A 56,678-nucleotide genomic window follows, 5' to 3' on the forward strand; every position below is an offset into this window, starting at 1 on the left:
CGTCGCCGGCCCCGGTGGTGTCGACCGCCCGCACCCGCGGGGCGGCGATCCGGGCGGTGCCGGCGGCGTCGGCGGTCACGGCGCCGGCCGCGCCGAGGGTGATCACCGCCGATCGGGGGCCGAGGGCGCGCAGCGCGGCGGCGCCGGCGGCCGGATCGTCGACCGCCGCGCCGAGCAGGTACGCCGCCTCATGCTCGTTCACCACCAGCGGATCGCACAACGCCAGCAGCTCGGAGGGGAGCGGCCGGGCCGGCGAGGGGTTGAGCACCACCCGGGCCCCGGCGGCCGCGGCGGTCTCGGCGGCGCGCCGCACCGCCGGCAGGGGGATCTCCAGTTGCAGGGAGACCACCCGCGCCGCGCCGATCACCCCGGCCGCCCGGTCGATGTCCTGCGGCGTCACCCGCCCGTTGGCGCCGGGCGAGACGATGACGGCGCTCTCCCCCTCCGGTCCGACGGTGATCAGCGCGGTGCCGCTCGGTCCCGGCGCGGTCATGAGGGCGTCGAGGGCGACGCCGGCGTCCTCCAGCGAACCGCGCAGCAGCCCTCCGTACGGGTCTTCGCCGATCCGGCCGACGAACGCCACCCGTCCGCCGAGGCGGGCGGCGGCCACCGCCTGGTTGGCGCCCTTGCCGCCGGGGACGACCGTCGGGTCCGACCCCGGCACCGTCTGGCCGGGGGCGGGCCACCGCTCGACGCGGACCACCAGGTCGGCGTTGGCCGACCCCACCACCACGACGTCGTATCGCTCGCTCACGGTCCGCAGCCTAGGAGGCGACGACGTCCGACTCCGTCGCGTCCGCGCCCTTCTCGGCGAGGCGCTCGGCCACCGGGGTCCGGCGCAGCAGCACGGCGGTCAGCACGGCGGCCGTCAGCGTCACCGCCGCCGCGGTCGCGGCGGCCAGATGCATCCCGCCGACGAACGCCTCGCGGGCGCCGGTCAGCAGCGCGTCGCCCAGCTCGCCGGGCAGCCGGCCCGCGACCTCGGCCGCGCCGCCCAGGGTGTCGCGGGCCGCCCGCACGGCCTCGGCGGGCACTCCGGCGGGCGCATCCAGCTCGGCGCGGTAGACGACGGTGGCGACGCTGCCGAAGACCGCCAGTCCCAGCGCGCCGCCGAACTCCTGGGCGGTCTCCGACAGCGCCGAGGCCGCGCCCGCCCGCTCCGGCGGGGCCGCGGAGATGATCATGTCGGTGCCCAGCACCATCATCGGGGAGGCGCCCGCGAAGAACAGGACCTGCCCCGCCACCAGCGGCGCCAGGCCGGAGTCCGCGCCGGTCCGGGTCAGCAGGGCGACGCCGACCGCGCTGACCCCCAGCCCGACGGCGGCGACCGTGGCGGGAGGGAACCGCCGGGCCAGCGTCGGGGTCACCAGGAACGCCGTGATGACCGCCGCCGACTGCGGCAGCCCCCACAGCCCCGCCTCCAGCGGGCTCAGGCCCAGCACCAGCTGCAGGTACTGCGCGGTGAGCATCCCCAGGCCCGGTCCCACCAGGATGACCAGCACGAGCACGCCCAGCGAGACGCTGAACCGGCGCTGGGCGAACAGCCCCAGGTCCAGCATCGGATCGGCGATCCGGCGCTGCCGCCGCACGAACAACGCCAAGATCGCCGCGCCCGCCGCCACCGCCGCCACCGGCCCGGCGTGCGCCCCGTAGGCGGCGATCTCCTTGATCCCGTAGATCATCGCGATCACGCCGGTCAGCGACAGCAGCACGCTCAGCAGATCGACACGGCCCGACCGCGGGTCACGGGACTCCGGCAGCAGCAGCGGGCCGAGCACGCCCAGCACCGCCATCACCGGCACGCCGAGCAGGAACACCGACCCCCACCAGAAGCGCTCCAGCAGCAGACCGCCCACCACCGGACCGAGGACCATGCCGCCGCTGAAGCCGATCATCCACAGGCTGACGGCCCGAGTGCGCTGCGCCGGGTCGGGGAACATGGCGCGGATCAGCGACAGGGTGGACGGCATCAGCGTGGCCCCCGCCACCCCGAGCAGCCCTCGCGCCAGGATCAGCAGTTCGGCGTTGGGGGCGTAGGCGGCCAGCACGGAGGCGATCCCGAACGCGGTGCCGCCGGTGAGCAGCAGCCGGCGCCGCCCGATCCGGTCGCCGAGGTTCCCCATGGTGATCAGGAACCCGGCGATCAGGAAACCGTACACGTCGTTGATCCACAGCAGCTGCGAGCTGCTGGGCCGCAGGTCGGCGCTGAGCTGGGGCTGAGCCAGGTGCAGCACGCTCAGGTCGATGGAGATCAGCAGGGTCGGCAGGATCAGCACGGCCAGGCCCGCCCACTCCCGGCGACCGGCGCGCGGAGGGATCTGAGTGGTCATGCCCGCCACGCTAGAACCTCGACCATAGTTGAGATCAATGGATTTCCCCTGGTGACGCCGGTCACGCGCAACGGCCTGCCGAAGAGGGCGCGACCGGATCGTCAGAATCCGCCCTTTGCCGCCCAAGATCACCGGAGATAGGAACCGAAGGGACGCTCCTGGAGGTCCCGGTGAGAAGACATCTCGCATACCCCCTCGTCGGAGGCGCGGTGGCGGCGGCGCTGCTCCTCCCCGCGACGGCCCCCGCGGCGGCCGAGCCCGGACCGCGTCGTTCCCCGGTGGCGCGCGAGTTCGGCAACGGACCGGAACGCAACACAGCCGCGAGCCCCGTGCCGAAGCAGCGGCTCGGCGCCGACCTGAGCCGCTACCCGTGGGATCTCACCCGCGGCTATCCCCGGCGCACCGTGCTGACCGAGCCGCCGGAGAACCCCTCCGACGCCTCGATCAAACTCGGTCTGACCCCCTACCACGCCATCGCCCCCATGCTGAACGACCTGCAGCGGCGCAGCGACCGGGTCAGCGTGGAGGTGATCGGCCGCAGCCACCAGGGCCGCGAGCTGTACCTGGTGACGGTGACCGCGCCGGAGAGCCCGGCGCAGGCCCGGGCGCAGGCGGCGATGCGCGCCATGATCGAGGACGACCCGGCCAAGGCGGCCAGGGATCCGCAGATCAAGCGCTCCTACAAGGCCCCGGTCTTCATCAACGGCAACATCCACGGCAACGAGTGGGAGGGCACCGACGCGGTGCTGCGCACCATCGAGCGGCTGGCCACCGCCCAGGACGCGCAGACCCGTGAGCTGCTGGCGCGGACGCGGTTGTACTTCAACGTCACCGCCAACCCCGACGGCCGGGTCAACGGCACCCGCGTCAACGGGGCCGGGTTCGACATGAACCGCGACTTCATCACCGCCTCCCAGCCCGAGGTGCGGTCGATGCGGCAGGTGATGATCGACACCCAGCCGGTGGTGATGCTGGACCTGCACGGTTACGTCAACGGCACGCTGGTGGAGCCCACCACCCCGCCGCACGGGCAGAACTACGAGTACGACCTGTTCATCAAGAACGCCTACGCCAACGGCCTCGGCATGGAGGCGGCGATCAAGGCGCTGGGGTACACGCCCGAGAGGGACGGGGTCCATCCGCCGCAGATCCCGTTCCGGGACTGGGAGGAGGGCTGGGACGACTGGCCCCCGATCTTCACTCCGCAGTACGCCCCGTTCCACGGCGCGGTGGCCTCGCACACCGTCGAGATCCCGCTGCGGGTCAACAACGCCGACTACACCGACCAGCCGGTGGAGGAGCTGCGTCGCCGCGCGAAGATCAACATCGATGTCGCGGCGGCGGCGATCGCCGGGACGCTGTCGTTCGTCCGCGAGCGGGGTCCGCAGCTGGTGGCCGACCAGATCGAGATGTTCCGCCGGGGCGCGGCCGGCGAGCCGTCCAAGCGGGTCCCCGAGGGCATCGTGCCGGGCTTCGGGCCCGAGGACGTCTACACCACCACGTTCCCGCGGGCGTATGTGATCCCCGCCGGGAGCGGGCAGCGGTCGGAGGCGGCGGCGGCCCGGCTGGTGGACCACCTGATCGCCAACGACGTGCGGGTGCAGCGGGCGACCCGGCCGTTCCGGCTGGGCGGCAAGGACTACCCGGCCGGCTCGTACGTGGTGGACATGCACCAGCCCAAGCGCGGCATGGCCAACGTGCTGCTGGAGGCGGGCGCGGACATCAGCCCGCGGGTCGACGCGATGTACGACATCTCCGGCTGGAGCCTGGCGCACCTGTGGGGCGCGACGGTCGACCCGATCCCGCGCGGCGACCTGAAGGGCGTGAAGGCCCGGCCGGTGTCGGCCGCCGCGCCGACCGGGTCGGTGCCCCCCTCGGGCGACCTGGTGCTGCGGCTGGACGACCCCAAGGAGGTCAGCGCCCTCAACGAGCTGCTCGGGCGGGGCGTCCAGGCCCGGTGGACCGGTGACGGTTCGGTGCGGATCCCGGCGTCGGCCAGGCCGGCGGCCCGTGCGGTCGCCGACCGGTACGGGGTGCGCTTCGCCAGGGCCTCCGGCCCGGGCGGCGGCACGGTGCTGCGGAGGCCCAGGGTCGCCGCGGCGGCCAGCGCCGACGACGTGTTCAGCCTGCAGGAGATGGGCTTCGCGGTGACCCCGGTGTCGACGGCGACGCTGAACGCCGGGTTCGACTGGAGCTCGGTGGACGTGCTGTACGTCTCCAGCGGCCTGAACCACGGCCAGCTCACCGCGCAGGCCCGGCGGGCGCTGGAGGACTTCCTGGCCGGGGGCGGCGTGGTGGCCCGCGGCGCCACGGGCGCGTCGTTCAACGCGGCGGCCGGCCTGCTGACGGCGACCGCGGTGGCCGGGCGCGGCGACGCCAACGGCACGGTGTCGGTGGTGAACGCCGGCGGCCCGATCACCGGCGGGTCGGCGCCGTACTCGTTCGTGTACTCGCCGCGCTGGTTCACCGATCTGGGCCCGGAGGTGACGGTCGAGCAGCGGTTCGCCGGACAGGGACCGCTGATCGCCGGGCACTGGCGGGCCGGAGCCGACGGCGCCGGCGGCCCGGAGGCGGCGCGCGGCCAGGCGACGGTGATCCGCGGGGTGGACGAGCGGGGGGCGGCGGTGGTGCTGTTCGGCACCGAGCCGCTGTTCCGCAACCACCCCAAGGGGCTGTTCCCGCAGGTGGCGCGGGCGCTGCTGTGGACGGCGACGCAGGCGGGCGGCGACTGACCGTCCCCTTCCTGCGGCCCGTCGTGCGCGGCCCGGTCCCGGCGGGGCCGGGCCGCGGCCCTGTTCACGGCAGCCCGGCCCGGACTCGGTAGCCCTCCAGCCGTTCGACCAGTTCGGACGGGCGGGCGAGCGCGGGCATGTGGCCGCCGGGCATCTCATCGGGTTCGATCCCCAGCCGCTCCCGCACCACCCGCCGCTGGAAGTCGGCGGGGAACATCCGGTCGTCGCGGCACAGCAGGAAGCGGGTGGGCACCCGGGGCCAGCGGTCCAGCGGCCAGGGATCCGCGAAGGGCCTGGCGGACTGCTCCAGCCCGCCCGCCATGGCCTCGGCGGCGATGCCGGGCGGGACGTCGTGGAAGAACACGTCCCTCGGATCGAAGTCCTCGCCGAGCACCACGCCCCGACGTTCGGCCAGCTCCCGCATGGCCCGCTGCTGCCCGGTGGCGGTCCACCACTCGCCGCCGGACTCCCCCGGTCTGGGCACCATGGCCGCCACCAGCACCATCAGGTCCACCGGCACCCGTTCGCACACCATCGGGGCGACGAAGCCGCCCATCGAGTGGCCCACCACGACCAGGTTCCGCCGGTCCCCGATCGCCCGCACCACCACATCGGCGTACTCGGCGAACCCGGCCGTCTCATCGTCGGCGGGCAGGTCGGGCGCCACCACGTCGTGGCCGCGCTCCCGCAGCAGCGGCACGACCCGGTGCCAGTGCCAGGACTCGCCGCCGGCGCCGGGGATCAGCACGTACGTCGCCATCGTCGGCCTCCCTGCACGGTCGGCGAGTCCGGGCCGTCGGCGATCCGCGGCGATCGCGCGTCGCCCGAGCACGGGTCCGGCACAGTCATGCTCCTAAATTAGGAGCAGACACTCCTGGAAAACAAGCACGAACGGATGGGCGGCCGACGATGGCGGCGAGTCGCAGCTACGGCGATCCGTGCGGGATCGCCCGCGCGTTGGACGTGGTCGGGGAGCGCTGGGCGCTGCTGGTCGTGCGAGAGCTGTTGCTGGGCCCCAAACGGTTCTCCGACCTGCACCGCGCTCTTCCCGGAGTCAGCCAGAACGTGCTGTCGCACCGGCTGCGGGAGCTGACCGGCAAGGGGGTGATCCGCAGGCGCCGGCTCGGCCCGCCCGCCGGCGCATGGGTGTACGAGCTGACCGAGTGGGGCCGCGATCTGGAGCCGGTGCTGCTGGGCCTGGCCGCCTGGGGCGCCCGCGCCCCGCTGGAGGTCGCGGGCGAGCTGAGCCCGGACTCCATGGTGATCGCCCTGAAGACGGTGTTCGACGCCCGCGCCGCGCGGGACCTGGAGGCCGAGGTGGCGCTGCGGCTGGGCGACGAGGCGTTCCGGATCCGCGTCATGCGGGGCGTGCTGGAGGTCGACCGGGCCGCCGCCCGCCCCGACGCGGTGATCGACACCGATGTCGCCACGCTGCGCTCGCTGGTGTTCACGGCACGCCCGCTCGCCGAGGCGCTGGCGACCGGCGCCGTGCGGGTGGAGGGCGACCGTGGGCTGGTGGAACGATTCCTCACCCTGTTCCCCCGCCCCGAGCCCGCCTCCCCCGGGCGGCCCGGGAACGGCTGAGCGCTCGCGGCCGGCGGCGCCGCCCTCCGCGTCTCTCTCATCCCGGCCCCATACTGGATGCCGATCGGGCGCCGGGCGGGACGCGCGCCGAGTCCACGAGAGCGGCAGGGGGCATGAGCACGACCTTGTTCCTGGTGCGGCACGGGGAGACCGTCTGGCACGCCGAGAACCGGTACGCCGGGGTCAGCGACGTGGCGCTCACCGAACGGGGGCGTCGCCAGGCGGCCCGGCTGGCGAGGTGGGCGTGCCGGACCGGGCTGGACGCGGTGTGGGCGTCGCCGCTGAGCCGGGCGCGGGCGACCGCCGCCCCCTCGGCGCGGGCCCTGGGGCTGCCGGTGGAGGTGGACGCGGACCTGGCCGAGCTCGACTTCGGCTCCGCCGAGGGCCGCACGCTCGCCGAGCTGCCGCCGGAGCAGGCCGCCGCGTTCCGCGCCGACCCGGTCGCCGGGGCGTTCCCGGGAGCGGAGGACCCCGTGGCCGCCGCCGCCCGCGGGGCGGCCGCCCTGCACCGCATCGCCGCCCGTCATCCCGGCGGCCGGATTCTGGTCGTGGCGCACAACACGCTGCTGCGCCTGGTGCTGTGCGAGCTGCTGGGCCTCCCGCTGGCCCGGTACCGCACCGCGTTCCCGGTGCTGCGCAACTGCTGCCCGACCGAGCTGGTGATGGACCGCGGCGGCGCCGGCCTGGTCGCCCTCAACACCCCTCTGCCGTGAACTCCGCCGTCTTCTCCGCCTGATCTCCGCGCCGTCGTGCGCGCTCAGGGGACGCGGCCCTCGTGCCGCAGCAGCAGCAGGTAGGCGGCCAGGGTGGAGTCGTCGGTGATGCGGCCCCGTTCGAGCAGCTCGCCGAACTCCTTGCGGGAGATCCAGCGCTGACGCATGTCCTGTTCTTCGGGTTCGCGCGCGGGCGGGCCGGGGGTCAGGTCGGTGGCCAGGAAGACGTCGAAGCCCTGGCCGCTGGTGCCGTGGGAGCAGTGCAGATAGCCCAGATGCTCCAGGCGGCCGGCGCGCAGGCCGGTCTCCTCGGCCAGCTCGGCCCGGGCCAGCTCCTCGGGGGTGCCGGTCACGCCCTCGGGGAAGGAGCCTTGGGGAAAGTTCCAGGTGCGGCGTCCGATCGGGTAGCGGTACTCCTCCACCATGTGGAAGCCGTCGTTCTCGACCGGGACGACCACGGCGAAGTCGGGCTTGTCCACGACACCGTAGACGCCCTCCACGCCGTCGGGGCGGAGGATGCGGTCCTCGCGCACGCTCATCCACCGGTTGCGGTAGACGACCCGAGAGTCCAGTCGCCGGATGCTCGGCCCCTCGCCGTCCTCCCTCATGCCGGCCCCTGTCCGTAGCGGTAGATGAGCTCGTGCCGGTCGCCGACCACCACGCGGTGGGTGACCTCCAGGATGCGTTCGTCCTGGTCGTACCCGCGCCGCCAGAGGGTGAGCACCGGTTGGTCGGCGTTGATCAGCAACGTCTCCTGTTCCTCGGGGCGGGGCAGCCGGCAGGTGACGCTCTCTTCGAACCACACCCGGTAGCCCAGCTCCTCCAAGCGGGAGTAGATCCCGCCGGGCCCGGTGTCGACCTGGCGCAGCACCGGGATCTGCTCGACCACGTCCATGATCACCCAGGTGGTGGCGGTCTGGACGGGCGGCTCCCCCACCACCCCCTGCACCCGGGCCCGGCGCAGCACGGTGGTGCCGACCGGAACGGCCAACCAGCGGGCCAGCAGCGCGTCGGCGGTCACCTCCGCGACCGTGGTGCGGGTGAACGGCTCGCGCCCGGCCTGTTGCGCGGAGACGTGGAAACCCCGCCACTGTCCGACCTGCCGGGTGATGTCGGACGCCGAACGACGCACCGGCCTGGTGGAGCGGACCCGGACGCCGCTGCCGGGATGCAGCACCACCAGGCCCTGGTCGCCCAGCATGCGCAGGGCGCGGCGCACGGTGGAGCGGTCGGCGCCGAACTCGGCGGCCAATCGGCGCTCGGACGGCAGCCAGGTGTCGGGGGCCAGCTCGCCCTCGACGATCCGAGCGGCCAGCGCGTTGGCGATGGCCTGGGCCTTGGCGGGGGGTCTGGGCATGACGACCTTGCTCTCCCATGCCGGCGCATGGTGCGCGCTTTACCAGCCACCATAACCCGACCATGACCCGCTGCCGAGAACACCTTTTTTAGACCTTCAGGTCATATCCGACACCCCTTCGGATGGTGTTCCATGGCGCTCTTGGCCTACCGCGCCGAGGGCCCCTCGAGCCCTGCCGTGCCCCGGCGCCGTCCGGCGGCCCGGACGTCCCGGCGGCGAGGAGAGGGAGACCGTCGGACGTCCCGGCGCCGAGAGCGCGGGGCCGCCAGCAGAGGCGCTCAGGCGAGCAGGTCCAAGGCCACGGCGGCGGTCCACGACTGCGGCCGGGCGCCCAGCGGCTCCCCGGTGAAGGGGTGGTAGTACTCGGCGAACACCCCGTCGGCGAGCTGGTCGAGAGCCGCCTCCCGCAGGGCCAGGGCCGTCTCCTGCTCTCCGGAACGCTCCAGGCCCCAGATCAGCAGCCAGCTCATCGGCGGCCACTGCGGGCCGCGCCAGTACCGCACCGGGTCGAACGCCGAGGACGAGGGGCTGGTGCTGGGCGGCAGGGCGTGCGCGAACCCCGGATGCCCGCACCAGTCCGCCGAGACCAGCGTCTCCACCAGCGCCCGCCGCCGGTCCGGATCGAGCCCGCCCGACAGCAGCGGGGCGAACCCGGCGACGGTCTGAGTGCGGATCACCTCGCCGGTGCGCAGGTCCACGTCGGCGGCGAACCCCCGATCGTCGGCGGTCTCCAGCACCCCGCGGCGGAACCGGTCGGCGTACCCGATCAGCTCCTCCGCCCCGGACAGCCCCAGCTCATCGGCGACGGTGGCCAGCTCCTCGCTGGCGGCCGCGAACAGCGCGCTGCTCAGCACGTCGGCCATCCGGAAGCTCACGGTCCGGCGGGCGGTCGCGTCGTCGTAGCGGGCCCGCCGCAGCTCCTCCACCAGCCACTGGTACTTGACGTACTCGGCGTCGGAGGGGCGCTGCGCCGCGGCTCCGCCGAGCGCGCCGAGCGCGTGCAGGTCGGCGCGGCGGAAGGGGACGAACTCCGGCGCCGGCACGACGTTCTTGTAGGGGGCGTCCCAGCGGGGCGAGTCGTCCAGCCCGCTCTCCCACCCGTGATAGATCGTCAGCAGCCCGCGCCGTTCGGGATCGCGCCGCTCGGCCAGATAGCGGTGCCAGGCCAGCAGCCGGGGCCACATCGCCCGGATCCGCTCCGTCGCATCGCGCCGCTCCGCCGCCGGCGCCCCGTGCGCCGCATCCAGGATCCGGCGGACCGCCACCCCGTGCACCGGCGGCTGGATCAGCCCGCTGGTGGCCGGGCGTCGCGGCGCGTCCGGGCAGACCCGGCCGCACGCCCACCGATGCGGGCCGGGCTCGTACCCCGTCTCCCCCTCGGTGAAGACGATGTGCGGCACCATCCCCGTCCGCCACTGGGCGCCCAGCAGCGTCTCCAGCTCGGTGAGCGCCCGGCCGGTCGACACCCGGGCCAGCCCCATGGCGATGAACGCCGCGTCCCAGCTCCACATGTGCGGATAGAGCTGGGGGGCGGCGACCGTCAGGCGGCCGCGGTCGTTGCCGGCCAGCACGTAGGCGGCTCGTGCGGCGATCTGGGTGCGGGTCAGTCGGGCCCGCGTCCGGGTCGATGGCGTCGCGCTCACAGGGGTCACTGCTCATCCGAGGTCGTCACGGCGGACTCTTCGGACCCTATCGGGAACGCGTTCCCCAGGGACCTCGTCCGGTCATGTCCACTTCGGTAACCGCAGCGATACAACCGCGTAACACCGGGCCGCACCATGACCCGTGCCGGAACGGGACCGACCCCTCGAAAGCCCGCCCCGAACGCCCGCCGGGGCCGGCGTCGGGACGGGTCGTCGGCCGGTGGCGCGACGGGACCGGTGCGGCTCCTGCGCGACCGGCACCGGTCCCGTCGAGTCGATGTCGAGCCGATGTCGAGCCGGTTCCGCCGAGGCGGCGGGGCCGCAGGCCGGCCCCGGCGCGGAAGGCGGGCGCGGGTCAGCGCAGGAAGGCGGCGGCCACCCCCGCGTCCACCGGAACGTGCAGGCCGGTGGTGTGGGTCAGGTCGCCGCCGGTGAGCGCGAACACCGCGGCGGCCACGTGCTCGGGCAGCACCTCGCGCTTGAGCAGGGTGCGCTGGGCGTAGAACTCCCCGAGCCTCTCCTCGGGCACTCCGTAGACGGCGGCGCGCTGGGCGCCCCAGCCGCCGGCGAAGATGCCCGAGCCGCGCACCACCCCGTCGGGGTTGACGCCGTTGACCCGGATGCCGTGCTCGCCCAGCTCGGCGGCCAGCAGCCGCACCTGGTGGGCCTGGTCGGCCTTGGCGGCGCTGTAGGCGATGTTGTTGGGGCCGGCGAACACGCCGTTCTTGGAGACGATGTAGACGATGTCGCCGCCCATCCCCTGGTCGATCATGATCCGGGCGGTCTCCCGGGACACCAGGAACGAACCGCGCGCCATCACGTCGTGCTGGAGGTCCCAGTCCTGCGCGGTGGTCTCCAGCAGCGGCTTGGACAGCGACAGCCCGGCGTTGTTGACCACCAGGTCCACCCCGCCGAACGCCAGCACCCCGGCCCGGAGCGCGGCGGCGATCTCCTCCTCGCGGGTGACGTCCACGCCCACCGCGACGGCGACGTCGCCGGGCCGGAGCGCCTTGTTCGCCTCGGCGATCTCCGCGGCGACCCTCTCGGCCGCGGGCAGGTCGCGGTCGGCGACGATCACGCAGGCGCCCTCGGCGGCCAGGCGCCGGGCGGTGGCCGCGCCGATGCCCGACCCGCCGCCGGTGACCAGCGCGACCCGGGCGGCCAGCGGCTTGGGCTCGGGCCGGCGGCGGAGCTTGGCCTCCTCCAGCTCCCAGTACTCGATGCGGAACTTCTCCGACTCGGGGATCGGCCGGTAGGTCGACAGCGCCTCCGCGCCGCGCATCACGTTGACGGCGTTGACGTAGAACTCGCCGGCCACCCGCGCGGTCTGCTTGTCGGAGCCGAAGCTGAACATCCCGACGCCGGGCACCAGCACGATCGCCGGATCCGCCCCGCGCATCGGCGGGGAGTCGGGGGAGGCGTGCCGCTCGTAGTAGGCCCGGTAGGCCTTGCGGTACTCCTCGTGCAGCTCCGTCAGCCGGGCGCGGACGTCCTCCAGCGGGGCGTCCGGCGGCAGGTCCAGCACCAGCGGCGCGACCTTGGTGCGCAGGAAGTGGTCGGGGCAGGAGGTGCCGAGGGCGGCCAGGCGGGGGTGCTCGGCGCGGGCGAGGAAGTCCAGCACCGCCTCGTCGTCGGTGTAGTGCCCCACCTGCGGCCGGTCGGTCGAGCACAGTCCGCGCAGCAGCGGGAACAGCTGTGCGGCGCGGGCGTGCCGCTCGGCCTCCGGCAGCGGCTCGTAGCCCTCGATCACCGGGCCGAACGGGTCGGGCCGGCCGTGCTGCTCGATGTACCGCTCGGCGGTGCGGATGATCTCCAGCGAGTTGGCCTGGCACTCGGCGCTGGTCTCGCCCCAGGCGGTGATCCCGTGCCCGCCCAGGATCACCCCGATGGCCTGCGGGTTGTCCTTCTTGACGGCGGCGATGTCCAGCCCGAGCTGGAAGCCGGGCCGCCGCCACGGCACCCACACCACGCGGTCGCCGAAGATCCGGCGGGTCAGCTCCTCGCCGTCGGCGGCGGTGGCGATGGCGATGCCGGAGTCGGGGTGCAGGTGGTCGACGTGCTTGGCGTCCACCAGCCCGTGCATGGCGGTGTCGATGGACGGTGCGGCCCCGCCCTTGCCGTGCAGGCAGTAGTCGAACGCGGCGACCATCTCGTCCTCGCGCTCGACCCCGGGATAGACGTCCACCAGGGCGCGCAGCCGATCCAGCCGCAGCACGGCCAGTCCGTCCTCGGTGAGGGTGCCCAGGTCGCCGCCTGAGCCCTTCACCCACAGCAGCTCCACCTCCCGGGCGGTCACGGGGTCGGTGACGACGCCCTTGGCCGAGGCGTTGCCTCCCGCGTAGTTGGTGTTGCGCGGGTCGGAGCCCAGGGTGTGGGCCCGTTCGAGCAACTGCTCCACCTCGGGCGGAGTGGCGGTCATCCTCTGCTCCTTCGCATGTTCGGCGAACGTGTCGGCGGGGCGGGTCGTCGGGGCGGTCAGGCGCCCCAGCCGGCGGCGGTGCCGTCCCGGCGTTCGGCGATGATCTTCTCCTGGTGGCCGGAGCGCAGATAGGCGGCGATCGGGTCGGGGTCCAGGCCCATCTCCTCGCGCAGTTCGGCCAGCAGCGGGCGCACGTCGGTGTTGTAGGCGTCCATCAGCACCGCGTTGGCGGCCAGCACGTCCCCCTCCTGCTGGGCCCGGCGCAGCGCGTCGGCGTCCACCAGCAGCGCCTTGGCGGTGGCCTCCTGCACGTTCATCACCGACCGGATCTGGCCCGGGATCTTGGGCTCGATGTTGTGGCACTGGTCGAGCATGAACGCCACGCCGGCCTCGGGCTCGTACCCTCCGCCCCGCACCACCTCGTGCATGATCCGGAACAGCTGGAACGGGTCGGCCGCGCCCACCATCAGGTCGTCGTCGGCGTAGAAGCGGGAGTTGAAGTCGAACCCGCCGAGCTTCCCCTCGCGCAGCAGGAACGCCACGATGAACTCGATGTTGGTGCCGGGGGCGTGGTGCCCGGTGTCCACCACGACCTGGGCCTTGGGGCCGAGCCGGACGCAGTGGGCGTAGGCGGTGCCCCAGTCCGGGACGTCGGTCATGTAGAAGGCCGGCTCGAACAGCTTGTACTCCAGCAGGAACCGCTGGTGGTCGCCGAGCCGTTCGTACACCGCCGACAGCGCCTCGGCCAGCCGGTCCTGGCGGGCGCGGATGTCGTCCTGCCCGGGGTAGTTGGTGCCGTCGGAGAACCACAGCTTCAGGTCCCGCGACCCGGTGGCGTCCATGATGTCGACGCACTCCAGCAGGTGGTTCAGCGCCTTCTTGCGGACCCGGGGGTCGGGGTTGGTGACGCTGCCGAGCATGTAGTCCTCGTCCTGGAAGACGTTGGAGTTGATCGCCCCGATCCGCACTCCGCGTTCGCGGGCGTACTCGGCGAGCGCCGCGTAGTCGTCGACGGCGTCCCAGGGGATGTGCAGCGCCACGCTGGGCGCGACCCCGGTGTACTTGTGCACCTGGGCCGCGTCGTCGATCTTCTCCTGCGGGGTGCGCGGCACGCCCCGCTGCGGGAAGACCTTGAAGCGGGTGCCCGAGTTGCCGTACGCCCACGACGGCGTCTCGATGTGCTGGCGGCGCAGGGCCTCCTTGACCGCGCGGATGTCGCTCATGGGTGCCTCTCTGGGAGCGTTCGGTGGGGCCTCAGTCGAGGTGGAAGACCTCGGTGAGGGGGGTCATGTTCTCGTCGGGCCGGCCGTCCAGGTCCGCGAAGAACGGCGCCATCTCGGCCTGCCAGCGGGCGTTGACCTCGGTGGCGGCCATCGCCGCCTTGGCGGCCTCGAAGTCCTCGGTCTCCAGGTAGCCGACCAGCAGGCCGTCGTCGCGCAGGAAGAGCGAGTAGTTGCGCCAGCCGCTCTCGCGCAGGGCGGCCCGCATCTCCGGCCACACCGCCCGGTGCCGCTCCTTGTACTCCTCGATCCGGTCCGGCCGGACTCTCAGCAGAAAGCAGACGCGTTGCATGGGGGTCCTTCCTCCGGGCCCGCCCCCGGCCGCCCCGCGCAGGCCGGGGGCGGGAGCCGATCAGAAGTCGAACTGGTCGATGTTGGAGGCGTCGAAGGTGAACGGCGGGCCGAGCACGATCTCGCCGCCGGCCCGGATGGGGCGCTCACCGAGCCTGCCGGCCTTGAGGATCTCGCCCTCCTTGCCGGTGATCTGGCCGGAGACCAGCGCCGCGGCGGCGTAGGAGGCCAGGTAGCCCAGGTCGTCGGGGTTCCACAGCTGGAACTTCTCGACGGTGCCGTCCTTGACGAACCGGCGCATCTGGTTGGGCGTGCCCAGCCCGGTCACCACGACCTCGCCCTTGTACTTGGAGCCGGAGATGTAGCGGGCGGCCGCGGCGATGCCGACGGTGGTGGGGGCGATGATGCCCTTGAGGTTCGGGTACGCCTGCAGCAGGCCCTGGGTCTGCTGGAAGGACTTCTGGTCGTCGTCGTCCCCGTAGACGATCTTGACCAGCTTCATCTTGGCGTACTCGGGCTTCTTCAGCTCCTCCTGCATGTGCCGGATCCACGTGTTCTGATTCGTGGCGTTGGCGGTCGCCGACAGCACCGCGAACTCGCCCTCGCCGCCCATCAGCTCGGCCAGCAGCTTGATCTGGCTGCGGCCGACGTCCTCGGAGGCGGCCTGGTTGATGAACACGTCCCGGCACTGGGGGGCGGTGTCGGAGTCGTAGGCCACCACCTTGATGCCGCGCCGGCGGGCCTGCTGCAGCGGACCGCACACCGCGTTGGGGTCGTTGGCGGAGATCAGGATGGCGTCCTGGCGCTGCTGCACCAGCGTGTTGATGTAGGAGACCTGCGAGGAGGCGGAGGCGTCGGAGGGGCCGACCTCCTTGGCCTCGCCCTTGTACTCCCCGGCGGCGGCGATGCCGGCCTTGTCGACCAGGGTGAGGTAGGGGTTGTTGATCTGCTTGGGCAGGAAGGCCAGCTTGATGCCCTCCTTGAGCGGTGCGTTCGGGTCGGCCGTGGCGGTGGAGGCGGCCTTGCCGCCGCCGGAGCCCACCGAGTCCTTGGTGGTGCCGCCGCAGGCGGTCATCGCCAGCGCCATGACCCCGGCGGCGGCCACGGCCAGGAACGAGCGCGGTGCCCGCAGTCGGTCCGAGGAACGCTTCTTCATGATCATTGCCTTTCGGAGAGAACGCACCCGAGGGTGACCGGGGGCGGGACGGAGATCAGGGAGATCAGGGGGCTCAGGTGGAGGCGGCGGCGGGGCGCCGCCGTGCTCTCCGCTCCCGGGCCATGCCGACCAGCCGGGGGGTGAGCACCGAGACGATCAGCAGCAGCCCGGTGACGACCGACTGGATCTCGGTGGCCACGTCGTTGAGCATCAGCAGGTTGCGCAGCAGGCCGATGAGCAGCACCCCGGAGATCACGCCGCCGAGGGTGCCCTTGCCGCCGTTGAAGTCCACGCCGCCGAGCAGCACCGCGGCGATCACCGCGAGTTCCAGGCCCATGCCGTTGTCGGCGCGGGCGCTGCCGTACCGCAGCGTGTAGACGACCCCGGCGAACGCCGCCGTCAGGCCGGACACCGCGAACAGCGCCAGCTTGATCCGCTTGACCCGGATGCCGGCGTGGAAGGCGGCGTCCTCCTGGGCGCCGATGGCGAACATCGCCCGGCCGACGCCGGTGGCGTGCAGCACCAGCGCCGTCACCACCGCCAGCAGCGCGAACAGCGCGATCTGGTACGGGATCGGGGTGCCCGGCACGGCGGTGGTGGTCAGCTCGGCGTACCGGGCGGGGAACTGGGAGACGGCCTCGGTGCCGAGGACCACGTACGCCAGCCCGCGGTACAGCGACAGGGTGCCGATGGTGACGGCCAGCGACGGCAGCCCCAGCCTCGTCACCAGCAGCCCGTTGATCAGACCGCAGAGCGCGCCGACCGCCAGCACGGCCGGGACGATGGCCTCGAAGGCCCAGCCGGCCTCCCACAGCCGGCCGGTCAGGGCGCCGGCCAGCCCCAGCACCGAGGCGACCGACAGGTCCACCTGGCCGCACACCACCAGCAGCGTCATCGGCAGCGCGATCAGCGCGATCTCGCCGAGGTCGCCGAGCGCGAACGACAGGTTGTCGGTGCCGCCGAAGTCCGGTGAGATCCCGACGCCGCCGAAGAACACCGCGACCAGCAGCGCGGTGACGACCACGTCCCAGCGGACGAGCCGGCCCGCTCCGGCGTCCCTTCCCCGCACGGTGCCCGTCGCCTCAGCCATGACGCACGTTCCTCTTCCTCAGCACCCGGGCCAGCCGCAGCGCCACCAGCCGGTCGGCGCTGATCGCCAGCAGCAGCAACAGGCCGACGACGGCCTCCTGCCAGAACGGGTTGATCTTCAAGACCACCAGCACGCTGCCGATGGTGGTGATCAGCAGGGCGCCCAGCGCCGCGCCGTAGACGGTGCCGACCCCGCCGACGATGGCCACGCCGCCGACCACGACCGCGGCGACCACGTCCAGCTCCCAGCCGCGGGCCGGGTCGGCGACGACGGTGCCGAAGCGGGCCAGCCACAGCGTTCCGGCGAGCCCGGCCAGCGCCCCGGAGGCCAGGTAGGCGGTCAGCACCCGGCGGCGGATCGGGACGCCGGCCAGCCGGGCGGCCTCGGGGCTGGAGCCGATGGCGTAGAACTCCCGGCCCGAGGGGTAGGAGCGCAGGTAGCAGCCGACCGCCAGCATCACCGCGACGCTGATCAGCGGCAGATACGGGACGCCCGCGAGGTCCCCGTTGCCCAGCTTCAAGATCGCGTCGGGGACCTCGGCGGCGCTGATCTGCTCGCCGTGGGCGATGTAGTGGTTCAGGCCCTGGATCACATACAGCGTGCCGAGCGTGACGACCAGGGCGGGCACCCCGCACAGGCTCACCAGCAGGCCGTTGACCAGGCCGCAGGCCGCCCCGATCGCCACGCCCAGCGCGACGGCGAAGAGCACGCCGTGCTGGGTGCCGGAGACGGCGTCGCCGACGACGAACGCCACCAGCCCGACCACCGACCCGACCGACAGGTCGATGTTGCGGGTGACCACCACCAGGGTCTGCCCGACCGCCAGCAGCGCCAGGATGGAGGCGTTCAAGAAGATGTCCTCCACGCCCTGGGCGGACAGGAACCGGGGGTTGATCGCGGTGGTCACCGCGACCAGCACGATCAGCGCCCCGAGGATGCCGAGCTCCCGGAACCGCAGCACCAGGTCGATCAGTCCGCCCTCGCCGCGGCCGGTCTTCGCCGTGGGCCGCGTCGGCCGCTGCCGCGCCACCGCGGTCATGCGGCCTCCTTCCCGACGCGCCGTCCGGTGGCGGCCGCCATCACCGACTCCTCGGTGGCCTCGGCCCGGGGGATCTCGGCGACCAACCGGCCCTCGTGCATGACCAGCACCCGGTCGGCCATGCCGAGGACCTCCGGCAGGTCGGAGGAGATCATCAGCACCGCCATGTTCCGGGCGGCCAGCTCCGACAGCAGCCGGTGCACCTCGGCCTTGGTGCCCACGTCGATGCCGCGGGTGGGCTCGTCGACGATCAGCACGGACGGCTCGGTGGCCAGCCACTTGGCCAGCACGACCTTCTGCTGGTTGCCGCCGGACAGCACGCCGACCGCGTCCGACAGCCGGGAGAACTTCAGTTGCAGCCGCAGCGCCCAGTCGCGGGCACGGTCGCGTTCGACCCTCCGGGAGATCAGCGGGCCGGGGCCGCTGGCCCTGCGCAGCGAGCGGAGCTGGGTCAGGCCGATGTTGCGCTCGATGGACATGTCCATGACCAGGCCCTGCTGGCGGCGGTCCTCGGGGACGAAGGCCAGTCCGGCGGCCATGGCGGCGGTGGGGCTGGCGGGCGGCAGCCTCGTGCCGTCCACCTCGACCTCGCCGGCGTCCCATCGGTCCACCCCGAAGATCGCCCGGGCGACCTCGCTGCGGCCGGCGCCGACCAGCCCGGCGAGCGCGACGATCTCGCCGCGCCGCACCTGGAAGGACACGTCGGTGAAGACGCCCTCGCGGGTCAGCCGGGAGACCTTGAGCGCCACCGGCCCCGGGGCGACCTCCTGCTTGGGGTACAGCTCCTCCAGCTCCCGGCCGACCATCCGCTGCACCAGGTCGTCGGCGGTCAGCCCGTCCAGCGGCTCGGTGCCGACCCAGGTGCCGTCGCGCAGCGTGGTGACCCGCTGGCACAGCTCGAAGATCTCCTCCAGCCGGTGCGAGATGAACAGGATCGCGCAGCCGGCCTGCTGCAACGTGCGGGTGACCGCGAACAGCCGGGCGACCTCCTGGCCGGTGAGCGCGGCGGTGGGCTCGTCCATGATCAGGACCTTGGCGTCCCGGGAGATGGCCTTGGCGATCTCCACCACCTGCTGGTCGGCGATGGACAGCCCGCGGGCCGGCTGCCGCGGGTCCAGCGCCACGCCGAGCCGGGCGAACAGGTCGGCCGCGGCGGCGTGCATGGCCTTGCGGTCGATCCGGCCCAGCGAGGTGCGCGGCTGGCGGCCCATGAAGATGTTCTCGGCCACCGACAGGTCGGGGAACAGGGTGGGCTCCTGGTAGATCACCGCCACCCCCGCGGCCTGCGCGTCGGCCGGGCCGTTGAAGACCACCGGCTCGCCGTCCAGCCGCACCTCCCCGGAGTCGGGACGGTGCACTCCTGCGAACGTTTTTACGACCGTGGACTTGCCCGCGCCGTTCTCGCCGGCCAGCGCGTGCACCTCGCCGGCGTACAGCTCGATGGTGACGCCCCGCAGGGCCTGCACCGCGCCGAACGCCTTACTGACGTTGACCAGCGCCAGTCTCGGCGGGGTCGGCGGAGCGGATGTGTTCACGCGCCACCCTCCTCATCCGGGTCCCGTGACCGGGATGTGAAAAACGTTTTAAGCTCACGTTGCGCAGGACGCTAGATGTGAGCCAACCCACCCGTCAAGTCCCGATCTGGGAGAATCTTCGCGAGTCCGTCACGGAAGGCCCGGCGGCGCCGGGGTTCCGGGCCGATCCGGCCATCTTCCCGACACGCCAGGGGTTGACACGTTTTAATGGCTTTGGCCACAGTTGGCGCTGCACAGATCCGACGAACGGAGGGGCGGCCAGATGGGCACACCCAGCGGGGGCGGCGCGCGCACGCCGCACCCCCGGGCGGGCACGGTGGGCATCAAGGAGGTCGCCCGGCGGGCGGGCGTCTCCCCCGGCACCGTGTCCAACGTGCTCAACCGGCCCGAGCGGGTCGCCCCCGCCACCCGGGCCCGGGTCGAGCAGGCCATCCGGGAGTTGGGCTTCGTCCGCAACGCCTCGGCCTCCACCCTGCGCGCCGGGCAGAGCAGCACGATCGGGCTGATGATCCTCGATCTGGGCAACCCGTTCTTCGCCGACGTGGCGCGCGGCGTCGAGGACGTGGCCAGCGAACGCGGCTACGCGGTGATCCTGGCCAGCTCCGGCGGCTCCCACGACAAGGAGCGCCGCCATCTGACCGTGCTGGCCGAGCAGCGGGTCCGCGGAGTGCTGATCACCCCGGTGGACGGGCAGGACGACCATGTGGAGCTGCTGCGACGGCGCGGTGTGGCGGTGGTGCTGCTGGACCACCCCACCCCCCGGGCCAACCAGTGCTCGGTGGCGGTGGACGACGTGGCGGGCGGCGAGCTGGCGGTGCGCCATCTGCTGGAGGAGGGCGCCCGCGACATCGCCCTGGTGACCGGCCCCTCCTCGCTGCGGCAGTGCGCCGACCGGCGCAAGGGGGCGCTGCGGGCGCTGCGCGCCGCCGGGCTGGGCCGCGAGGCGCTGCGCGAGATCACCGTCCCGGACATGAACGCCCGAGCCGGCGAGGGCGCCGCCCGCCGGCTGCTGGAGGGCGAGCTGCCAGACGCCGTGTTCTGCGCCAACGACCTGCTGGCGCTCGGGCTGCTGCGGGTGCTGCTGCAGGTCGGGGTGAAGGTGCCCGACGACGTGGCGATCATCGGGTACGACGACATCGAGTTCACCGGGGCCGCCGCGGTGCCGCTCAGCTCGGTGCGTCAGCCGACCTTCCAGCTCGGCCGGATCGCCACCGAGCTGCTGCTGGACGAGTGCGAGAACTCGGCCGGACACGCCCACCAGCAGGTGATGTTCCAACCCGAGCTGGTGGTGCGGGAGTCGACCCGGCGGCTCGTCGCCGACGCGGAGGGATGAGCGGCCATGCGGATCGCGCTGTTCGTGACCTGCCTGAACGACACGATGTTCCCCGGCACGGGGCAGGCGGTCGTCCGGCTGCTGCGCCGGCTGGGGCACGAGGTGGAGTTCCCCTCGGCCCAGACCTGCTGCGGCCAGATGCACTTCAACACCGGCTACCGCAAGCAGGTCCTCCCCCTGGTGCGGAACTTCGCTGAAACGTTCGCACCCTATGAGGCGGTGGTGACCCCGTCGGCCTCGTGCGCGGCGATGATCCGCGACTGGCACCCCCGCCTCGACGACGCCGCCCGGGACACCGCGGCCAAGGTGCACGAGCTGACCGAGTTCCTGGTGGACGTGCTCGGCGTCACCGACGTGGGCGCCTACTACCCGCACCGGGTGACCTACCACCCCACCTGCCACTCGCTGCGGATGCTCGGGCTGGGCGACCGGCCGTTGCGGCTGCTGCGCGAGGTGCGCGGCCTGGAGCTGGTCGAGCTGCCCGACGCCGCCGAGTGCTGCGGCTTCGGCGGGACGTTCGCGCTGAAGAACCCCGCGGTGTCGGCGGCGATGGGCGCCGACAAGGCCGCCCGCGTGCGCCGCACCGGGGCCGACGCCCTGTGCGCGGCCGACAACTCCTGCCTGATGCACATCGGCGGCGTCCTGACCCGCACCGCCGGCCCCGCGGTCCGCACCGTGCACCTGGCCGAGATCCTCGCCTCCACCGAGGAGGACCCGTCATGACGATGCCCACCTACCTCGGGATGCCGGCGTTCCCCCGGGCCGCCCGCGCGGCGGTCGCCGACGAGCGGCTGCGCGACAACCTGGCCCGCGCCACCGGCACCATCCGGGACCGGCGCCGCGCGGCGGTCGCCGAGCTGGACGACTGGGCGGCGCTGCGCGAGGCCGGCCGGCGGATCAAGGACCACACGCTGCGGTATCTGGACCACTATCTGCGCCTGCTGGAGGAGAAGGTCACCGCGGCGGGCGGCACCGTGCACTGGGCGCGGGACGCCGCCGAGGCCAACCGGATCGTCGCCGACCTGATCCGCGCCACCGGACGGACCGAGGTGGTCAAGGTCAAGTCGATGGCCACCCAGGAGATCGGGCTGAACGAGGCGCTGGAGAAGGAGGGCATCACCGCCTACGAGACCGACCTGGCCGAGCTGATCGTGCAGCTCGGCGACGACCGGCCCTCGCACATCCTGGTCCCGGCGATCCACCGCAACAGATCGGAGATCCGCGACATCTTCCGCCGCCGCATGCCGGACGCGCCCCCCGACCTGTCCGACGAGCCCGCCGAGCTGGCCGAGGCCGCCCGCCGGCATCTGCGCGCCAAGTTCCTGTCGGCCCAGGTGGCGGTCTCCGGGGTGAACTTCGCGGTCGCCGAGACCGGCACGCTGGTGGTGCTGGAGTCCGAGGGCAACGGCCGGATGTGCCTGACGCTGCCGAAGACCCTGATCTCGGTGATGGGCATCGAGAAGGTCGTGCCGACCTGGCGGGACCTGGAGGTGTTCCTGCAGCTGCTGCCCCGCTCCTCCACGGCGGAGCGGATGAACCCCTACACCAGCGCCTGGACCGGCGTCACGCCCGGCGACGGCCCGCAGGAGTTCCACCTGGTGCTGCTGGACAACGGCCGCACCTCCGTCCTCGCCGACGAGGTGGGGCGGCAGGCGCTGCGCTGCATCCGCTGCTCGGCGTGCCTGAACGTGTGCCCGGTCTACGCGCGGGCGGGCGGCCACGCCTACGGGTCGCCGTACCCGGGGCCGATCGGGGCGATCCTCTCCCCGCAGATCCGCGGCATCGGCTCGCCGGTGGACGCCTCCCTGCCGTACGCCTCGTCGCTGTGCGGGGCGTGCCTGGAGGCGTGCCCGGTGGCGATCGACATCCCCGAGGTGCTGGTGCACCTGCGGGCCAAGGTCGTCGAGGAGGGGCCGCGGCACCCGCTGGCGGGGACCGCGATGGCCGCCGCGGGCTGGACGCTGCGCTCTCCGCGGCGGTTGGCGCTGGCCCAGCGCCTCGCCTCCGCGAGCCGCCGCCTCATCGGCCGACGCGGCCGGATCCGCCGCCTGCCCGGCCCGCTGCGCGCATGGACCGACTCCCGCGACGCGCCCGCCCCGCCGCCCGAGTCGTTCCGGGCCTGGTGGAAGCGCACGGACGGAGGCCGCGCATGAGCGAGCCGCAGGGCCGCCGCACGGGCCCGGACCGGGACGCGACGGGAACGGGCGCGCCGCACGGAGCCCCGCAGGGCCCGCGCACCGCCAGGGACGAGATCCTGGGGCGCATCGAGCGGGCCCTCGGGCGGCGCCGGCCCCCCGTCGACCGGGCGTACGCCGCGATCGAGCGCCCCTATCGGCGCCGCCACCACGAGAGCGGGATCGTGGACCTGTTCGCCGAGCGCCTCGCCCACTACCGGGCCGTCGTCCACCGCGTCGAGCCGGCCGACCTGCCGGGCGCGGTGGCGCGGGTGCTGACCCGGGGCCGGTACGCCGTCCCCGCCGGACTTCCGGCGCACTGGCTCGCCGAGGTCGACCCCGCCCTGCTGGTCCACGAGCCGCCGACGACCGAGCTGGACGCACTGGACGGCGTGGTGACCGGCTGCGCGGCGGCCATCGCCGAGACCGGCACGATCGTGCTCGACCACGGCCCCGGGCAGGGCCGCCGCGCCCTCAGCCTGGTGCCCGACCACCACCTGATCGTCGTCACCGCCGACCAGATCGCCCCCGACGTGCCCGAGGCGCTGGAGCGGCTGTCCCCCGCCCGGCCCTTGACGTTCGTGTCCGGGCCGTCGGCGACCAGCGACATCGAGCTGAACCGGGTGGAGGGCGTGCACGGCCCCCGCACCCTCGACGTGATCGTGACCCGCTGACCCCCTGGTGAGGAGCCGATGAACACGTTCGCCGCCGTCGATCTGGGCGCCTCCAGCGGCCGGGTGATGACCGCCCGGGTGGGCGGGGGCCGGCTGGAGCTGACCGAGGTGCGGCGCTTCCGCAACCGGCCGGTGCGCGTCGCGGGCACCCTGCACTGGGACATCCTCGGCCTGTACGGCGAGATCCTGGACGGGCTGAAGGCCGCCGGTCCCGGCCTGACCTCGATCGGAATCGACTCGTGGGCGGTGGACTACGGCCTGGTGGACCGTTCCGGAGCACTGCTGGGCAACCCGGTGCACTACCGCGACGGCCGCACCGACGGGGTGATGGAGCAGGTCCGGGCCGAGCTGGGCGACGCCTTCCTCTATGACGTCTCGGGGGTGCAGTTCCTGCCGTTCAACACGATCTACCAACTGGTGGCCGCGCGCGAGGAGCTGGACCGGGCGCACGCCCTGCTGATGATCCCCGACCTGGTAGCCTACTGGCTGACCGGGCGGACGGGCGCGGAACTGACCAACGCCTCCACCACCGGGCTGCTGGACGTGCGGACCCGCACCTGGGCGACGGCCCTGCTGGAGCGGCTGGACCTCCCCCGGCGGCTGCTGCCGGAGCTGCGCGAGCCCGGCGAGGTCATCGGGCCGCTGCGCCCGGACGTGGCCGCCGAGACCGGCCTGGACGGCGACGTCCGGGTCACCGCGGTCGCCTCCCACGACACCGCCTCCGCGGTCGCCGCGGTCCCCGCCCGCGGCGAGGACTTCGCCTACATCTCCTGCGGCACCTGGTCGCTGGTCGGGGTGGAGCTGCCCGGCCCGGTGCTCGACGCCGAAGGCCGGAAGGCCAACTTCACCAACGAGGCCGGCATCGACGGCACCGTCCGCTACCTGCGCAACGTCATGGGGCTGTGGCTGGTGCAGGAGTCGCTGCGGACCTGGGGGCTGGACTCCTCCGAGCTGCCGGCGCTGCTGAAGGCGGCGGAGGGGGTGCCGGCGTTCCAGGCCGTCGTGGACCCCGATGCGCCGGAGTTCCTGCCGCCGGGCGACATGCCCGCCCGCATCGCCGAGCGGTGCCGCGCCACCGGCCAGCGCCCGCCCGCCACCCCGCCCGAGGTGATCCGCTGCATCATGGACAGCCTCGCGCTGGGCCACCGGGCGGCCGTCCGCGAGGCGGCCCGGCTGTCGGGCCGGCGGGTGGAGACGGTGCACCTGGTGGGGGGCGGATCCCGCAACGAGCTGCTGTGCCGGCTGACCGCCGACGCCTGCGGCCTGCCGGTGGTCGCCGGCCCCGTGGAGGCCACCGCCCTCGGCAACGCGCTGGTGCAGGCCAGGACGTTCGGGGTGGTCGAGGACCTGGCGGAGATGCGCGCCCTGGTGGCCGCCACCCAGCCGCTGCGCCGTTACGAGCCCGACGGCGACCCCGACGCCTGGGACGAGGCCGCCGCCCGCGCCGGCCTGCGCTGACGCGGGCGACCGCGGGCGCGAGGAGGCGCCGAGGCCGCCCGGTGGGGCATGACGCCGAGTGATCCAGTGTCCACGCCGAGCGATCGTGCTGACGCGGCGGGCACCGGTAATGTGTCGCTCACGATCCTCGTTGATCGCGGACAGACGGATAATCATGGCGTATCGGCCGCCTGTCGCATTGGGGTGTTGGGCACGGTGGAAGGTCGCGCTGACCGCCGGGAGCAGGGCCCGAACGGGCCGCTTGACGATCCGCCGTTGGTCGGACGGCGCGACGCGCTCCAGGCCCTCGACCGGGCGCTGGAGGCCACCGCGGCGGGCTCGTTCCGGTTCGTCGCGCTGATCGGCGAGCCGGGGGCGGGCAAGACCCGCCTGCTGGGCGAGCTGCTGAACGCCGCCGCCGACCGCAAGCTCTCCGCGGTCGCCGGCCGGGCCGCCGAATTCGAGCAGGACATGCCGTTCGGCGTGATCATCGACGCGCTGGACGACCATCTGGAGGAGCACCGTCCCGACCTCAGCCCGGCGGCGACCCGGCTGCTGTCCGGCGTCTTCCCGGCCCTGGCGGCCGGCGGGGAGATCCCGGCGGACGACGCGGAGGACCCCGCCGACCTGACCGGCCTGGCCCGCTACCGGCTGTACCGGACGATGCGCCGGATGCTGGAGGAGCTGGCCGGGCCGGCCGGTCTGGTGCTGGTGCTGGACGACGTGCACTGGGCCGACGCCGCCTCCATCGAACTGCTGGAGCACCTGGTCCGGCATCCGCCGCGGGCCCGGGTCATGGTCGCCGTGGCGTACCGGCCCGCGCAGACCCCGCCCCGGCTGGCCACCCTGGTCGACGCCGCCGGCGGACACGGGCTGCGGGTCCCGGTGGAGCCGCTGACCCGGTCCGAGGTCGCCGAGTTCCTCGGCCCCCAGGTGCCGGCCCCGCAGCGCGAGGCGCTGTACGCGGCCAGCGGCGGCAACCCCTTCTATCTGGAGGCGCTGGTCCGGATGGGCGTGACCGACACGCCCGGCCGGCTGGACGAGGAGGGCCACGTCGTCGGGGCCGACGAGCTTCCCCCGGCGGTGGAGGCCGCGCTCCGGGCCGAGCTGAGCGGGCTGCCCGACCCGGCGCTGCTGGTGGCGCGGGCCGCGGCGGTGGCCGCCGACGAGTTCGAGCCGGCGCTGGCGGCGGCCGCCGCGGAGGTGCCCGAGAGCACCGCGCTGAAGGCGCTGGACGAGCTGACCGCCCGCGACGTGGTGCGGCCCGCGCCCGGGGGCCGGTTCCGGTTCCGCCATCCGCTGGTCCGGCACGCCACCTACGGGTCGGCGGCCGCGGGCTGGCGGGTGGGGGTGCACGCCCGTGTCGCCGACCACCTGGCCCGGCTCGGGATGCCGGCGACGGCACGGGCCCGGCACGTGGAGCGCTCGGGCCGGTTCGGCGACGCCGAGGCGATCGACACCCTGGTCGAGGCCGCCCGCACCGTCGCCGCGCACGCCCCGCAGACCGCCGCGCGCTGGCTCAAGGCCGCCCTCAAGCTGATGCCCGACGCCGACGAGCGGCGGCTGCCGCTGCTCGCCGAGCTGGCCCGGATGCAGGCCGTCAGCGGCCAGCTCACCGAGGGGCGGAAGACCGCCCGCGAGGTGCTGCGGCTGCTGCCGCCCGACGCGCACGCGCTGCGCGCCCGCGCCGCCCGGTTCTGCGCGATGATGGAGCGGCTGCTGGGCAACCCGCAGGAGGCCCGCGGGCTGCTGCTGGCCGAGCTGCGGCGCATGCCCGACCCCCGGTCTGCCTCCGCCGTCACGCTGCGGCTGCGTCTGGTCGCCGAGAGCCTGATGCGGGTCGACTTCCGCGCCGCCCAGGCCGTGCTGGATCTGGTGCCCGACACCGCCGAGGACTGGGACCACGGCCTGACCGTGGCGGTCGCCGCGCTGCGCCCGATGCCCGCCTACGCCGGCGGCCGGGTCGAGGAGGCGCTGCGGCACTGCATCAACGTCGACGGGCTGGTCGCCGCCTCCTCCGACGAGCAGCTGTCCGAATGGCTGGACGCCATCACCTGGTCGTGCTGGACGGAACTGTTCCTGGGGCGTTACGACGTCGCGGCGGGCCGGCTGGAGCGGGTGCTGTCGGTGGCCCGCGCCACGGGACAGAGCTACATCGTCCCCACCGCGCTGGCCGGGCTGGCCAACGCGCACGCGATGCTCGGACGGCTGGACGAGGCCGCCACCGCGGCCGAGGAGGCCGAGGCGCTCGCCCGGATGCTGGTCTCCGACCAGCTGCTGGTGTTCGCCCTCATCCAGCGGTGCCTGGTCGCCTCCTGGCTCGGGGAGGACGAGCACGCGCTGGCCTACGGCCGGGAGGCGGTGGAGGCCGCCGGCGGCACCGGCGAGTGGTGGGGCCGCCAGGCCGCCTACGCGCTCGCGGTCGCGACCGTGCACGCCGGCGACGCCGAGGCCGGCGCGGCCATGCTGCGGGAGGTGCACGCCGCCAGCGACAGCGCCGCCGCGCTGGATCCGAGCACGCTGCGCGCCTGCGAGATCCTCGCCCGGCTCGCCGCGGCGGCCGGAGACGCCGCCGAGGCCGGCCGCTGGGCCGACCGCGCCGCCGACACCGCCCATCCGGTGCTGCCCGCCGATCGGGCGCTGGCCGATCTGGCCCGCGCCCATGCGCTGCGCCCCACCGATCCGGCGGCCGCCGCGCAGCGGGCCCGGCGGGCCGCCGCGACGCTGGAGGAGGCCGGGCACCGGCTGGACGCCGGGCGCGCCCGGCTGGATGCCGGGAGCGCCGCCGCCGAGGCCGGCGACCGCGGGCTCGCCCGGTCCGAACTGCGCATCGCCGCCCAGATCTTCGAGGAGATCGGGGCGCGTCCGCTGCACGCCCGCACCCGGCGCGAGCAGCGCCGGGTCGGAGTGCGGGTGCCCGCCCGCGGCGGGGGCTCCGGCGGCGGGCCCGGCGCGTTGTCGCCCCGCGAGCTGGAGGTCGCCCGCCTGGTCGCCGAGGGCTGCACCAACCAGCAGATCGCCGAACGCCTCTATGTGAGCATCCGCACCGTCGAGACCCACCTGTCGCACATCTTCGCCAAGCTCGGCGTCAGCTCCCGCGTCGCGGTCGTCACCGCGCTCGGCCGACTGATCGAATCCGGCCCCGACGATCGACCGTGATCCGCCGGGCTCCGTGCCGCGCCCGTCCACGCATCAGGGTCGCGCGACACGGATGTCAGGGTTTGCCACGATGTCCCACGCCGCCTGGCGGCGGAATAGTCGTTCCCGTCGTTCCGGCCCCTCGTCTCCCGCCGGACGCGCATGCAGTGGAGGACCGATGAGCGCCCGCATTCCGCGGTTCACGCACGCCGGCGTCACGGATGCGGAGATCTCCGTGCATCCGTTCGCCACCGAGGACGGGCTGGGTCTGCAGCTGACCCGGTTCCGGCGCGCCGACTGCGACGATGTGGTGCTGCTGGTGCACGGGCTGACGATGGCCAGCGACATGTTCATCATGCCCGAGCACCGCAACCTGGTGACCCACCTGCACGACGAGGGGTTCACCGACGTGTGGGCGGTCGACTTCCGGATGAGCAACCGCTATCCGTACGACCTGGAGACCCACCGGTTCACCCTCGACCACTGCGCGCTGTACGACCATCCGGCCGCGCTGGCGGAGCTGCGCCGCCACATCGGGGACCGCCGGGTGCACGTCATCGCGCACTGCCTGGGCGCGGTCACGTTCATGATGAGCCTGTACGCCGGCACGGTCGAGGGGATCGCCAGCGTCGTGTGCAACAGCGTGGCGCTGACCCCCCGGGTCCCCCGCTGGTCGCGGTACAAGCTGGCCTACGGGCCGACGCTGGCGGAGTACGTGCTGGGGTTCCCGTTCCTGGACCCGCGCTTCGGGGAGGCGCCGCCGCTGACCCGCGGCTGGCTGCTGTCCCGGCTGGTCTCGCTGGCGCACCGCGAGTGCGACGTGCGGGCCTGCCACATGCTCAGCTTCATGTGGGGCAGCGGCCGGCCGGCACTGTATGAGCACCGCAACCTGGACGATGCCACCCATCGGCGCATCGCCGACATCTGCGGGGGCGTCGGCGTGCACTACTACCGGCACGTCCACGCGATGGTGGAGGCCGGCAGGGCGGTGAAGTACGACCGGAGGGACCGACGCTTCGCCGCCCTGCCGGACGACTACCTCGCCGCCGCCGGCGAGGTGTCCACCCCGGCGCTGCTGCTGACCGGCGACCGCAACCGGGTCTTCGGCGACTCCAACCTGGTGTGCCACGCCCGGCTGCAGCTGGCCGCGCCGGGGCGGGACGAGCTGCAGGTGCTGCCCGGCTACGGGCACATGGACCCGTTCCTCGGCAAGGAGGCGCACGTCGACGTGTTCCCGACGATGGTCGACTTCATCAAGCGGAAGGCGGCCTGACCATGGGCGAGCGGGTGCGCGAACACGTCGACGCCGTGGTCGTCGGCTCGGGGTTCGGCGGCTCGGTGGCCGCCTACCGGCTGGCCGAGGCGGGCCGGTCGGTGGTGGTGCTGGAGCGCGGACAGGCGTTCCCTCCCGGCAGCTTCCCCCGCTCCCCCGCCGAGATGAGCCGGGCGTTCTGGGACCCGCGGGCGGGCCTGCACGGGATGTACGACGTGTGGCACTTCTCCGGCTGCGACTCCGTGGTCGCCAGCGGGCTGGGCGGCGGCTCGCTGATCTACGCCAACGTGCTGCTGCGCAAGGACGAGCGCTGGTTCGTCCACGAGCACCGCTCCCCGGACGGCGGGTACGAGCCGTGGCCGATCTCCCGGGCCGACCTGGATCCGCACTACGACGCCGTCGAGCGGATGCTGGGCGCCACGCCCTATCCGCTGGAGGAGCCCGCCTACGCCGACACCCCCAAGACGCAGGCGCTGCAGGACGCCGCCGCCGAGCTCGGCCTGGACTGGTTCCTGCCGCCGCTGGCGGTGAGCTTCGCCCCCGAGCCCGGCGCCACCCCCGGCATCGGCCTGCCCATCGCCGAGCCCTGGTACGGCAACCTGCACGGGCTGCCCCGCCGCACCTGCCGGCTGTGCGCCGAATGCGACATCGGCTGCAACGACGGCAGCAAGAACAGCCTCGACCACACCTACCTGTCGGCCGCCCGCTACTACGGCGCCGACCTGCGCACCTCCCACGAGGTCACCCGGATCCGGCCGCGCTCCGGCGGCGGGTACGAGGTCGACTACGTCCGCCACGAGCCCGGCAGGGAATCCCGCGACCTGCCCGTCCACACCATCGGCTGCGACCGGCTGATCCTGGCGGCCGGCACCTACGGCACCACCTACCTGCTGCTGCGCTCCCGGGACGAGCTCCCCGGGCTCAGCCCGGCCCTGGGCACCCGGTTCTGCGGCAACGGCGACCTGCTGACGTTCCTGCTGCGCGCCCGGGACCGCGACCGGATCCGCCCCCTGGTCGCCGGACGGGGGCCCGTCATCACCAGCGCGATCCGGCTGCCCGACGAGGTCGACGGCGATCCGTGCGTCGACGCCGGCCGGCGCGGCGCCTACATCCAGGAGGGCGGCTATCCGGAGTTCGTGAGCTGGATGGTGGAGAGCGCCGACGTGCCCGAGCGGATCAGCCGCGCCCTGCGGTTCCTGTGGGACCGGGTGACGGACCTGTTCTCCGACTCGCCCGACAACAACCTGTCGGCGGAGCTCAGCGAGCTGATCGGCGACGGGGCCCTGTCGGTCAGCTCGCTGCCGCTGCTCGGCATGGGCCGCGACACCCCCGACGGGGTGATGAGGCTCGACGGCGACATGCTGCGGGTCACCTGGAACCCCGAGACCAGCGCGGCGCACTTCGAACGGCTGCGCACGATCATGCAGCGGATCGGCGACGTGCTCGGCGCCGAGTATCAGGACAACCCGATCTGGTTCCGCAAGCGGATCATCACCGTGCATCCGCTGGGCGGCGCCCCGATCGGGCGGCATCCGGGGGAGGGGGTCTGCGACCCCTACGGGGAGGTCTTCGGCCATCCCGGTCTGTACGTCGCCGACGGGGCGGCGATGCCCGGACCGGTGGGCGCCAACCCCTCGCTGACCATCGCGGCGATGGCCGACCGGATGTGCTCCCGGCTTCTCGACACGGGGGCCGGGCCGGCAGCGGACGGGATGCGGGGCTCGTTCGCGACCGGCCCGGTGCTCGGGAAGCCGGGAGCATCCCTCACCTCACTGTCGTTCACCGAGGAGATGAAGGGGCACTGGACGCCCGGGGTCGCCGACCCCCGCGCCGGGGAGAAGGCCGAGGCCCGCGAGCCCTTGGCGTTCAGGCTGACCATCACCGCCGACGACCTGAACCGGTTCCTGGACGATCCGGAGCACACCGCCCGCGCCGAGGGCTGGGTCGAGGCGGCCCGGCTGGGCGGCCGCCGCCCCGTGAGCCGGGGCTGGTTCAACCTGTTCGCCCCCACCGGGCGGCCCGACCGGCGCGTCATGCGCTACCGGCTCCATCTCGACGACGCCGGCGGACGCCCGGTCACCCTCGTCGGCCACAAGGACATCCAGGACGGCCCGCCCACCCGGATCTGGCCGGACACCTCCACCCTCTACGTCCGGCTGCTGGAGGGGCACGTCCAGCCCGACGGCGACGACGAGGCGCCCGTCCTCGGCGCCGGCGTGCTGCACATCCGGCTGGAGGACTTCATCACCCAGCTCACCACCTTCCGGGCCGCCGGCCCCGGCGCGGCCACCGCCCTCGCCCGCTTCGGCGCCTTCTTCGCCGGCCAGCTGTGGAGGGTGTACGGCCCGGACGACTAGACCCGGCCGCTCGGGCCCGAGCGGCCGCCCGGACGTGGGGCGCGGAGGAACTGCGGGGTGCCTCCGCGCCCCACCCTTGCCGGGGACGTCCCCGGGCCCGGGTGCGGCTCGGCCGCATCGGCGCCGTCACAGCATCGAGACGCGATGGCGGGCGAACGGAAGCGAGGGATGGCAGTCCTCCGGGAGGGGGTGCGGAGCGGCGAGGGCCGCGCGGAGGCGCCGGGCGGCGGTCTGCCGGTCGATGGGCTGCATGATGCAGAGCTCGGCCCGGACCGCCTTGCGGACGTCGGCCATCAGGGCGGGGACGTCGCCCACGACGATGATCTCGCCGAGGGCGCCGACGTCGGGGGTCAGCCGGACCGCCAGGGCATGGTGCGGGCCGGCGGGATCGCCCTCCGGCGTCGCCGCATAGCGGAATTCGCAGACGAGGCGGTCGCCGTCCAACGGCCCCTCCTGCAGCAGCCAGGCCGGCCCCGGGGCGACCTCGCCCAGAGCGTCGGTCCAGGCGGGGACGCCGACACCGGGGAGCGCGGCGGCGGCCTTGCCGGCGGCCCGGCGGGACCACTCGGGCCCCACGGCGGCGATGGCCAGCAGGAAGGTCCGGGCGGCGGAGCCGGAGGCCCGATGGAGCTCGGCGATGAGATCGCCCACGGCCAGGCGATGGCCGGCCTCGTGGGGAGCGGCCTTCTCGAGGGCGGCGAGCTGGGCGGAGGTCCACAGCTCGGCCTGGAGGGGCCCCGGCATGCCCTCCAGTTCCGCGGCGGCCCTCACATACGCCCGGTAGACCTCGCGCAGGCCCGGCAGGGCGAGATCGGGCGAGGCGGTCTTGCGGATGGGACGTTCCGGTCGCACCCGTACAGGCTAGTGGGGGCGGACGTGTCGCCTCGGACGAGGACCTTTACGATGTAGATCAATTCTTTGGGCGGGTCGCCCGTCCGCACGGTCACCGCTCTCCTCCTCCGGCCTCCCCCGGTCGCACGGCGGCGCGTCAGCCCCGCCCTCGCCGACCCCGTGAGGACGCCGCCGGATCCGGAGTCCTGAGCCCGGGCATCGATCGGCGGACGGCGCCCGAGGCCGCCCGCGGGCGCACGGACGGAAAGCCTTCGGGTGCGGGCCTTGGTCGCGGAAAACCGCCTGACGCGTTCGCCACCATTCCCTTACGGTGGCTCCGCCGGGCTTCGTTCACCGTCCAAGGGGCGGGAGGGTCCTCAGTGAAAGGACGGTGCACGACCCGCGCGATGGTGACCGGTCAGCCCTCGCGATCTTGCCTCACTCCGCCCATGACGCGAGTGCGGGCGACCGCCCGCATCCGGCGTCCTGACCGAGAAGGGGCCGAACAGTGAACGACCTGGCCTTGTCCCGCGAGCCGGCGGGGCGCGAAGACCGGCTGGTGTACCGGCTCCTCCTGGCGGTGGACATCCAGGGGTACACCAGGCTCGATGTCCGCGAGCAGCTGCGCGTCCAGCGCGACCTGCGCGACGCGCTGGACCGGGCGGCCGAGGGCGTCGGACTGGACCGGAGCCGCTGGGAGAAGCAGGTCGGCGGCGACGGCGAACTGGCCATACCGCCCGAGGGGACCGCGGTGGCGACGCTGGTCGGGGAGTTCCCCCCGGCGCTGGCGGCCGAGCTGCGGGAGCTGAACCGGTCGCAGGCCGGGCGGCCCCGGCTCCGGGTCCGGCTGGCGATGCACTACGGCACGCTGACCGCGGGGCCGTTCGGCCCGGCCGGGCAGGCGCCGATCGTCGTCCAGCGCCTGCTGGACGCCGGTCCGCTGCGCGCGCTGCTGCGCGACGATCCGGACCGGGATCTGGCCTACGCGGTCTCCGACACGCTCTTCGAGGACGTGGTGCAGACCGGGTTCACCCCGATGTCGCCGGGGGACTTCCAGCCCATCCGGGTCACCGCCAAGAACGCGACGTACCGCGGCCACATCCACGTCGGCGATCCGCTGGTCTTCGCCGAGCTGGGCGAGCTGCACAAGGCCGTGGCGCCGGCGCGGCGGGCGGCGGTCTGAGCGCCGGGACCGGCCCGCGTCGGGGCGCCGCAGCGCCCGCGAGGGACCTGCGGCGCGCCGGTCCGGGGAAGGATCTCCGATCGACGGCGGTTGCCTCGAGGGCGGAACACCGTCGACTGCGAAAGGACGCCCATGGCCGACGATGCGCTGACCCGGCTGCTGACCGAGCGCGATCTGGGGGTGCTCGCCACGCTCAAGCGGGACGGGCGGCCCCAGCTGTCCACCGTCAACTACCACTACGACCCCGACCGCGCGCTGATCCGGATCTCGGTCACCGCCGACCGGGCCAAGACGCGGAACCTGATGCGCGATCCGCGCGCCAGCCTCCATGTCAGCAGCGAGGACGGCTGGTCGTGGGCGGTCGCCGAGGGCACCGCCGACCTCTCCCCGGTCGCCGCCGGCCCCCATGACGAGGCGGTCGAGGAGCTGATCGACCTCTATCGCGCCATCCGGGGCGAGCATCCCGACTGGGACGACTACCGCCGTGCGATGGCGGCCGACCGCCGGCTGGTGGTCCGCCTGCGCGTGGAACGCCTGTACGGCCGGCCGCCGCAGAACTGATCCGGGCCGATGCGGGACCGGGCCGGGCGAGTCAGCGCCGGGGGCCGGCGCGCCGGGTGGGCCGGGCGGTGAGCGGGTCCTCCGGCCACGGATGGCGCGGATAGCGTCCGCGCAGCTCGGCCCGGACCGCGTGGTAGCCGTTCCGCCAGAACGAGGCCAGATCGGCGGTGACGGCGGCGGGACGCCCGGCCGGGGACAGCAGGTGCAGCACCAGCGGCACCCGACCGTCGGCCAGCCGCGGCGCGGCCCGCCAGCCGAACACCTCCTGCAGCTTGACCGCGAGGACCGGCTGGTCGCCGCGGTAGTCGACGCGGATCCGGGACCCGGACGGCACCGTGATCCGCTCGGGGGCGAGCTCGTCCAGCCGGGCGGCGCACTCCCAGGGCAGCAGTCCCCGCAGCACCGCCGTCATATCGAGCCGCTCCAGGTCGGCGCGGCCGCGCAGCCCGCCCGACCAGCCGTCGATCACCGCCTCGAGCAGCGCCTCGTCGGACACCTCGGGCCACGGGTCGCCGAACACCCGGCGGCAGAACGCCATCCGGTCGCGCAGCGCCGTCGCCTCCGCGGTCCAGGTCAGCAGGGACGGACCCGTCCGGCGCAGGCCCGTGCGCAGCGCCTCGGCCACCAGGGCGGGGTCGGGGTCGGCGAGCGGGACGGAGGCGAGCTCGATGGCGCCGAGCCGTTCCACGCGGCGGGCCACCAGGTCGCCGTCCCGCCACCGGACCTCCTCGGTCTCGTCCAGCAGCGGGGCGGCGGCGAGCCGGGCGATCTCCTCGTCGATCGGGACGGCCTGCCGGATCCGCGCGGACGGGGACCCGGCGGGACGGTCGGCGGCGGCGATCGCCAGCCAGCGCGGCGCGGACGGGGCGAGAGGGGAGTCCTCGGCGAGCTCGGCGCCGGTCCCGGAGGCCATCAGATACCGGCGGCCGCCCCGGGCCCTGGCCACCCGCTCGGGGAACGCGAGCGCGACCACCGTGCCCACGGCGGCGTCGTCCGGCTCGCCGGGACGGCCGGGCGCGTCCGGCAGGGTCCGCAGCAGCCGGCGGGTCTCCCGCCGCCACCGGTCGGCGTGCGCGGGGTCCCGCCTGCCGGAGCGCACCGTGCGCAGCGCCGCGGCCAGGTCGTCGCCGACGCCGCCGGGCGGGGGCTCGGACAGCAGCGCCACCACCTCGGCGGCGACCCGCTCCCCCACCGCGGCGGCCCCGTCGAGAAGGGCGCGGGCCAGCCGGGGGTGCACGCCGAGACGGGCCATCCGCCGTCCGCGGTCGGTGGCGCGCCCGTCGCGGTCCACCGCCCCGACGGCCCGCAGGGTCTCGCGGGCGGCGCGCAGGGCGGCCCGGGGCGGAGGGTCGAGCAGCGCCAGCCCTTCGGCGTCGGGGTCCCCCCAACAGGCGATCTGCAGGGCGAACGCGGTGAGGTCGGCCAGCTCGATCTCCGGTCGGGGCCGTTCGGGGAGCCGCTGATGCTCGGCGGCCGTCCAGCAGCGGTAGACGACGCCCGGCCCCTGCCGTCCGGCCCGGCCGGCGCGCTGGTCCGCGACGGCCCGGGAGGCGCGGACGGTGGTCAGCCCGCTCAGTCCGCGGGCGTGGTCGGTGCGGGGCTCGCGGGCCAGGCCGGAGTCCACCACGATCCGGACGCCGGGGACGGTGAGACTGGTCTCGGCGACGGCGGTCGCCAGCACCACCCGGCGGCGCGCGCCGGGCGACAGCACGGCGTCCTGCACGGCGGGCGCGGCACGGCCGTGCACCTCCAGCAGGTCGGCGACGGGGCCGATGTCGTCGAGCAGCGCCGCGACGTGCGCGATCTCCCCGACGCCGGGCAGGAAGCACAACACGTCGCCGTCGTGTTCGGTCAGGGCGCGGCGGACGGTGGCGGCGACGTGCGCCAGGAACGCCGGGTCGACGCGCATCCCGTGCGGAGGGGGGATCGGCCGCGACGGCGGCGCCCACACGATCTCGACGGGGTGCATCTCGGCGGACGACTCCACCACCGGCCCCTTCAGCAGCTCGGCCCAGGGCTCGGCGTCGACGGTGGCGGAGGCGGCGACCAGGTGCAGGTCGGGGCGCAGCGCGGCCCGCACGTCCAGCAGGAACGCCAACGCGGTGTCGGCCTCCAGATGACGTTCGTGGCACTCGTCCAGCAGCACCGCGTCCACGCCGGCCAGCTCGGGGTCCTCATGCAGCCGGCGCAGCAGCACGCCGGTGGTGACCACCTCGATCAGCGTTCCGGGCCGGTGCTCGCCGCGGACCGCGAAGCCGACCCGCTCCCCCACCCGTTCGCCCAGCAGCCAGGCCATCCGGCGGGCCGCCGCCCGCACGGCCGGGCGGCGCGGCTCGACGACCAGGACGCGGCGCGGCTCCCGCGGGCCGCCGGGGACCTCCGGCAGCGCCCCGGCCAGGGCGAGCGGGACCAGGGTGGTCTTGCCGGTCCCCGGCGGGGCGGCCAGCACCGCCGTCCCGGCCTGCGCCAGCGCCGCGTGCAGCGCGGGGATCACTGGACGTACGGGCAGGTCGGTGCGGTCTGTGAGCATGTGCTCCAGTGTGCCGGGGCCGGGCCGCGGCCCGCTCCGAAGAGGGCGGAGAAATTGCACTGAAACTTGCACAGACTATTTCAAATGCAGTTTCATGCGGACGTTTGGAACGTTCTCACACAGATCGCACGAGGCGCAGGAGAAAATCGACAGAGAGCCGTCCCCGGACACGAACTTTTTCGGACACTCTTGCTTTTTCGGCTCACTTGCATTACCGAAGATACGGACAAGAAAGCAGCCGGGGCATACCGATAAAGGCGGCGTCGCCGCAGGTGTGACGGAGGTAACAATGATTGGCGGCACCATCTATACACGGGGTAGGGCCGCCTTCACAGGTGGTTCTCCGCAAGCGGTGTTCGAAGAGCTGTGGCTGCGGGAACGCAAGTCCCGGCTGCGCAATCGCGCCATTATCGCGGGGATGACCCTCATCGTCTGCGGATACCTCGTCTCACCGTTGTTCGGTGTGCTGGCGGGCGCCGTGGCCGGCGGAATCGACGCCGCCGTGCACTGGTGGCGGTACCACTCGGCGAGCGTCTGGCGGCGCGGCCTGCGCGGCGAGGAGCGGATGGCCCGCATCCTGCGCTGGACGCTGGAACGCCGCGGCTACCGGACGCTGCACCAGCGCCTCGTCCCCGGGCACGGGACCATCGACACGCTGCTGGTCGGCCCCACCGGGATCTGGCTGATCGACAACCAGGCCTACCACCCCGACACCGAGATCACCGAGCACGGCGGTCGGCTGTTCATCGACGACCGCACCCAGTCGCAGCTGGTCAAGCGGCTGAACGAGACGGCGCGGCAGGCGGCCGAGTCGCTCTCCTCCCGGCTGGTCGCCGGAGAGGTCACGGTGACCCCGGTGCTGGCCGTGCACGGCGGCAAAGTGCGCCGCGGCCGGTTCGTCGCCGACGGCATCGTGGTGACGACCCCGTGGCGGCTGCTGCGCTGGCCCGCCCGGAACCCCACCGCCGAGCTGAGCCCCAAACGGGTCGAGGAGGTCTGGCGGGCCGCCGTCCACTCTCTGCCGATCGGCGGCCGCACCATGACCGACGCCTGACGGCCCGCCCGGGGCCCTCGCCCCGGCCGAGAAGCCCGCGGACTTCCGCCCTCGATCACGGGCAAGTCGACCCCCGCCGTGATCACGAGGCGGAGGTCCGCGTCTTCTTCTCCCCGGTCTCCCGCGCTCCGTCACGCTGGCCGGCCCGGCCGGTCCGCCACAGCCAGGCCAGCCCGATCACCGGGAGCACCAGCGGCACGAACCCGTAGCCGCGGCCGTAGGCCGACCAGACCGTCTCGTCGGGGAAGGAGGACGGATCGACCAGCGAGTAGGTGCCGATCGCCAGCACACCGGCCAGTTCGACCGAGCAGGCCGCCGCCGCGATCCGCCGGGAGGCGTGCCCGCCCGCCGCCAGCGCCACCGTCGCCAGCACGTACACCGCCGCGGCCAGCGCCGACAGCAGGTAGGCCACCGGCGCCTCGTCGAACCGCGTGGCGATCTGCACGCCCGCCCGCGCCCCCGCCGCCAGCGCGAACACCCCGTACACCGCGACCAGCAGCCGCCCCGGGCCCGTGCCGGTGGCGACGGTCCCCGCCCGGTCAGACATCGGCGCCGCTCCAGATCTGCCCCATCCGGACGATCATCACCGCGACCGCCAGCCCGGCGACCACGATCACCGCGGGCCCCCACCGGGAGCGCTCCAGCACGCCCCAGGCGGCGCCCGCGGGCGGGATCAGCACGATGCCCAGCAGGTAGCCGGCGAACGTGGCGCCGCTGTCCGGCCCCTCGTCCCCGGCCAGCTTCACCAGTCCCAGCACCGCCTGGACCAGCAGCATCGCCTCGAGCACGGCCAGCCCGGCCAGGTGCAGCACGTCCATCGGCCGGTCCCGCACCGCCGCCAGCAGCCCGTACGCGGCGACCACCAGGGCGACGACGATGATCGCGGTTGCCAGAGGGTCGGTCATGGCCCTCGAGAGTACTACCGCGTGTAGTGCACCTTCCCCCCGGAACGCCCGTCCGGAACGCCCCGATTCGCGACCGGGGCGCGACCGGTATGGGATCATGGACCGCGTGCGGAACCTGGAGGCGCTGATCGCGACCCGGCACGGCGAGAGCATGGGGAACGTCGCCCACAAGGCGGCCCAGCAGGCTCCCGAGCGCGCGATCGAACGGGTGGACATCGCCGACCGGGACGCCGACGTCCCGCTGTCGGAGCGGGGACGCGCCCAGGCCGCCGCGCTCGGCCGCCGACTGGCCGCGCTGCCCGATGAGGAGCGGCCCACCGTCGTGCTCTGCTCCCCCTATCTGCGGGCGCTGGACACCGCCGAGATCGCGCTGTCGGCGCTGGGCGACCCGCCGGAGCTGCTGGTGGACGAGCGGCTGCGGGACCGGGAGCAGGGCGTGCTGCACGGATTGACCGAGCACGGCATCCGGGTCCGCCATCCCGAGGAGGCCGAGCGCCGGGAGCGGATCGGCAAGTTCTACTATCGGCCGCCCGGCGGCGAGTCGTGGGCCGACGTCATCTTGCGGCTGCGCTCCGTCTACAACGACGCGGACCTGGACTTCCCCGGGGAGCGGGTGCTGGTGGTGGCGCACGACGCGGTGGTCGTGCTGACCCGCTACATCATCGAGCGGCTGACCGAGTCCCAGGTGCTGGAGATCGAGTCCCAGCCGGTGGCCAACTGCTCCTTCAGCCGGTGGATCCGCCGGGACGGCCGGCTCCGCCCGGCCGAGTACAACGACACCGCGCACCTGGCGGAACCGACCGCCGCGCCCGAGCGCACGGCGGCGCCCTCCTGACCCGGGCGCGCGCCGGCGCGGTCAGGGCTCCTCCCCCGTCAGCACCCGGTGGATCCGGGAGCGCACCGCGGCGTGCCGGGGGTCGCCGGGCGGCAGCACCCCGGCCAGGCGCTGCCAGATCTCCAGGTCGTCCTGCCCGGTCGGGGTGTGCGCGTGGATCCACAGCGCCTCGGGGTCCCCCGCGTCCAGCAGCCGACAGCGCAGCCGCACCGCCAGCTCGTCGCGTTCGGCCCGCAAGGCGGGCGACTCCGAACGGGGCAGCAGCTCGCCCCGGTAGAGCCGGGCGGCCTCGGCCAGGTCCTCGCGACGGCCGCCCTCCAGCAGTCGCCGCACGATGAGGAAGTCGGCCTCCACCTCGCACTCCAACCGGTACGGCTTGGCCGCCAGCAGCCCGCCGAGCTGGCCGCGCAGCCGGTGGATCTCGGCCCGGACGGTCGCCGGGTTGCCCTCGTCCCCGTACATCTGGGCCGACAGCCGTTCGGCGGACAGGCCGCGAGGATTGAGCGCCAGCAGGGCGAGGATCTCGGCGTGCCGCAGCGACAACGGCAGCGGCAGGCCGTCCAGCAGCGCGTGCGGCGGATCCCCCAGCAGGGACAGGGTCAGCGACGGACGGTCGCCGACCGGCTCGCCCGGGTCGGGGATCCGCAGCAGGAACACCTCGCCGAGGGATTCGGCCAGCGCGGTGCGGCCGTCCGGCAGCACCATCCGCGCCCCGTCGGCCGGGGCCGGCAGCCGCATCCCCCGCCAGCCCTCGGGCTCGGCGGCCAGCACCCGCCCGGTGCCGGTGACCAGCGCCGCCGTCCCCCCCTCCAGACCGCGCAGATGGCGCAGATAGCGCTCGCGCAGCCGTTCGTCGCGGATCTGCATCTCCAGCTCCAGGCGGGACTCCACCAGCCGGGCCGCGGCGGCGACCAGCCCGAGCACGGCCGGGTGCAGCCGGTCCGCGGTCGCGCTGATGTCGATGCAGCCGATCACCGCGCCGGTGTCCGGATCGCGCACCGGGGCGCCCGCGCACGACCAGGGGTGCAGCACCCGGGCCAGGTGCTCGGTGGCGTAGACGTACTCGGGCCGGCCGGTGGCCAGCGCCGTGCCGATGCCGTTGGTCCCCACCGAGCACTCCGACCAGCAGAACCCCTCGCGCAGTCCCACGGCGTCGGCGGCGCGGCGCAGCCGGGGCGGGGCGTGGCTCCACAGCGCGTGGCCCTCGGCGTCGGCGATCAGCAGCAGGTGCTCGGACTCGTCGGCCGCCTGGCCGAGCAGCCCGCGCAGCACGGGCAGGTGCCGGCCCAGCGGATGGGCCTCCCGGGCCTCGGCGACGGCGTCGCGGTCCAGCGCCCGGGGCGCCGTCCGGATCTCGGCGCTGACTCCGGCCCAGCGGCAGCGCAGCCATGAGGCGCTGATGACGGGACGGGCGCCCCGGCATCCGGACGGGGAATCGGCCATGGCGTCCCGGTCCTCCGCCGGGTGGCGGCCCAGGTCCTGCGGATGTCGGCAGGTGTGCGGAATGGAAACCACGTCGGCCTCGCCCCTCCTCGCCCGACGACGCCGCCTTGAGGCGGCGTTCCCCTCCCCTCGGGCGTGGTCGGTCCGAGCATCGGTCAACCGGTTACCCCGCGCAACCGATTCCGGGGAACCGATCTACCTCGCCTTTGCCACGCTGCGTGCCGATGTCTGTGCAACGTGCATGCAACGTTGCGGCGCATACGGTACGGGCCGTCGGGGGAGGGCCGCGTCCCGGCGCCCGCATCGGGCGGGCCCGCCGTCCCGCCGTCAGGGGCATGGGCGTCGTCCGGCCCGCAGGAGGGGATGCCCCTGACGGCGGAGGCGCGGCCGTTCCCGGCGACGTCCGCGAGGGGGGAGTTGTCCATGCTGTGCCTGACCTGTCGACGCGTGCGGCCCGCGCTGAGCCCGGCGGAGTACACTGCCGCCCGCGCTCTGTTGATCACCCGGCACGGGCTGTGCTGTTGCGCCCATACGGTGCGCCCCGCCCCGCGGCGGGCCCCGGCCCCGCCGGCCCCTGCCGCGACCGTGCGGTAGCGTCGGCCGGACGTGACCGGCCTCGACGGTCCGTCCGAAGCGACACGAAGATCCCGGTCGTCTCGCAACCGTTCACTTAAAGTGGCATCAACCCTGCGGCCAACCGCTGTTCACCTGCGAGACACCCGGGAGCGCCCCATGTCCCTGTCCTTCCCCCGGCTGGCCCGGCGCGCGGCCGGAGAGATCGAGCGGCTGCTGTCGTCCGTCGTGGAGCAGGGGCAGGAGATGATCGCGCAGACGCAGCGGCATCGCGCCGAGATCGATCGGCTGCGGCTCCAGGCCGCGGCCCAGCGCGAGCGCGCCGAGCGGCTCGAGCGCACGCTGGCCGAGCAGGCGGCCGAGCTGGAGTCGATGCGCCGGCAGATGCGGGCGCTGATCGACGACCTCAACGACCGTCTGCTGCCGCACCTGGACGCGCGGATCCACGAGACCGAGCAGGACGTGGCCCGCCTGGCCACGCGGATGCTGCGGACCGACCAGCGGGCCGAGCGGCAGGAGTCCCGGCTGGCCACCGCCGAGCGGCGGCTGGCCGACCTGCGGGAGCGCATCGGCCGGCTGGAGCAGCGGACCGGGATCTGGCGGGAGCTGCAGGCCGACGTGGCCCGGCTCGGAGAGGACGTGGACCGGCTGCGGGCCGCCGCCTCCGCCCGGCCCGGCGACCTGCCGGACGCCGCCGGGCGGAACGGCCGGGAGATCCGCCCGTGACCACGGCGGGCCGCGCCCCCGAACCCCGCGGGCCGTCTCGGGACGGCGGCGGCCGGACCGGCCGCCGCATGCGCCCCGAGGTCGGGGCCTGATATCACGGGTACGTGGAGCCGCATCCTGTCACCGGGACGGGCCGAGGGCGGAACGCCGTCGGCGACGTCGGCGACGGCCGGCCGCCGCGGGCGCCGGACGCGCGACCGTGAGGCGCCGACCGCGGGCGCCCCGGGCGGGGCCCGGCGGCGTGATCGCATCGACGAAGGGGAGCTGCGGGTGAACGACCCGATGCGCGACAAGGTGATCGTGGTCGCCGGGGCGGCCGGGCCGGCCGGCCGGGCGACCGTGCGACGGCTGGCCGGGGCCGGGGCCCGGGTGATCGCCGCCGATGTGCAGGCGGTGTCCTGGGACCTGCCGGGAGTGGAGCCCGCGGTGGTGGACCTGCTGGACGCCGAGGGCACCCGGGCGTTCGCCCGCCGGGTGGTCGGCGAGCACGGCGGGGTGGACGGACTGGTGCACCTGGTCGGCGGCTGGCGGGGCGGCGCGACGTTCGCCGACACCGACCTGTCCGACTGGGCGTTCCTGCACGACCTGCTGATCCGCACGCTGCAGCACAGCACGCTGGCGTTCTGCCGGGACCTGGCGCGGTCGCCGCACGGCCGGGCGGTGATCGTCTCCCAGCCCGCCGCGCGGCGCCCCACCCAGGGCAACGCCGCGTACGCCGCCGCCAAGGCCGCCGCCGAGGCGTGGATGCTGGCGATGGCCGACTCGCTGACCGGCACCGACGCGGCGGCCTCGATCGTGGTGGTCAAGGCGCTGCTCACCGACGAGATGCGCGAGCGGGACCCCGGCAAGGACTTCAGCGGGTTCACCCATGTGGACGAGCTGGCCGATGTCATCGCGGGCCTGTGGGAGCGGCCCGCCGCCGAGCTGAACGGGAAGAGGCTTGATCTCACGGCTGCATGACCCCGCCGACCGCGGTTTCGCCAGCGACAACTGGGCCGGCGTCCATCCGGAGGTGCTCACCGCGCTGACCGTCGCCAACGGAGGTCATCAGAAGGCCTACGGCGAGGACGTCTACACCGCCCGGCTGCGGGAGGTGATCCGCCGGCACTTCGGTGAACAGGCCGAGGTGCACCCGGTGTTCAACGGCACCGGGGCGAACGTGGTGGGCCTGCAGGCGATGGCCGACCGCTGGTCGGCGGTGATCTGCGCGGCGCAGGCCCACGTCAACACCGACGAGTGCGGCGCCCCCGAGCGCGTGGCGGGGCTGAAGCTGCTGCCGGTGCCGACCGAGGACGCCAAGCTCACCCCCGAGCTGATCGACCGGGAGGCGTGGGGCTGGGGCGACGAGCACCGCGCCCAGCCCCGGATCGTGTCGATCACCCAGTCGACGGAGCTGGGCACGGTCTACACCGCCGAGGAGGTCGCGGCGGTGTGCGCGCACGCCCACGAGCGGGGGATGCTGGTGCACATGGACGGGGCGCGGCTGGCCAACGCCGCCGCCGCGCTGGGCCTGCCGCTGCGGGCGCTCACCACGGACGCGGGGGTGGACGTGCTGTCGTTGGGCGGCACCAAGAACGGCCTGCTGCTGGGCGAGGCGGTCGTGGTGCTGAACCCGCGGGCGGCGAGGGGGACGGCGTTCCTGCGCAAGTCCTCGATGCAGCTGGCCTCGAAGATGCGGTTCGTCTCGGCCCAGTTCCTGGCCCTCCTGGAGGGCGATCTGTGGCTGCGCAACGCCGCCCATGCCAACGCGATGGCGCGCCGGCTGGCCGAGGCGGTGCGCGCGATCCCCGGGGTGCGGATCACCCGGCCGGTCGAGGCGAACGCGGTGTTCGCGATCATCCCCCGGGAGGCGGCCGACCGGCTGCGCAAGCGGTTCGGCTTCTACACCTGGGACGAGCGCACCGGCGAGGTCCGCTGGATGTGCTCGTTCGACACCGCCGAATCCGATGTGGACGCCTTCGCCGCCGCCCTGGCCGAGGAGATGAGCGGCTGACCCGGCCCGGCGGACGGGTCCGTCGAGCAGAGGCCTGAACAGAGGCCTGGCCAGAGGCCTGTCGACTCGTGAGCGTACGAGGTACGCTCATCGTAAGCGTACGTTGTACACCAACCTCGGGAGGCCGCCATGCCCACCCGTTCCCCGGCCCGCCCGATCACGCCCGGCGCCGTCGTGCCGGCCCGCGAGCTCGTCGCCGTCGACGGCGAGCGGGTCCCCGTGCCCGACCCGGACGGCCCGGTCCATCTGCAGTTCCGCCGGTTCGCCGGCTGCCCGGTCTGCAGCCTGCACCTGCGCCCGATCGCCCGGCGGCACGCGGAGATCGCCGCGGCGGGGGTGCGCGAGGCGGCGGTGTTCCACTCCTCCGCCGAGGAGCTGCGCCCCCATGTCGCCCACCTGCCGTTCCCGGTGATCGCCGATCCGGACAAGCGGCTGTACGCGGAGTTCGGCGTGGAGTCGGCGAAGCGGTCGCTGCTGGACCCGCGCGCCTGGCGGCACATCGTCACCGCGGTGACGACGGCGCTGGTGCGGCGCGACCGGACTCCCCCGCCACGGCCGCGGGGCGGGCGGTTCGGACTGCCCGCCGACTTCCTGATCGGCCCGGACGGGCGGGTGCTGGCCGTCAAGTACGGCGAGCACGTCTACGACCAGTGGTCGGTGGAGGAGATCCTGCATCTGGCGCGGACCGCCGTCAGCGCGGGGACATCCCCCGCAGCACCAGCTCCAGACTCCGTCTGAACTCCTCGTCGGAGGCGATCGACCGGGCGTGCCGGGCGGTGTCGGCCAGCAGCGGGAACTCCTCCTCCGGCAGCGCCGCCAGCGCGGCGGTGCCGGGGCCGCTCAACGGGCCGAACCGCGTCAGCACCAGCGATCCGAACAGCTGGCCGAGCAGGGCGCGCAGGGCCACGGCCCGCCGCTCGCCGACGAACCCCGCCTCGGCCAGCACCTCCAGCAGCGCCTCGGCGAACCGCAGTGCGGCGGGCGCGGTGTGCCGGTGCATCAAGGCCAACGGCACCGCCGCCGGGTGCTCCCCGATCGCCGCGCGGGCCCGCTCGCACAGCGCCATGACGCGCTCCCGCCAGGAGGCCGCGGCGGGCGGCGTGACGTCCACCGACGCCAGCATGTGGTCCACGACCAGGCTCTCCAGGTGCTCGCGGCCGTCGACGTAGCGGTAGAGCGCCATCGTGCTGACGCCGATCTCCTCGGCGACCGCCCGCATGGTCAGCCCGTCCTGGCCGTCCCGGTCGAGGACGGCCAGGGCGGCCGCGGCGATCCGGGCCTCGGTGAGCGACCGTGGACGTGGCACGCCGGTAGAGCGTAGCGGGACGCGGCGTCCGGGGCCGTGTTCACCCAGAGACGAAGACCGCCCCTTCTCCCCACGACGACGGAACGAACATGTACGATCACCGTCTGTTCCTACGGAAAGGGGCGGCATGACCGTGACGGGGGAAGGCGAGGCCATCCACCGGACACTGGACGGCACCGTGATCACGTTGGCCGGGGACCTGGATCTGAGCGCCCCCTACTCGTCGGTGGTCCGGTTGGGCTTCATGCGGAGGCTGCACGAGCTGACCGCGGTGGATCGGGCGTTCGTCGCGGACTGGGCGCAGGGCCTCGGGGTGGACCGGCTGACCGAGGAGTACCGGATGCAGGGCGGCCGGCTGCGGATCGGGACGACCGTGGTCCGCGACGAGAGCCTGGCGGACTTCCCCGAACACCAACGGCGCGCGGGGACCGAGCGGGTGCTGGCGGCGGCGTGGGAGGGCCGGCGGCACGCGGTGTGCGCGCACTTCTATCACGCCCGCCCGGCCGACGCGATCCGGCTGTTCGCGGCGCTGCAGATCACCGAGCATCCGGACGGCGCCGCACTGACCCCCAGGACCCGGCACGGCGCGGTGATCGCCGAGACCGCCTCGCTGGTCAAGGACGTCCCGGGGATCGGCCTGCTGGAGATCAGCCCGCTGAACCGGGAGACGGCGCGCCGGCTGCCCGCCCACCGCGGCACCCGGCTGCGCACCGGGGAGCTGTACCGCGACACCCACGAGGACGGCGGCATCTACTTCGTGATGACCACCCCCACCGCGGTGGTGACCGTGCTGCCCGACGCGGAGGAGGCGCCGCAGGCCCCCACCCTGCTGGACCGGCTGACGGTGTCCGCCGCCCTGAAGGAGACGCCGTGATCGCGGCGCTCACGGCGGTGGCGGCGTGCACGGTGACGGGCGTGCTGCTGCTGGGATTCCTCGAGCATCTGCGCGCCCCGCACGCCCTGCCCCGGGCGCTGGCCGGGCACGGCACGGTGCCGCTCCCCCTGGTGCGTCCGCTGGCGGCGCTCGTGGTGGCGGCGGAGGGCCTGCTGGCGGCGGCGCTGACGAGCGCCGTGGCGACGGGCGCGGACCGATTGCCGGAGACGCTGGTCGCGGCGGGGGTGCTGCTGGCGGTGTACGCGACCTACGCGCACCGGCTGCTGCGGAACGCGCGGAGCAGGGCGGTGCCGTGCGGCTGCTCGGGGGCCGACACCGCCGTGAGCGGCTGGGTGGTGCTGCGGGCGGGCGCGCCGTCGGCGCTGGCGCTGGCCGCGGCGCCGGCCGCGGCGGCGATCGCGCTCCCCGCCGCGCCGTCCGTCGAGTTCGTCCAGGCGGCGCTGGCCGGAGCCGTGTTCGCGGTGCTGCTGTGGGCGCTGCCGGAGGCGATGGAGCGTCCGGACGCCCGGGAGCGAGGAAGCCGATGGGCCCACGGGGAGCACGGGAGGGCGTGATGGATTTCCAGACCACCATCGTGTTACTGACCTGGGCGGCGATCGCCTTGCTTGCGTTCGTGGTGGCCGGCCTGGTGCGGCGGGTGCACCTGCTGGCCGGCGGAGGCCGCCCGGCCGATCCGGGACCGGCCGTGGGAGCGCCGGCCCCGCACTTCGCGCGGCTGGCGCCGGACCCGGCGGCCGAGCGGACCCTGTTGCTGTTCCTGGACGCCGACTGCGGGGCGTGTCCGCGGGTGCTGGCGGAGCTGCGGGCGATCCGCGCCGAGCGGGGCCGGCCGCTGCCGGTCGCCGCGCTCTATGCGGGCCGCGCCCCTCGGGAGCCGGCCGAGGACGTCGCGGTGCACGCCGAGGAGGCCTCGTTGTTCGAGGAGTACCGGATCCCCGCGGTGCCGTTCGCGGTGCTGGTCGACCGGTCCGGACGGGTCCGCGCCGCCCGGCCGGTGGGCTCGCCCGAGGCGCTGCGGGAGCTGCTCGCCGAGACCGGCGAGGGCCGGGCGACGGTGCCGGGGAGGTCGTCGTGACCGAACGGGCCGAGAGGCGGATCCGGGTGGAGGACGTCGTCCCGCTGTACGGGCCGGTGCCGCCGGGGACCCCGCGCGCCCGCCGGCGGATCCCGCGGACCGGACGGCGACCGAGCCGGCGCTCGCTGCTGAGCGGGATCGCCGCCGCCGGCTTCGGACTGGGCATGGCGGTGCTGGGGGTGTTCCCGGCCGCCCGCGAGGTCCCGGCCGATGAGTTCGACGAGTACTACGAGATCAAGCCGCTGCCCTGCCCGTCGTACGCCGCCGACCACGACTGCTCGCCGGGCTGCGGCCCGAGCCGGGTCTGCGCCTCCTGCTGCCGCACCGAGGGCAAGCGGCGCGGCTACCACCATTCGAGCGTGTCCAAGCCGAACCACAAGCTGCGGCCCAACGAGTGCTACGGCGGATGGGCCGACGGGTGGCTGTGGAAGTTCAAGGGCGAGTGCGGCCCCTGCGCCGAGTACCGGACGTACCGCTGCCACGACGGCTGGCGGCGCAACGGGCCGAAACGGCCGTATTACCGGACCGTCTGCCGTTGGACGGTGGAATGCCAGTGACCTCCGCGACCGCCGGGGCGGTGCGGCGGGCGATCACCGACCCGCTGGTCCCCGTCGTGCTGGTGGCGATGGCCGCGGTGGCGGCGGCCGCTCGCGACAGCATGGTGCTGGGCTGGGCGACGGTGGGCGCGCTCGCCGGGTACTCGTTGTCCGGGTCGGTTTGAACGCACAACAGCAACGCCGTGCTGTTCTCGCCAGGTTGGCGAGCCGCGTCGGGGCAGGGTTCGATCCTCGCCTTCTTCACCGCGGGGCTGCTCCTCGGGGGCGCCCTGTCGGGTCTGGCGGTGTGGCTGCTGTCGGGGCTGTCGGAGCCGATCCCCCAGGGCGGCCGGGCCGCCGCCGTCGCCGCGGTCGCGGCGACGGGGGTGCTGCGCGAGTTCGGCGTGCTGCGGTTGTCGCTGCCGCAGAACGCCCGGCAGATCCCGCTGGAGGTGCTGCAGCGGCGTCCGCGGCTGGGCCCGATGCAGTTCGGGTTCGAGCTGGGCACCGGGGTGCGCACGTACGTGACGTCGTCGGCCCCGTACATGGCGGCGCTGGCGCTGCTGCTGAGCCATCCGGCCCTGGCGGCGGCGACGGCGGCCGGGCTGGGGTTCGGGCTGGGCCGGGCGCTGACGGCGGCGACCGTGCTGTGGAGCCGTGATCCGGAGTGGAACGCCCGCGCCGCCGCCCGCATGCCGCTGCTGACCAGGCTCGCCGTCACGGCGCTCGCCGCGGCCCTGCTGACGGCGGCGGTCGGGTAGCCGGCCGGGGACCGACGCCCGTCCCGGGGCCTTCCCACGGGGCGGCGCCGGGGCATGGGCGTTTTCCCCGCGGAGGGGCGGCGCATCGGCCTACAGTGAGCGGGGCCGCCCGGCGGGACGGCACGCGGGGACGGCTCGCCGGGCGGGTGCTCGGCACCCTCGGCCCGGACTCGCCCGCCCCATGCCCAGGCACCCGGAGAGACAGTCATGGCATCCCGTGCCCGCACCCCCCGGCATCGCCGCCGCACGTCCCGCTCCCGCCGCCGGTCCCGGCGCCGACGGCGCGGCGCCGGCCGGCTCGGCGGCGCTCTGAGCGCGCTCCTGGGCCTGACGGCCACGGCGGGGCTGCTGGCGGCGCTGGATGCGGGCGCGTCGTTGCACCGCCAGGTCGCCCATGTCACCGGCCCCTCCCCCATGCCGCCGGCGACCGACCGTCCGGCCGCCGGCCGACCGGTGACGGTCGCCACCCCCGAAGGCGACCGGTACACGATGGCGGCGGTGCGGACCGGGGTCGAGCGGGCGCCGCTGCCCGGGCTGCCCGCGCCGCCGCCGGGCAAGGGGTATGCGTTCGCCGACTACGTGCTCACCAATCCGCATCACCGTCCGCTCCCGCTGGTCTTCCCGCCGGGTCTGCTGCTGCGGCGGACGGCGGTGCCGGCGGAGCACGCCGAGCGCTGCGTGTTCCGGTTCGGCGCCCCGGAGAGGCTGTGCGAGCCGCCGGGCCGCAGCCGGGTGATCGCCCGGTTGCGGGGGTCGCAAGGGCCGATCCGCATCGGCTCCGGCGTCCATCTGGCGCCCCGGTCCTCATGCCTGGTCCGGGTGGTGGCCGACGCGCCGGTGCCCGAGTCCCTGGACCGGGGGGACATGGCGCTGTACGTATGGCGGGTGCGGTTCACCGGCGACGGGATCGCCCGCCGGATCCCCCTCCCGGAGGACCGGGCGCCGGACGGGTGAGCCCCGATGCCGCCCGCCGCGGCCGAGGCGCCGCGGCGCCGGAGGGGGCGGCGGGCTCTCAGGGGCGGGCGGCGCGGTGCAGGGCGGCGGAGGCCATGGCGCACAGCAGCTTCCCCATCGCGGCCCGGTCGAGCGCGCCCGCGCTGTGCGGGGTGGAGTTGAGCAGGCCGAAGACGGCGTGCACGGCGGCGCGGGCGCGTTCGGCGGGCATGTCGTGCAGCCGGCACAGCACGCCCACCCACTCTTCGACATAGGCGCGCTGGGCGCGGCGGATCTCGTGCCGCTGCGGCTCGGGCACGTTGTCCAGCTCCCGCTCGTGCACGGTGATCAGCTGCGGGTTGTCGAGCGCGAAGTCCACGTGCCACTCCAGCAGGGCGTCCAGGGCCCGCGCCGGGTCGGGGAGGGCGGCGCGGCGGACGCCCTCCTCCAGCAGCCGCCGGCTGATGTCCAGCAGGATCTCCGCCAGCAATGCGTCCTTGCCGCGGAAGTGCCGGTACAGCGCGGGCCCGGTCAGCCCGACCGCGCGGCCCAGATCGGCGATGGACACGCCGTGGTAGCCGCGGCGGGCGAACAGGTCCGCGGCGGCGGCCAGGATCTCGGCGCGCCGGGTGGGAGCGGGGGCCTGGGTCATGGTCCGAGTCTAGACGAGCAGTGTTAATGTTCATTAACATCGCCGTTGTTAACGTTCGTTAACTCGCTGGGAGTTGGGATGACCGGACCGGTGCTGCGCAGCCGGGCGGACACCGGGGCGGCCGAGTTCGCCCGCAACGCCGAGATCAACCGGGCGCTGGCGGCCGAACTGCACGCCCGGATCGCACGCGCCGCGCAGGGCGGGCCCGAACGGGCCCGCGAGCGTCATCTGGCGCGCGGCAAGCTGCTGCCCCGCGACCGGGTGGACGGCCTGCTCGACCCCGGATCGCCGTTCCTGGAGCTGTCGCCGCTGGCGGCGCTGGGGATGTACGACGACGAGGCCCCGGGCGCGGGCATCATCACCGGCATCGGACGGGTGCGGGGCCGCGAGTGCGTGATCGTCGCCAACGACGCCACCGTCAAGGGCGGCACCTACTACCCGATGACGGTCAAGAAGCATCTGCGCGCCCAGGAGGTGGCGCTGCACAACCGGCTGCCGTGCATCTACCTGGTGGACTCGGGGGGCGCGTTCCTGCCCAGGCAGGACGAGGTGTTCCCCGACCGGGAGCACTTCGGCCGGATCTTCTACAACCAGGCCACCATGTCCCGGTGCGGCATCCCGCAGATCGCGGCGGTGCTGGGGTCGTGCACGGCGGGCGGGGCCTACGTCCCGGCGATGAGCGACGAGGCGGTGATCGTCCGCGGCCAGGGCACGATCTTCCTGGGCGGACCGCCGCTGGTGAAGGCCGCGACCGGCGAGGTCGTCACCGCCGAGGAGCTGGGCGGCGGGGAGCTGCACGCCCGCACCTCCGGGGTCACCGACCACCTCGCCGACAGCGACGAGCACGCGCTGCGGATCGTCCGCGACATCGTCGCCACCCTCGGCCCCCGCGAGCCGTGCCCGTGGGAGGTCGCCGAGCCCGAGGAACCGGCCGCCGACCCCGCGGAGCTGTACGGGATCGTGCCGCCGGACCCGCGCACCCCCTACGACGTGCGCGAGGTGATCGCCCGGATCGTGGACGGCAGCCGGTTCGCCGAGTTCAAGGCCGAGTACGGCACCACGCTGGTCACCGGGTTCGCCCGCATCCACGGCCATCCGGTGGGGATCGTCGCCAACAACGGCATCCTGTTCTCCGAGTCGGCGCTCAAGGGGGCGCACTTCATCGAGCTGTGCGACCGGCGGTCGATCCCGCTGGTGTTCCTGCAGAACATCACCGGGTTCATGGTGGGCCGCCAGTACGAGGCCGGCGGCATCGCCAAGCACGGCGCCAAGATGGTCACCGCCGTCTCCTGCGCCCGGGTGCCCAAGTTCACGGTGGTGATCGGCGGCTCGTTCGGGGCGGGCAACTACGCGATGTGCGGGCGGGCCTACTCGCCGCGCTTTCTGTGGATGTGGCCGAACGCGCGGATCTCGGTGATGGGCGGCGAGCAGGCGGCCTCGGTGCTGGCCACGGTGCGCCGCGACCAGCTGGAGGCCCGCGGCGAGGACTGGTCGGCGGAGGCCGAGGAGGAGTTCAAAAGGCCGATCCGCGAGCAGTACGAACGGCAGGGCAACCCGTACTACTCCACGGCGCGGCTGTGGGACGACGGCGTGATCGACCCGCTGGACACCCGGCGGGTGCTGGGGCTGGCGCTGTCGGCGGCCTCGAACGCGCCGCTGGAGCCGGTGGGCTACGGCGTGTTCCGGATGTGAGGGCCATGTTCCAGACAGTTCTGATCGCCAACCGGGGCGAGATCGCCGTCCGGATCGCCCGCACGCTGCGGCGGCTGGGCATCCGATCGGTCGCCGTGCACAGCGACGCCGACGCCGGGGCCCGGCACGTGCGGGAGGCCGACGAGGCGGTGCGGATCCCCGACTACCTGGACATCGCCGCGGTCGTGGAGGCCGCGCGACGGACCGGGGCGCAGGCCGTGCACCCGGGTTACGGGTTCCTGGCGGAGAACACCGCGTTCGCCGCGGCCTGCGCCGAGGCGGGGCTGGTGTTCGTGGGGCCGCCCGCCGAGGCGATCGAGGCGATGGGCGACAAGATCCGCGCCAAACGGACGGTGTCGGCGGCGGGGGTGCCGGTGGTGCCCGGCCGGGACGAGCCGGGCCTGTCGGACGCCGAGCTGGCCGAGGCCGCCCTCCAGGTGGGGCTGCCGGTGCTGCTCAAGCCGTCGGCGGGCGGCGGAGGCAAGGGCATGCGGCTGGTGCGCGACGCCGCCGAGCTGGCCGGGGCGATCGAGGCGGCCCGCCGGGAGGCGCGCGGGGCGTTCGGCGACGACACGCTGCTGGTGGAGCGGTTCATCGAGAACCCCCGGCACATCGAGGTCCAGGTGTTCGCCGACGCCCACGGCAACGTGGTGCACCTGGGCGAACGCGAGTGCAGCCTGCAGCGCCGCCACCAGAAGATCCTCGAGGAGGCGCCGAGCCCGCTGCTGGACGCCGCCCGGCGGGAGCGGATGGGCGCCGCCGCCTGCGCCGTCGCCCGCGCGGTCGGCTACGTGGGCGCGGGCACGGTGGAGTACATCGTGTCGGCGGACCGGCCGGATGAGTACTTCTTCATGGAGATGAACACCCGGCTGCAGGTCGAGCACCCGGTCACCGAGCTGGTCACCGGCCTGGACCTGGTGGAGCTGCAGCTGCGGGTCGCCGCCGGGGAGCCGCTGCCGCTGACCCAGGACGAGGTGCGGATGGACGGCCATGCGATCGAGGCCCGCGTCTACGCCGAGGACCCGGCCCGCGGCTTCCTGCCCACCGGCGGACGGGTGCTGGCGCTGGCCGAGCCGTCCGGGCCGGGCGTGCGGGTCGACTCGGGGATCCGCACGGGCGACGAGGTCGGCGGCTCCTACGACCCGATGCTGGCCAAGGTGATCGTCTGGGGCGAGGACCGGGCCGCGGCGCTGCGCCGCCTGGACCGGGCGCTGGCCTCCTGCACCCTCCTGGGGGTGCCGTCCAACATCGCGTTCCTGCGGACGCTGGCGGCCCATCCGGACGTGGCGGCGGGCCGGCTGGACACCGGGCTGGTGGAGCGGTCGCTGGAGGACCTGATCGACGGGGAGGCGCCCGAGGAGGTCCTGGCCGCCGCCGCCCTGGAGCGCACCCTCGCGCTGGAGACCGGGGACCCCGATCCGTGGGCGATCCCGGACGGCTGGCGGCTGGGCGGCGTGCGGGCGTGGACGTCGTGGATCATCACCCCCTCCGGCGGCGCGCCGGTCGAGGTCCGCGTGCGGGGCCGCGCCCACGACGCCGAGGTGCGGGTCGGGGACGGCGCGGCGCGGCCGGCGGCGCTGCGCCGCGACGGCGACCGGCTGTTCCTGTCGCTCGAGGGGCGTTCGACGGCGTTCGCCTGGGCCCGGGACGGGGAGGTGCTGTGGCTGGGCCGCGAAGGGCGCGCCTGGGCGCTGGCCGAGCACGTGCGCGGTGAGGAGGCCGGTGCGGGCGCGGGCGGTACGGGCGACGGCGTGCTGCGCAGCCCGATGCCGGGCACCGTCATCGCCGTCAAGGCCGCCGAGGGCGACCGCGTCACCGCGGGCCAGCCGGTGGTCGTCGTGGAGGCCATGAAGATGGAGCACACCGTCACCGCCCCCGTGGACGGGGTGGTGTCCCGGATCGCCGTCCGGCCGGGGGCCGGGGTGGCGCTGGACGCCGTGCTCGCCGAGATCACCCCACAGGAGGCCGAGTCATGACGCCGTTCCCGCTGGAGGGGCTGCCGGAGCGGGTGACGATCTACGAGGTCGGGCCGCGCGACGGGCTGCAGAACGAGAAGGCGATCGTCTCGGTCGCCGACAAGGCCGAGTTCATCGCCCGGCTCGCCGACGCCGGGCTGCGCACCATCGAGGCGACCAGCTTCGTGCACCCCAAGTGGGTCCCGCAGCTGGCCGACGCCGAGGAGCTGCTGGGGGGCATGACCCGCGCCGAGGGCGTCCGCTACCCGGTGCTGGTGCCCAACGAGCGCGGGCTGGACCGGGCGCTGGCGTCGGGGGTCACCGAGATCGCCGTGTTCGGCAGCGCGACGGAGTCGTTCGCCCGCCGCAACCTCAACCGCACGATCGATGAGTCGCTGGCGATGTTCGCGCCGGTGGTGGGCCGGGCCCGGGAGGCGGGCCTGTGGGTGCGGGCGTACGTGTCGATGTGCTTCGGCGACCCGTGGGAGGGCGAGGTCCCGATCGAACAGGTCGTCTCGGTGGCCGTCCGGCTGATGGAGCTGGGCTGCTCGCAGCTGAGCCTGGGCGACACCATCGGCGTGGGCACCCCCGGTCATGTCACCGCCCTGATCGAGGCGCTGATCGAGGCCGGGATCGGGGTGGACCGGCTGGCGGTGCACTTCCACGACACCTACGGGCAGGCGCTGGCCAACACGCTGGCCGCGCTGCGCTGCGGGGTGACCGTGGTGGACGCCTCGGCGGGCGGGATCGGCGGCTGCCCGTACGCCGAGAGCGCCACCGGCAACCTGGCCACCGAGGACCTGGTCTGGATGCTGCACGGCCTGGGCATCGAGACCGGCGTCGACCTGCCGAAGCTGGCCGCCGTCAGCCGCTGGATGGCCGCCCGTCTGGGCCGTCCCAGCCCTTCCCGCGTCGTACAGGCCCTGTCATCGAAGGACTGAGCGAGACATGATCGATTTCACGTTGCCCGAGGAGCACGAGGAACTGCGCCGGTCGGTCGAGCGGTTCGCCCGTGAGGTGGTGGCCCCGGTGATCGGCGACCTGTACGAGCGGGGCGAGTTCCCCTACAAGATCGTCGCCCAGATGGGCGAGATGGGGCTGTTCGGGCTGCCGTTCCCCGAGGAGTACGGCGGCATGGGCGGCGACTACTTCGCGCTGTGCCTGGCCCTGGAGGAGCTGGCCCGGGTGGACTCCTCGGTGGCGATCACCCTGGAGGCCGGGGTGTCGCTGGGCGCGATGCCGATCTACCGGTTCGGCACGCCGGAGCAGAAGGAGCGGTGGCTGCCGCAGCTGTGCTCCGGCGAGCGGCTGGCGGCGTTCGGGCTGACCGAGCCGGGCGGCGGGTCGGACGTGCCCGGCGGAATGCGCACCACCGCCCGGCTGGAGGACGGGCACTGGGTGATCAACGGCTCCAAGGCGTTCATCACCAACTCCGGCACCGACATCACCGCGTTCGTCACGGTGACCGCGCTGACCGGCGAGCGGGAGATCTCGGCGATCATCGTCCCGAACGGCACCCCGGGCTTCACGGTGGGCCGCAAGTACTCCAAGGTCGGCTGGTCCGCCTCCGACACCCGGGAGCTGTCGTTCGACGACGTGCGGGTGCCGGAGGAGAACCTGCTCGGCGAGCGGGGCCGGGGCTATGCGCAGTTCCTGCGGATCCTCGATGAGGGCCGGATCGCGATCGCGGCGCTGTCGGTGGGCCTGGCGCAGGGCTGCGTCGACGAGTGCCTGCGGTACGTGCGGGAGCGGGAGGCGTTCGGCCGGGCCATCGGGCAGTACCAGGCCATCCAGTTCAAGATCGCCGACATGGAGGCCCGCACGCACACCGCCCGGCTGGCCTACTACGCCGCCGCGGCGAAGATGCTGGCCGGCGAGCCGTTCAAGAAGGAGGCGGCGATCGCCAAGCTGGTGGCCTCCAACGCGGCGATGGACAACGCCCGCGAGGCCACCCAGATCTTCGGCGGTTACGGCTTCATGAACGAGTACCCCGTCGGCCGGTTCTACCGGGACGCCAAGATTTTGGAGATCGGCGAGGGGACCTCCGAGGTGCAGCGGATGCTGATCGCCCGGTCGCTGGGACTTAAGTCACACTAAAAACCATTCGCGACAATCGTCGCACCCCGGATACATTCGCGGCCGTGCAACCGAATTCCTCGGTGGAGGATCTCGCCGGCGGGCTCGGGACGCTGATCACCTACCTGACGAAGAGCGCCGAGGGCGACAGATCCGGTTGCAGGAAGTCACGGAAGACGTCGCCCTCCCGGATCCGCGCGCCCTTCACGGTGGAACGCGCCTCGAGCCCGTCGGCCGCCCACGGGCCCGCGACCGGGCCTCAGCCGTCCATGGCCGCCGCGGGACGGTCGGTGGACGCCCCGGCGCGGCACGGGTTCGTGGAGCGGCACGAGGACCCCGGCGACCGCCGGGCCGGGCGCATCGACGCCGCCCCCGCCGCTCCCGAGCCGGTCGCCCGGCCGTTCGCGGCGCGCCGTGGGGACCCGCGGCGGTTCGCCGCGCCGCCGACCGAGGAGGAACGCACCGGGCCGGCGAACGGGCCGGCCCCCATCCCGGCGCGCCCGGAGATCCGGGCCCTGACGATTGGACGTCTCTGTTGAAGTCTTCCGCTCCCCCGGAGGTGGCCGCCTCCCCCGGAGGCGGCGAACCCGTGTCCGACCGCTTGGACC

Annotated in this window: 52 protein-coding genes (1 of these 52 running past the window's edge); 32 read left to right on the forward strand and 20 right to left on the reverse strand. The window is 74.3% G+C overall.

The genetic code is table 11. The annotated features are described in order from the left end of the window. A partial coding sequence (locus EIO00_RS09355; RefSeq protein WP_140177230.1) for a ribokinase occupies positions 1–754 on the reverse strand: 754 nt, incomplete at its 3' end. A gap of 10 nt (positions 755–764) precedes the next feature. Further along, the gene (locus EIO00_RS09360) at positions 765–2,330 is read right to left on the reverse strand and encodes an MFS transporter (protein ID WP_175596172.1); all 1,566 of its coding nucleotides are present in this window, start codon (positions 2,328–2,330) and stop codon (positions 765–767) included. Positions 2,331–2,500: 170 nt separating this feature from the next. Here EIO00_RS09360 and EIO00_RS09365 point away from each other — a divergent pair, with 170 nt between their 5' ends. Beyond that, complete coding sequence (locus tag EIO00_RS09365) at positions 2,501–5,062, forward strand: M14 family zinc carboxypeptidase (RefSeq protein WP_241661239.1); 2,562 nt, start codon at positions 2,501–2,503, stop codon at positions 5,060–5,062. Positions 5,063–5,126: 64 nt separating this feature from the next. Here the strand turns inward: EIO00_RS09365 and EIO00_RS09370 are convergent, their stop codons facing one another. Beyond that, positions 5,127–5,822 (reverse strand): alpha/beta fold hydrolase, encoded by a 696-nt coding sequence (locus EIO00_RS09370; protein ID WP_140177234.1) that lies wholly within the window; start codon positions 5,820–5,822, stop codon positions 5,127–5,129. 149 nt (positions 5,823–5,971) lie between these two features. On the opposite strand from EIO00_RS09370, the gene EIO00_RS25585 reads away from it, so the two are divergent. Further along, on the forward strand, positions 5,972–6,646 hold the full coding sequence (locus EIO00_RS25585; protein ID WP_140177236.1) for a winged helix-turn-helix transcriptional regulator: 675 nt from the start codon (positions 5,972–5,974) through the stop codon (positions 6,644–6,646). Between the two features lie 113 nt (positions 6,647–6,759). Then, positions 6,760–7,359, forward strand: a complete 600-nt coding sequence (locus EIO00_RS09380) for a histidine phosphatase family protein (protein WP_140177238.1) — start codon at positions 6,760–6,762, stop codon at positions 7,357–7,359. Positions 7,360–7,403: 44 nt separating this feature from the next. On the opposite strand, the gene EIO00_RS09385 is transcribed toward EIO00_RS09380, so the two are convergent. From EIO00_RS09385 to EIO00_RS09430, 10 genes are all read right to left on the reverse strand, one after another. Continuing rightward, positions 7,404–7,967, reverse strand: coding sequence for an NUDIX domain-containing protein (locus EIO00_RS09385; RefSeq protein ID WP_140177240.1), 564 nt, complete (start codon positions 7,965–7,967; stop codon positions 7,404–7,406). Beyond that, positions 7,964–8,716: a GntR family transcriptional regulator gene (locus EIO00_RS09390; RefSeq protein ID WP_140177242.1), complete on the reverse strand. Its 753-nt coding sequence runs from the start codon at positions 8,714–8,716 to the stop codon at positions 7,964–7,966. The genes EIO00_RS09385 and EIO00_RS09390 overlap by 4 nt, the downstream gene beginning before the upstream one ends. 278 nt (positions 8,717–8,994) lie before the next feature. Further along, entirely contained in the window at positions 8,995–10,359 is a 1,365-nt protein-coding gene (gene ggh / locus EIO00_RS09395; protein WP_140177244.1) for a glucosylglycerate hydrolase, read from the reverse strand. 355 nt (positions 10,360–10,714) lie between these two features. Then, positions 10,715–12,778 carry a bifunctional aldolase/short-chain dehydrogenase gene (locus EIO00_RS09400; RefSeq protein ID WP_140177246.1) on the reverse strand — a complete coding sequence of 688 codons (2,064 nt, stop codon included), beginning with the start codon at positions 12,776–12,778 and terminating at the stop codon, positions 10,715–10,717. A 56-nt stretch (positions 12,779–12,834) separates the two neighbouring features. After that, positions 12,835–14,001, reverse strand: a complete 1,167-nt coding sequence (gene rhaI / locus EIO00_RS09405) for an L-rhamnose isomerase (RefSeq protein ID WP_140177248.1) — start codon at positions 13,999–14,001, stop codon at positions 12,835–12,837. Positions 14,002–14,032: 31 nt separating this feature from the next. Further along, a complete protein-coding gene (locus tag EIO00_RS09410; RefSeq protein WP_140177250.1) occupies positions 14,033–14,350 on the reverse strand; it encodes an L-rhamnose mutarotase in 318 nt (105 codons plus the stop codon). Between the two features lie 60 nt (positions 14,351–14,410). Then, positions 14,411–15,505: a rhamnose ABC transporter substrate-binding protein gene (gene rhaS, locus EIO00_RS09415; RefSeq protein WP_140177251.1), complete on the reverse strand. Its 1,095-nt coding sequence runs from the start codon at positions 15,503–15,505 to the stop codon at positions 14,411–14,413. A gap of 73 nt (positions 15,506–15,578) precedes the next feature. Continuing rightward, positions 15,579–16,595: an ABC transporter permease gene (locus EIO00_RS09420; protein WP_140177253.1), complete on the reverse strand. Its 1,017-nt coding sequence runs from the start codon at positions 16,593–16,595 to the stop codon at positions 15,579–15,581. Next, on the reverse strand, positions 16,588–17,634 hold the full coding sequence (locus tag EIO00_RS09425; protein ID WP_140177255.1) for an ABC transporter permease: 1,047 nt from the start codon (positions 17,632–17,634) through the stop codon (positions 16,588–16,590). The genes EIO00_RS09420 and EIO00_RS09425 overlap by 8 nt, the downstream gene beginning before the upstream one ends. Further along, a complete protein-coding gene (locus EIO00_RS09430; RefSeq protein ID WP_140177257.1) occupies positions 17,631–19,169 on the reverse strand; it encodes a sugar ABC transporter ATP-binding protein in 1,539 nt (512 codons plus the stop codon). The genes EIO00_RS09425 and EIO00_RS09430 overlap by 4 nt, the downstream gene beginning before the upstream one ends. A gap of 262 nt (positions 19,170–19,431) precedes the next feature. Between EIO00_RS09430 and EIO00_RS09435 the strand changes: the two genes are divergently transcribed. The 8 genes from EIO00_RS09435 (at position 19,432) to EIO00_RS09470 (ending at position 31,555) form a co-directional block, all read left to right on the forward strand. Beyond that, positions 19,432–20,502 carry a LacI family DNA-binding transcriptional regulator gene (locus EIO00_RS09435; RefSeq protein WP_140177259.1) on the forward strand — a complete coding sequence of 357 codons (1,071 nt, stop codon included), beginning with the start codon at positions 19,432–19,434 and terminating at the stop codon, positions 20,500–20,502. A gap of 6 nt (positions 20,503–20,508) precedes the next feature. After that, positions 20,509–21,225, forward strand: a complete 717-nt coding sequence (locus tag EIO00_RS09440) for a (Fe-S)-binding protein (RefSeq protein WP_140177261.1) — start codon at positions 20,509–20,511, stop codon at positions 21,223–21,225. After that, entirely contained in the window at positions 21,222–22,655 is a 1,434-nt protein-coding gene (locus EIO00_RS09445) for a LutB/LldF family L-lactate oxidation iron-sulfur protein (protein WP_140177262.1), read from the forward strand. The genes EIO00_RS09440 and EIO00_RS09445 overlap by 4 nt, the downstream gene beginning before the upstream one ends. Beyond that, a complete protein-coding gene (locus EIO00_RS09450) occupies positions 22,652–23,350 on the forward strand; it encodes a LutC/YkgG family protein (RefSeq protein ID WP_140177264.1) in 699 nt (232 codons plus the stop codon). The genes EIO00_RS09445 and EIO00_RS09450 overlap by 4 nt, the downstream gene beginning before the upstream one ends. An 18-nt stretch (positions 23,351–23,368) precedes the next feature. Next, positions 23,369–24,808 carry a rhamnulokinase gene (locus tag EIO00_RS09455; protein WP_140177266.1) on the forward strand — a complete coding sequence of 480 codons (1,440 nt, stop codon included), beginning with the start codon at positions 23,369–23,371 and terminating at the stop codon, positions 24,806–24,808. 255 nt (positions 24,809–25,063) lie between these two features. Beyond that, positions 25,064–27,946, forward strand: a complete 2,883-nt coding sequence (locus EIO00_RS09460) for a helix-turn-helix transcriptional regulator (protein WP_241661240.1) — start codon at positions 25,064–25,066, stop codon at positions 27,944–27,946. A 157-nt stretch (positions 27,947–28,103) separates the two neighbouring features. Continuing rightward, entirely contained in the window at positions 28,104–29,198 is a 1,095-nt protein-coding gene (locus tag EIO00_RS09465; RefSeq protein ID WP_140177270.1) for an alpha/beta fold hydrolase, read from the forward strand. A gap of 2 nt (positions 29,199–29,200) precedes the next feature. After that, complete coding sequence (locus EIO00_RS09470; RefSeq protein WP_140177272.1) at positions 29,201–31,555, forward strand: GMC oxidoreductase; 2,355 nt, start codon at positions 29,201–29,203, stop codon at positions 31,553–31,555. Positions 31,556–31,681: 126 nt separating this feature from the next. Here EIO00_RS09470 and EIO00_RS09475 read toward each other — a convergent pair whose 3' ends face one another. Then, a complete protein-coding gene (locus EIO00_RS09475) occupies positions 31,682–32,407 on the reverse strand; it encodes a hypothetical protein (protein ID WP_140177274.1) in 726 nt (241 codons plus the stop codon). Positions 32,408–32,894: 487 nt separating this feature from the next. On the opposite strand from EIO00_RS09475, the gene EIO00_RS09480 reads away from it, so the two are divergent. Both EIO00_RS09480 and EIO00_RS09485 read left to right on the forward strand, forming a co-directional pair. Then, complete coding sequence (locus tag EIO00_RS09480) at positions 32,895–33,569, forward strand: nucleotidyl cyclase domain-containing protein (RefSeq protein WP_140177276.1); 675 nt, start codon at positions 32,895–32,897, stop codon at positions 33,567–33,569. A 132-nt stretch (positions 33,570–33,701) separates the two neighbouring features. After that, positions 33,702–34,130: a PPOX class F420-dependent oxidoreductase gene (locus EIO00_RS09485; protein WP_140177278.1), complete on the forward strand. Its 429-nt coding sequence runs from the start codon at positions 33,702–33,704 to the stop codon at positions 34,128–34,130. 31 nt (positions 34,131–34,161) lie between these two features. On the opposite strand, the gene hrpB is transcribed toward EIO00_RS09485, so the two are convergent. Further along, positions 34,162–36,660 (reverse strand): ATP-dependent helicase HrpB, encoded by a 2,499-nt coding sequence (gene hrpB, locus EIO00_RS09490; RefSeq protein ID WP_140177279.1) that lies wholly within the window; start codon positions 36,658–36,660, stop codon positions 34,162–34,164. 352 nt (positions 36,661–37,012) lie between these two features. On the opposite strand from hrpB, the gene EIO00_RS09495 reads away from it, so the two are divergent. Beyond that, on the forward strand, positions 37,013–37,714 hold the full coding sequence (locus EIO00_RS09495; RefSeq protein ID WP_241661241.1) for a nuclease-related domain-containing protein: 702 nt from the start codon (positions 37,013–37,015) through the stop codon (positions 37,712–37,714). A gap of 82 nt (positions 37,715–37,796) precedes the next feature. Here EIO00_RS09495 and EIO00_RS09500 read toward each other — a convergent pair whose 3' ends face one another. Then, positions 37,797–38,261 carry a hypothetical protein gene (locus tag EIO00_RS09500; protein WP_140177283.1) on the reverse strand — a complete coding sequence of 155 codons (465 nt, stop codon included), beginning with the start codon at positions 38,259–38,261 and terminating at the stop codon, positions 37,797–37,799. Then, complete coding sequence (locus tag EIO00_RS09505; RefSeq protein WP_140177285.1) at positions 38,254–38,619, reverse strand: hypothetical protein; 366 nt, start codon at positions 38,617–38,619, stop codon at positions 38,254–38,256. Before EIO00_RS09505 ends, EIO00_RS09500 begins: the two co-directional genes overlap by 8 nt. A gap of 97 nt (positions 38,620–38,716) precedes the next feature. Between EIO00_RS09505 and EIO00_RS09510 the strand changes: the two genes are divergently transcribed. Further along, complete coding sequence (locus EIO00_RS09510) at positions 38,717–39,454, forward strand: histidine phosphatase family protein (protein ID WP_140177287.1); 738 nt, start codon at positions 38,717–38,719, stop codon at positions 39,452–39,454. Between the two features lie 21 nt (positions 39,455–39,475). On the opposite strand, the gene EIO00_RS09515 is transcribed toward EIO00_RS09510, so the two are convergent. After that, positions 39,476–40,897, reverse strand: a complete 1,422-nt coding sequence (locus tag EIO00_RS09515; protein WP_140177289.1) for a helix-turn-helix domain-containing protein — start codon at positions 40,895–40,897, stop codon at positions 39,476–39,478. A 732-nt stretch (positions 40,898–41,629) separates the two neighbouring features. Here EIO00_RS09515 and EIO00_RS09520 point away from each other — a divergent pair. The 4 genes from EIO00_RS09520 (at position 41,630) to EIO00_RS09535 (ending at position 44,927) form a co-directional block, all read left to right on the forward strand. Beyond that, positions 41,630–42,196: a hypothetical protein gene (locus EIO00_RS09520; protein ID WP_140177291.1), complete on the forward strand. Its 567-nt coding sequence runs from the start codon at positions 41,630–41,632 to the stop codon at positions 42,194–42,196. Positions 42,197–42,466: 270 nt separating this feature from the next. Next, entirely contained in the window at positions 42,467–43,156 is a 690-nt protein-coding gene (locus EIO00_RS09525; protein WP_241661242.1) for an SDR family NAD(P)-dependent oxidoreductase, read from the forward strand. Further along, positions 43,137–44,189, forward strand: a complete 1,053-nt coding sequence (locus EIO00_RS09530) for a threonine aldolase family protein (protein ID WP_140177292.1) — start codon at positions 43,137–43,139, stop codon at positions 44,187–44,189. Before EIO00_RS09525 ends, EIO00_RS09530 begins: the two co-directional genes overlap by 20 nt. Positions 44,190–44,318: 129 nt before the next feature. Then, positions 44,319–44,927 carry a peroxiredoxin-like family protein gene (locus tag EIO00_RS09535; RefSeq protein WP_140177294.1) on the forward strand — a complete coding sequence of 203 codons (609 nt, stop codon included), beginning with the start codon at positions 44,319–44,321 and terminating at the stop codon, positions 44,925–44,927. Here EIO00_RS09535 and EIO00_RS09540 read toward each other — a convergent pair. Further along, the gene (locus tag EIO00_RS09540) at positions 44,881–45,495 is read right to left on the reverse strand and encodes a TetR/AcrR family transcriptional regulator C-terminal domain-containing protein (RefSeq protein WP_140177296.1); all 615 of its coding nucleotides are present in this window, start codon (positions 45,493–45,495) and stop codon (positions 44,881–44,883) included. The genes EIO00_RS09535 and EIO00_RS09540 overlap by 47 nt on opposite strands. 127 nt (positions 45,496–45,622) lie before the next feature. Here EIO00_RS09540 and EIO00_RS09545 point away from each other — a divergent pair, with 127 nt between their 5' ends. The 7 genes from EIO00_RS09545 (at position 45,623) to EIO00_RS09570 (ending at position 49,716) form a co-directional block, all read left to right on the forward strand. Beyond that, a complete protein-coding gene (locus EIO00_RS09545) occupies positions 45,623–46,369 on the forward strand; it encodes a hypothetical protein (RefSeq protein ID WP_140177298.1) in 747 nt (248 codons plus the stop codon). After that, positions 46,366–46,944 carry a MauE/DoxX family redox-associated membrane protein gene (locus tag EIO00_RS09550; protein ID WP_140177300.1) on the forward strand — a complete coding sequence of 193 codons (579 nt, stop codon included), beginning with the start codon at positions 46,366–46,368 and terminating at the stop codon, positions 46,942–46,944. The genes EIO00_RS09545 and EIO00_RS09550 overlap by 4 nt, the downstream gene beginning before the upstream one ends. Continuing rightward, positions 46,944–47,465 carry a TlpA family protein disulfide reductase gene (locus EIO00_RS09555; protein ID WP_140177301.1) on the forward strand — a complete coding sequence of 174 codons (522 nt, stop codon included), beginning with the start codon at positions 46,944–46,946 and terminating at the stop codon, positions 47,463–47,465. The genes EIO00_RS09550 and EIO00_RS09555 overlap by 1 nt, the downstream gene beginning before the upstream one ends. After that, entirely contained in the window at positions 47,462–48,022 is a 561-nt protein-coding gene (locus EIO00_RS09560) for a hypothetical protein (protein ID WP_140177303.1), read from the forward strand. Before EIO00_RS09555 ends, EIO00_RS09560 begins: the two co-directional genes overlap by 4 nt. Further along, positions 48,019–48,186, forward strand: coding sequence for a hypothetical protein (locus tag EIO00_RS24485; protein ID WP_175596171.1), 168 nt, complete (start codon positions 48,019–48,021; stop codon positions 48,184–48,186). The genes EIO00_RS09560 and EIO00_RS24485 overlap by 4 nt, the downstream gene beginning before the upstream one ends. 18 nt (positions 48,187–48,204) lie before the next feature. Further along, entirely contained in the window at positions 48,205–48,762 is a 558-nt protein-coding gene (locus tag EIO00_RS09565; RefSeq protein WP_140177305.1) for a hypothetical protein, read from the forward strand. A 207-nt stretch (positions 48,763–48,969) separates the two neighbouring features. Further along, complete coding sequence (locus tag EIO00_RS09570; RefSeq protein ID WP_140177307.1) at positions 48,970–49,716, forward strand: hypothetical protein; 747 nt, start codon at positions 48,970–48,972, stop codon at positions 49,714–49,716. 58 nt (positions 49,717–49,774) lie between these two features. Here EIO00_RS09570 and EIO00_RS09575 read toward each other — a convergent pair whose 3' ends face one another. Beyond that, entirely contained in the window at positions 49,775–50,347 is a 573-nt protein-coding gene (locus EIO00_RS09575) for an SACE_7040 family transcriptional regulator (RefSeq protein WP_140177309.1), read from the reverse strand. Positions 50,348–50,425: 78 nt separating this feature from the next. On the opposite strand from EIO00_RS09575, the gene EIO00_RS09580 reads away from it, so the two are divergent. The 6 genes in view from EIO00_RS09580 to EIO00_RS09605 are tightly spaced (at most 50 nt apart) and all read left to right on the forward strand, a layout consistent with a single transcriptional unit that may run on beyond the window. Then, positions 50,426–52,039, forward strand: coding sequence for a carboxyl transferase domain-containing protein (locus EIO00_RS09580; RefSeq protein ID WP_140177311.1), 1,614 nt, complete (start codon positions 50,426–50,428; stop codon positions 52,037–52,039). 5 nt (positions 52,040–52,044) lie between these two features. Continuing rightward, positions 52,045–54,015, forward strand: a complete 1,971-nt coding sequence (locus EIO00_RS09585) for an acetyl/propionyl/methylcrotonyl-CoA carboxylase subunit alpha (protein ID WP_175596173.1) — start codon at positions 52,045–52,047, stop codon at positions 54,013–54,015. After that, positions 54,012–54,935, forward strand: coding sequence for a hydroxymethylglutaryl-CoA lyase (locus EIO00_RS09590; RefSeq protein ID WP_140177314.1), 924 nt, complete (start codon positions 54,012–54,014; stop codon positions 54,933–54,935). The genes EIO00_RS09585 and EIO00_RS09590 overlap by 4 nt, the downstream gene beginning before the upstream one ends. 7 nt (positions 54,936–54,942) lie before the next feature. Then, the gene (locus EIO00_RS09595) at positions 54,943–56,091 is read left to right on the forward strand and encodes an acyl-CoA dehydrogenase family protein (protein ID WP_140177316.1); all 1,149 of its coding nucleotides are present in this window, start codon (positions 54,943–54,945) and stop codon (positions 56,089–56,091) included. A gap of 44 nt (positions 56,092–56,135) precedes the next feature. Continuing rightward, positions 56,136–56,609: a hypothetical protein gene (locus EIO00_RS09600; RefSeq protein WP_140177318.1), complete on the forward strand. Its 474-nt coding sequence runs from the start codon at positions 56,136–56,138 to the stop codon at positions 56,607–56,609. Between the two features lie 50 nt (positions 56,610–56,659). Then, on the forward strand, positions 56,660–56,678 hold the start of the coding sequence (locus tag EIO00_RS09605) for a DHA2 family efflux MFS transporter permease subunit (RefSeq protein WP_241661243.1). Its footprint extends 1,472 nt past the window's final position; 19 of the gene's 1,491 nt are visible here — the first part of the coding sequence; its start codon is at positions 56,660–56,662; the stop codon falls past the right edge of the window.

The sequence above is a fragment of the Thermomonospora catenispora genome, assembly GCF_006363815.1.
GTDB classification, from domain to species: Bacteria; Actinomycetota; Actinomycetes; order Streptosporangiales; family Streptosporangiaceae; genus Thermomonospora; species Thermomonospora catenispora.

Coding starts and splice junctions, on each gene's coding strand:
- EIO00_RS09360 (WP_175596172.1), bottom strand. CDS start 2,330: ATGACCACTCAGATCCCTCCGCGCGCCGGTCGCCGGGAGTGGGCGGGC.
- EIO00_RS09370 (WP_140177234.1), bottom strand. CDS start 5,822: ATGGCGACGTACGTGCTGATCCCCGGCGCCGGCGGCGAGTCCTGGCAC.
- EIO00_RS25585 (WP_140177236.1), top strand. CDS start 5,972: ATGGCGGCGAGTCGCAGCTACGGCGATCCGTGCGGGATCGCCCGCGCG.
- EIO00_RS09380 (WP_140177238.1), top strand. CDS start 6,760: ATGAGCACGACCTTGTTCCTGGTGCGGCACGGGGAGACCGTCTGGCAC.
- EIO00_RS09385 (WP_140177240.1), bottom strand. CDS start 7,967: ATGAGGGAGGACGGCGAGGGGCCGAGCATCCGGCGACTGGACTCTCGG.
- EIO00_RS09390 (WP_140177242.1), bottom strand. CDS start 8,716: ATGCCCAGACCCCCCGCCAAGGCCCAGGCCATCGCCAACGCGCTGGCC.
- EIO00_RS09400 (WP_140177246.1), bottom strand. CDS start 12,778: ATGACCGCCACTCCGCCCGAGGTGGAGCAGTTGCTCGAACGGGCCCAC.
- rhaI (WP_140177248.1), bottom strand. CDS start 14,001: ATGAGCGACATCCGCGCGGTCAAGGAGGCCCTGCGCCGCCAGCACATC.
- EIO00_RS09410 (WP_140177250.1), bottom strand. CDS start 14,350: ATGCAACGCGTCTGCTTTCTGCTGAGAGTCCGGCCGGACCGGATCGAG.
- rhaS (WP_140177251.1), bottom strand. CDS start 15,505: ATGAAGAAGCGTTCCTCGGACCGACTGCGGGCACCGCGCTCGTTCCTG.
- EIO00_RS09420 (WP_140177253.1), bottom strand. CDS start 16,595: ATGGCTGAGGCGACGGGCACCGTGCGGGGAAGGGACGCCGGAGCGGGC.
- EIO00_RS09425 (WP_140177255.1), bottom strand. CDS start 17,634: ATGACCGCGGTGGCGCGGCAGCGGCCGACGCGGCCCACGGCGAAGACC.
- EIO00_RS09435 (WP_140177259.1), top strand. CDS start 19,432: ATGGGCACACCCAGCGGGGGCGGCGCGCGCACGCCGCACCCCCGGGCG.
- EIO00_RS09440 (WP_140177261.1), top strand. CDS start 20,509: ATGCGGATCGCGCTGTTCGTGACCTGCCTGAACGACACGATGTTCCCC.
- EIO00_RS09445 (WP_140177262.1), top strand. CDS start 21,222: ATGACGATGCCCACCTACCTCGGGATGCCGGCGTTCCCCCGGGCCGCC.
- EIO00_RS09450 (WP_140177264.1), top strand. CDS start 22,652: ATGAGCGAGCCGCAGGGCCGCCGCACGGGCCCGGACCGGGACGCGACG.
- EIO00_RS09455 (WP_140177266.1), top strand. CDS start 23,369: ATGAACACGTTCGCCGCCGTCGATCTGGGCGCCTCCAGCGGCCGGGTG.
- EIO00_RS09465 (WP_140177270.1), top strand. CDS start 28,104: ATGAGCGCCCGCATTCCGCGGTTCACGCACGCCGGCGTCACGGATGCG.
- EIO00_RS09470 (WP_140177272.1), top strand. CDS start 29,201: ATGGGCGAGCGGGTGCGCGAACACGTCGACGCCGTGGTCGTCGGCTCG.
- EIO00_RS09485 (WP_140177278.1), top strand. CDS start 33,702: ATGGCCGACGATGCGCTGACCCGGCTGCTGACCGAGCGCGATCTGGGG.
- hrpB (WP_140177279.1), bottom strand. CDS start 36,660: ATGCTCACAGACCGCACCGACCTGCCCGTACGTCCAGTGATCCCCGCG.
- EIO00_RS09500 (WP_140177283.1), bottom strand. CDS start 38,261: ATGTCTGACCGGGCGGGGACCGTCGCCACCGGCACGGGCCCGGGGCGG.
- EIO00_RS09505 (WP_140177285.1), bottom strand. CDS start 38,619: ATGACCGACCCTCTGGCAACCGCGATCATCGTCGTCGCCCTGGTGGTC.
- EIO00_RS09510 (WP_140177287.1), top strand. CDS start 38,717: ATGGACCGCGTGCGGAACCTGGAGGCGCTGATCGCGACCCGGCACGGC.
- EIO00_RS09515 (WP_140177289.1), bottom strand. CDS start 40,897: ATGGCCGATTCCCCGTCCGGATGCCGGGGCGCCCGTCCCGTCATCAGC.
- EIO00_RS09520 (WP_140177291.1), top strand. CDS start 41,630: ATGTCCCTGTCCTTCCCCCGGCTGGCCCGGCGCGCGGCCGGAGAGATC.
- EIO00_RS09535 (WP_140177294.1), top strand. CDS start 44,319: ATGCCCACCCGTTCCCCGGCCCGCCCGATCACGCCCGGCGCCGTCGTG.
- EIO00_RS09545 (WP_140177298.1), top strand. CDS start 45,623: ATGACCGTGACGGGGGAAGGCGAGGCCATCCACCGGACACTGGACGGC.
- EIO00_RS09555 (WP_140177301.1), top strand. CDS start 46,944: ATGGATTTCCAGACCACCATCGTGTTACTGACCTGGGCGGCGATCGCC.
- EIO00_RS09570 (WP_140177307.1), top strand. CDS start 48,970: ATGGCATCCCGTGCCCGCACCCCCCGGCATCGCCGCCGCACGTCCCGC.
- EIO00_RS09575 (WP_140177309.1), bottom strand. CDS start 50,347: ATGACCCAGGCCCCCGCTCCCACCCGGCGCGCCGAGATCCTGGCCGCC.
- EIO00_RS09580 (WP_140177311.1), top strand. CDS start 50,426: ATGACCGGACCGGTGCTGCGCAGCCGGGCGGACACCGGGGCGGCCGAG.
- EIO00_RS09585 (WP_175596173.1), top strand. CDS start 52,045: ATGTTCCAGACAGTTCTGATCGCCAACCGGGGCGAGATCGCCGTCCGG.
- EIO00_RS09590 (WP_140177314.1), top strand. CDS start 54,012: ATGACGCCGTTCCCGCTGGAGGGGCTGCCGGAGCGGGTGACGATCTAC.
- EIO00_RS09595 (WP_140177316.1), top strand. CDS start 54,943: ATGATCGATTTCACGTTGCCCGAGGAGCACGAGGAACTGCGCCGGTCG.